Below are 47,406 nucleotides of genomic sequence, written 5' to 3'. Positions count from 1 at the left end.
AGGAGGCTCGGGAACGGGAGCCGGCGCGACGGCGCGGGTGCGCTCCGGCTGCGGCTCGGCGGCCTCGGCGATCATCGGCGCGCTGCGGCCGCCGGTGGCGGCGCGCGGCAGGTTGGCGACGACGAGATCGGCCATGATCTTGTCGCGCGCAGCGCCGGAGCGGCCGCCGAGCACGACGGAGACGATCTGGCGGCCGTCCAGCCTGGCCGAGGTCATCAGGTTGAAGCCGGAGGCGCGGGTATAGCCGGTCTTGATGCCGTCGACGCCCTCGATGCGGCCGAGCAGGCGGTTGTGCCCGCGGATGGTGCGGGAGCCGTACTGGAAGGAGCGCATCTGGAAGAGCGGGAAGTATTTCGGGAAGCGCTCCTGGATCGCCCGCGCCAGGATGGTGAGGTCGCGCGCCGTGGTGATGTTCGGCGGCGAGTTCGGCAGGCCGTGCGGGTTGTGGAAGCGGGTCGACTCCATGCCTAGCGCGCGCGCCTTGCGCGTCATCATCTCGGCGAAGGCCTCTTCCGAGCCGGCGATGTTCTCGGCCACCACGACCGAGGAATCGTTGGCCGACAGGGTGATCATGCTCTTGATCGCGTCCTCGACCTCGATGGTCGAACCGGCGCGCAGGCCGAGCTTGGTCGGCGGCTGCGAGGCGGCGTAGGACGAGACCTTGAGCTCGGAATTCATGGTGAAGCGGCCGCGCTCCATCTGCTCGAACAGCAAATAGAGGGTCATCACCTTGGTGAGCGAGGCCGGGATGCGCGGGGCATCCTCGTTGACGGCGTGCAGGGTCCGGCCGGTCTTGGCGTCGACCACCATCGCCGCATAGGGCGGGGCATAGCCGCCCGAGACATGCCGCCGCTTCTTGCGCGCCGCCTCGGCGGGCGAGACCGTCGCGGTCAGCGCGACGGCAGCAGCACTCACCAGCCCGATGAACGCAAGCCAGCGTTCGCGTCGGGTCCCAACGCAACCAAAAGCCATGCAACTCGCCTCAACTTAACCCACCCGTCCGTCGCAGGCTTTGCAGCGTGGCGCGAAGGACACAGGGGCAGAGGTTAGGCGGATGCGGTTACGGAGGGGTTAAGCGCCGAACGGTCTTCTCGCGCCCGTCAGGTTGCAAACCATTGGCGATGCACGCCGGGGGCCTCTGCGTTTGATGCAACGCAACGCGTTCTTGACTTTTATGTTGCGGTGCACAATATCAGGCCTGTCCCGGTGATGAACCTCTTCATCTGACTTTGGGGACGCCCAACCCGGGCCACAGGCTCGTCAGCAGAGGCGGCGCCCCGGAGCGCCGAGGGAAAACCATGATCCAGATCCAGCAGTTCGAGACCCTCCAGAAGGCTTCCAAAGAGAACGTCGACGCGGCCCTGAAGGCGTTCGGCGCCACCTCGAAGGGCGTGCAGGCGCTCGCCGTCGAGGCGACCGATTACGCCAAGAAGTCGTTCGAGGCCGGCACGGCCACGATCGAGAAGCTCGCCGGCGTGAAGACGCTCGACAAGGCCATCGAGATCCAGTCGGACTACGTCAAGACCGCGTTCGAGGGCTATGTCGCCCAGGTCACCAAGTTCGGCGAGCTCTTCACCGCGATCGCCAAGGACGCCTACAAGCCGTTCGAGGGCATCGTCGCCAAGTCGGTCCCGACCCCGGGCAAGTAATCCGGCGCGCAGCCGGCCGCGCCGGCGGACGCAGCCAGGCTCGGCGCGACTGCCAGGACGTTCGGCCGTGTCGGCCGAACGGACAGCGCACCAGCCGCAAGGCTTTGAGAAGCCCGGTCGTTCTGGCCGGGCTTTTGCTTTGTCGGGTGCGAAAACGGGCTTTCGCTGTGACCGGGCGGCGGAACGGGCTGGCGAAGCAGGGGCGACGCCTGTAAATTCGCCGGCGACGCACTATCTTGAAGTCAGCCTTCGGGACGGGACGCCTTGAGCCACGCAGCCACGATGCCGATCGAACAGGACCTGCCAGCCGGCGCCGAGCCGCGCGGAGCCGCGTTCCGTTTCGCGCCGCGGCTGGCCTCCAAGCCGCGGACGCCGGCTGGCCCCTCCGACGGCGACCGCGCCGGGACCGGCACCGCCGTCCTGACCCGGACCCGGACGCGCAAGCCCAATCTCTACCGCGTGCTGATCCTCAACGATGACTACACGCCGATGGAGTTCGTGGTGCACGTGCTGGAACGGTTCTTCAACAAGGACCGGGCCGAGGCGACGCGCATCATGATGCATGTCCATCAGAACGGCGTCGGCGAATGCGGCGTCTTCACCTACGAGGTCGCGGAGACCAAGGTGACCCTGGTGATGGATCTCGCCCGCAAGCACATGCATCCGCTTCAGTGCGTGATGGAGAAGAAGTAGCCTTGAACACCACCGTTCTCTCGAAACTGGACTGGGAGCGCTGACATTGCCGAGCTTCTCGCGCAGCCTCGAACAGGCGCTTCACCGGGCCCTCGCGCTCGCCAATGAACGCCACCATGAATATGCGACGCTGGAGCACCTGCTGCTGGCGCTGGTCGACGACCAGGACGCCGCCGCGGTGATGCGCGCCTGCAGCGTCGACCTCGACACGCTGCGCCGCAATCTCGTCGACTATATCGATGCGGAGCTGACCAATCTCGTCACCGACGGGCGCGACGATTCCAAGCCGACCGCCGGGTTCCAGCGCGTGATCCAGCGCGCGGTGATCCATGTCCAGTCGTCCGGCCGCGAGGAAGTGACCGGGGCCAACGTGCTCGTCGCGATGTTCGCCGAGCGCGAGAGCCACGCCGCCTATTTCCTGCAGGAGCAGGACATGACCCGCTACGACGCGGTCAACTACATCAGCCACGGCATCGCCAAGCGCCCGGGCGCCAGCGAGACCCGGCCGGTGCGCGGCGCCGAGGAGGAGGCCGAGCAGCAGCGCGACCAGCGCAGCGAGCAGGGCGGCGAGGGCGACAAGGACAAGAAGAAGAAGGAAAGCGCGCTCGACGCCTATTGCATCAACCTCAACCGCAAGGCGCGGGACGGGCGCATCGATCCGCTGATCGGCCGCGAGGCCGAGGTGCAGCGCACGATCCAGATCCTCTGCCGCCGGCAGAAGAACAACCCGCTCCTGGTCGGCGATCCCGGCGTCGGCAAGACCGCGATCGCCGAGGGGCTCGCGCTGAAGATCGTGCGCGGCGAGGTGCCGGAAGTGCTGGAGGACGCCACCGTCTTCTCGCTCGACATGGGCACGCTGCTCGCCGGCACGCGCTATCGCGGCGATTTCGAGGAACGCCTCAAGCAGGTGATGAAGGAGATCGAGCAGCACCCCAAGGCGATCATGTTCATCGACGAGATCCACACGGTGATCGGCGCCGGTGCGACCTCTGGCGGAGCGATGGACGCCTCGAACCTGCTGAAGCCGGCGCTCGCCTCCGGCTCGCTGCGCTGCATCGGCTCGACCACCTACAAGGAATACCGCCAGTATTTCGAGAAGGACCGGGCGCTGGTGCGCCGCTTCCAGAAGATCGACGTCAACGAGCCGTCGGTGCCGGACACGATCGAGATCCTGAAGGGGCTGAAGCCCTATTTCGAGGAGTTCCACAAGCTGCGCTACACCAACGACGCCATCAAGGCGGCGGTGGAGCTGTCGGCGCGCTACATCCACGACCGCAAGCTGCCGGACAAGGCGATCGACGTCATCGACGAGACCGGCGCCTCGCAGATGCTGGTGACCGAGGCCAGGCGCAAGAAGACGATCGGCGTCAAGGAGATCGAGGCGGCGATCGCGACCATGGCGCGCATCCCGGCCAAGACCGTCTCGAAGGACGATGCCGAGGTGCTGCGCAATCTCGAGACCACGCTGAAGCGCACCGTCTACGGCCAGGAGAAGGCGATCGAGGCGCTGTCCTCGTCGATCAAGCTCGCCCGTGCCGGCCTGCGCGACGGCGAGAAGCCGATCGGCTGCTACCTCTTCGCCGGTCCGACCGGCGTCGGCAAGACCGAGGTGGCGCGCCAGCTCGCCGCCTCGCTCGGCGTCGAGCTGATCCGCTTCGACATGTCGGAATACATGGAGCGCCACACCGTCTCGCGGCTGATCGGCGCGCCTCCGGGCTATGTCGGCTTCGACCAGGGCGGGCTCCTGACCGACCAGATCGACCAGCATCCGCATTGCGTGCTGCTGCTCGACGAGATCGAGAAGGCCCATCCCGACCTGTTCAACATCCTCCTGCAGGTGATGGACCACGGCAAACTGACCGACAACAACGGCAAGCAGGTCGACTTCAGGAACGTCATCCTGATCATGACCACCAATGCCGGCGCGGCGGATCTGGCGAAGAACGCCTATGGCTTCACCCGCAGCAAGCGCGAGGGCGACGATACCGAGGCGATCAACAAGCTGTTCGCGCCGGAATTCCGCAACCGGCTCGACGCGACGATCTCGTTCGGCCACCTGCCGAAATCGGTGGTGGCGCGCGTCGTCGACAAGTTCGTGCTGCAGCTCGAGGCCCAGCTCGCCGATCGCAACGTCACGATCGAGCTCTCGGACGAGGCGCGCGAATGGCTGGTCGAGAACGGCTATGACGAGGCGATGGGCGCCAGGCCGATGGCCCGCCTGATCCAGCAGACGATCAAGACGCCGCTGGCCGACGAGGTGCTGTTCGGCCGGCTGAAGAACGGCGGCGCGGTCAAGGTCGTGGTGATCCAGTCCGAGACCGGCATCAAGGTGCTCGGCCTGGAATTCCCCGACGGCCCGGTCAAGCCGAAGCCGGAGAAGGACGTCGCGGCGGCGGCGGAGAAGCGCTCGCGCAGGCCGCGGGCCAAGGGCCCGGGCAGGACGCCCGGCAAGGCCGGAGCGGGCGGCGCGAAGCGCGGGCCGAAGCCGGACGCCCCGGTCGAGCCGCCGAAAGCGGCGCGCGGCGTCCGCACCGTTCCGAAAGTCCCGTTGACGAAGGCCTGACGCCGTGTGGTTCAAGCGTAAGCCGGAAAGCGTCTGGGCGCAGGAGGGCGAGGTCGCCGCACAGGCGGCCGCTCCGGCAGCGAAGGAAAAGCTCGGCTGGTTCGAGAAGCGGGCGCGCCGGCGCCGCCGGCGGATCGTCTTCGAGGAGGTGCTGGGCTGGATCGTGGTTCCCGCCTTCCTCTACCTGCTCTGGCTCGGCTATCGGGCCGTCGGCGGCGTACCGAAGGAAATCGTCGACTTCGCCCAGGAGCTGATCGGGCTGGCGATGAAGAGCTTCTGATCCGGCCTGCGCCGGATGCAGGGCCGGCGCGCGGCATGGCGGCTGTCATGCTGCCGGCGTCCTGGGCTTAAACGGAGGGGCTCGCGGTCACCGCGGGCCTTTTTCATATCCGCGGTCCGATGATCCGATTTTCAAACCATAGGCTGGGCGCAGCGCAGCCGCTCGGTTGTCAAATGCGTTCCCTTCCCGCTTGTGGTGGGGAGGGGGTCAAGCCTATCGGCGACAAAGCCTCCGGCATTCCGGCCGGAGCGCCGCAATCCCTCACAGAGCGCAAGGCCCTTCGATGGATTCCGGAGCTGCACAGCTTCGCCGCTCGTCCGGAATGACGGCGGCGCTCTCATCGCCCGCGGACAGAGCGATGGCGGCATGACCGAAGCCGCGTCCAATCAATGGCTGCGGCCATGGGGCCGCGGCTTCCGCGACGCGCTGATGCTGCCCGCCTGGGTGGTCGGTCTGTCGCTGATGGGGGTCGGCACGCTCGCCCGCGATGTCGGCTATCCGGTCGAGGCCGCGGTGCTCTCGACGGTGCTGGTCTGGGCCGGGCCGTCGCAGGTCCTGTTCTTCGCCTCGATCGCCGGCGGTGCCGCCTGGAGCGCGATCGCGCTCGCGATCGGTTTCGCGTCGCTGCGCTTCCTGCCGATGACGGTCGCGCTGCTGCCGCTGCTGCGGCGGCCGGGGCAAAGCGTGGCGCAGCAGATGCTGCTCGCCCATTTCGTCGCCGTCACCGCCTGGGTCGAGGCGCTGCGGCGCCTGCCGCAGATCCCGCCCGAGCAGCGCGTCGGCTATTTCCTCGGCTTCGCCAACGCGCTGATCGCGGTCAGCGCGCTCACCACCTATGCCGGCTTCCATCTCGCCGGCGTGGTGCCGGCGCCGGTCGCGGCCGGGCTGCTCTGCCTGACGCCGATCTTCTTCCTGTGCTCGATGACCGCAGGCATCCGCGGCCTCGGCGACAAGGTCGCCATCGGGCTCGGGCTCGTGCTCGCTCCGATGGCGGGCTGGGCGATCGGCGGCGGCTTCGACCTGATCGTCAGCGGCCTCGTCGGCGGCAGCCTCGCTTTCCTCGTGCAGCGCCGGCGCAAGGCTCCGGAGACCAGGGGATGACCCAGCCGATCGCCCTCCTCGACGGGCCGTGGTGGCCCTATCTGGCGCTGCTGCTGTTCGCGGTTCTGCCGACCGAGATCTGGCGCTGGCTCGCCGTCGCCTTCGCCAGACGGCTCGACGAGCGCTCGCCCTGGCTCGAATGGGTCAGGCTGGTCGCGACCGCGCTGCTCGCCGGGGTGGTCGCCAAGCTGGTGCTGGCGGCCCCGGGGGCGCTCGCCGGCGTGCCGCTCGCCGTGCGCCTGGCGGCGCTCGCCACCGCCGTGACCGTCGTGCTGATCGACCGGCGCAAGGTGATGCTCGCGGTGATCCTCGGCGAGATCGTGCTGATCGGCGGCGCCTGGCTCCCCGGCTGACCGGCTCTATCCGGCCGTCAGCGTGATGTGCCGGAGCTTGTCGGGATTGCGCACCACATAGATCGCGTGGACCCGCCCGTCGCGGACGTCGAGCGCCGTCGCCTGCAAGGTCTCGCCGCGTTCGAGGCTGAGATAGCCGGGCAGGCCGTTGATGATGACCGGCCTGAACACGGTCGTCGGCCGGTCGCGGCTGACGAGCTTCCGGGCGAGGCCGGCGAAGAAGCGCGAGACGCGATCGATGCCGTGGAGCGGGTTCAGCGTCGCCAGCACCTTGCCGCCGCCATCGCTGTGGAAGGCGACATCCTGCGCCAGCAGGGCCTGAAGCTCGCTCGGATCGGCCTTGTGGGCGGCCTTGAAGAAGGCCTCGACGAAGCGCCTGGCCTCGGCGGGGTCGACCTTGTTGCGCGGCGGCATGTCGATGCGGACATGCTCGCGGGCGCGCCTGGCGAGCTGGCGGCAGGCGCTCTCGCTGCGCTCGATGGTGCGGGCGATCTCGGCGAAGTCGAGGTTGAAGACATCGTGCAGCAGGAAGGCGGCGCGCTCGAGCGGCGTCAGCCGCTCCAGCGCCAGCATCAGCGCGATCGGCGCGTCGAGCCCGTCCTCCGCGGCCGGAGCGGCGCCGATCTCCTCGACCAGCGGCTCGGGCAGCCAGGCGCCGACATAGAATTCGCGCCGGCTGCGGGCCGATTTCATCTGGTCGAGGCAGAGGCGCGTGACGGTGCGGGCGAGATAGGCGCGTGGCGCCTCGACCGCGTCGCGGGCCACGTCGCGCCAGCGCAGCCAGGCCTCCTGGACGATGTCCTCGGCATCGCTGATCGAGCCGAGCATGCGATAGGCGAGGCGGGTCAGGAAACGGCGATGCGTCTCGAAGACGTCGTCCGGGAGCTGCGCCATGGCGAGGGCCTCAGGCCGCCGTCGCGGCGGCGGCCGGGCGGTCGCCGGGATGGGCGGAGCGGAAACCGATGGCGATCCGGTTCCAGCTGTTGATCGTGCCGATCAGCACGGTGAGCTTCACCATCTCCTCCGGGCTGAAATGGCGCAGCGCCTCCTCATAGGCCGCGTCCGGCGCATGGGTCTGGGCGATCAGGGTCAGCGCATCGGTCCAGGCGAGGGCGGCGCGCTCGCGTGCGGTATAGAGCGCCGACTCGTGCCAGGCGTCGAGCAGGAAGAGCCGGGCCGGGCTCTCGCCTCCCTCGAGCGCATCGGCCGAGTGCATGTGCAGGCAATAGGCGCAGCCATTGATCTGCGAGGCGCGCATCTTCACCAGATGGATGAGGCTGTGCTCGAGGCCGCTCTCCTTGACCGCCGCTTCGAGGGCGATCATCGGCTTCATCGTGTCGGGGGCGGTGACGTAAGGGTTGAGGCGCTTGCTCATGACGGGAATCCCGGTTGCTGGAGAAGGCCGGCCCGAGCGGTGGCGCGCCGGGCCGGGCATGCGATCCGCTGCCGTCAGGCCGCGGCGCTCTCGCGGCGGCGGTCGTTCGGATGCCGGGTGCGGAAGCCGCAATTGATCCGGTTCCAGACGTTGATCATGCCGATCGCGACCGAGAGGTCGACGCATTCCTGCTCGCTGAAGTGCTCGCGCAGCTCGGCGAAGGCCTCGTCACTCGGGCTGCGCTCGGCAAGCTTCGTCAGCTCCTCGGTCCAGCGCAGAGCGGCGCGCTCGCGCGGGGTGTAGAGCTCGGATTCCTCCCAGGCGCTGAGCAGGGCGATGCGGGCCTCGCTCTCGCCGGCCTTGCGGGCGTCGGCCATGTGCATGTGCAGGCAATAGGCGCAGCGATTGATCTGCGAGGCGCGGATCTTCACCAGCTCCTGCAGGCTGTGCTCCAGCTTCGACTGGTTCACATACTCCTGCAGCCCGAGCATGGCCTTGTAGGCGTCGGGGGCGGTCTGGAAGGCGTTGAGGCGCTGGGTCATCGTTCTCTCCATCGGGTGGCGACGAAGACAGGACGAGGCAGCCGGCGCCCGCGTGACATGCCCCTCAGAGATTTTTCAGCGCATCCCGAATTTTGTCGGCGGCGGCGGCGAGCTCGTCCTGGCTCGCCTTGTAGGTCGCCGGCGGCCGCAGGGCGACCCCGTCATGGCGCGGGATGACGTGGACATGCAGGTGGAAGACGACCTGGCCGCCGGCGGTCTCGTTGAACTGCTGCAGGGTGATGCCGTCGGCGGCGAAGGCCTTCATCTGCGCCCGGGCGATGCGCTGCGCGACCGTCGCGACATGGCCGAGATCGGCGGGATCGACGTCGAGGAGATTGCGGGCCGGGTTCTTCGGGATCACCAGCGTGTGGCCGGCCGCGCGCGGCATGATGTCGAGGAAGGCGAGGGCCCGGTCGTCCTCGTAGACGCGGTGGGCCGGCAATTCGCCGCGCAGGATCTTGGCGAAGATGTTGTTCGGATCATAGGCGGTCATCAGCGCATATCCCGATGGTTCGAGGGGAGGTCATTGCTCGCCAGCCTTGCGGAAGGGGCCCTCCCGCGCAAGGGCGGCGCAGGCGGCGGCGATCTCGCGGCGCTCGCCGGGCAGGTAGGCGGCGACGGCGCGGGCGAGGCCGGGATCGGCGAGGAGATGGGCCGAGCGGGTGATCACCGGCCGGTAGCCGCGGGCCAGCTTGTGCTCGCCCTGGGCGCCGGCCTCGACGCGGGCCAGGCCGTGCGCGATCGCATAGTCGATGGCCTGGTGATAGCAGAGCTCGAAATGCAGGAAGGGGTGATCCTCGATGCAGCCCCAGTTGCGGCCATAGAGCGTGTTGCCGCCGCGGAAATTGATGGCGCCGGCGATGTTGCGGCCGGCGCGGCGGGCGAGCATCAGCACGACGCGCTCGCCCATGCGCTCCCCGATCTCGGAGAAGAAGCGGCGGTTGAGATAGGGCCGGCCCCATTTGCGCGAGCCGGTGTCCTCGTAGAAGCCGAAGAAGTCGTCCCAGACGCTCTCGGTGAGTTCCGGACCGGAGAGGACCGCGACCTCGATGCCGGCGGAGAGCGCCTCGCGGCGCTCGCGCTTCAGCGCCTTGCGCTTGCGCGAGGCGAGCTCGCCGAGGAAGTCGTCATAGCTGCCGAAGCCATCGTTGCGCCAGTGGAACTGGATGTCGTGGCGCTCGAGGAAACCGGCCTCGAGCAGCGCCGCCATGTCCGGCTCCTGAGCGAAGGTGACGTGCACGGACGAGCCGCGGACCTGCTCGCGCAGCGCCTCCAGACCGGCGATCAGGGCCGCGCGCGCCTCGGCAACCCGCGGCCCTTCGGCGACGAGCAGGCGCGGGCCGGTGGCGGGCGTGAACGGGGCGGCGACCTGGATCTTCGGATAGTAGCGGCCGCCGGCGCGCATATAGGCCTCGGCCCAGCTGTGGTCGAAGACGTATTCGCCCTGGCTGTGACCCTTCACGAAGGAGGGCGCAGCGGCGATCAGGCGGTCGTCCGCATCCTCGACCAGGAGATAGGCGGGCGACCAGCCGGTGCGGCCGCCGACACAGCCGCTCTCTTCCAGCGCACGCAGAAAAGCGTGGGAAACGAAGGGGTTGTCGGGGTCCGGCTCAAGCCCTCCCCCCGCTTGCGGTGGGGAGGGTTGGGTGGGGGGCAGTGCCGCTTGGTGAGAACTGGAAGAAGTCCGGAGCCCTGCTTTCCGGCCCCCCATCCCTAACCCTTCCCCACCGCAAGCGGGGGGAAGGGAATACCCACCGGCGCCGGGATTGGCACAGGCGTCCCAGTCCGCGGCCGGGACACTCTTCAACGAGGTCGCGACGCGGACTCTGAGGCCCTCGCGCAGACCGGTTTCGCTCAAGGCAGGAAGCCCTCGAAGACCATCTGGTCGGCATGCTCGGCCGCTCGCGCCCGGTCTTCGGGCGTCCGCACCGTCCAGCTCATCAATGGCAACCCCAGCGGCTTGCGGCAGAGGAAGGGCGCGGCGCAGGGCAGGTCTGCGACCTTCCAGGAGACGAAGTCGGGCCGGCTCTCCTCGAAATGCAGGAGGTTGGCGAGCGCGTGCTTCTGCGCGGCCGAGAGGTGGTCGTAGTCGGCGTAGCCGTACTCGTTCATCGCGACGATGCCGCGGGCGAAGCCGGGCGCGAGCTCGCGCAGGGCGGCGACGATCACCGGATCGAAGGATTTCAGCACGATCGGCTGGCCCTTGTGGCCGGCGAGGATCTGCGCGGTGCGCTTCGCCAGCCGCAGGTCGCCGTCGAAGCGGCTCTTGACCTCGATCACCAGCGGCGTCCGCCCGCCGATCGCACCGAGGAAGCCGGTCAGCGTCGGGATGCGGTCGCTCGCGCCCCTGAGCCCGATCTGCGCCAGCTCTGCAGCTTTCCGGGCATCGACACGGCCGCTCTCCTCCGTCAGGCGGTCGAGGGTGAAGTCGTGGAAGACGACGGCGTCCTCGTCGGCGCTGAGCTGGACGTCGCATTCGATGGCGAAATTGCCGGCGATGGCGGCCGCGGCGGCCGAGAGCGAGTTCTCGATCACGCCGCCGGCGGCGTCGTGCAGTCCGCGATGCGCGATCGGGCGCGCGGTGAGCCAGGCTTCGGCCGGCATCAGGCGATCTCGAAGATGGCTTCGACCTCGACGGCGGCGTCGGCCGGCAGGTTGGCGACGCCGACGGTCGAGCGGGCATGGCGGCCGGCATCGCCGAGCACCTCGACCATGAAGTCGGAGGCGCCGTTCATGATCGCCGGCAGTGCGGCGAAATGCGGCGTGGCGTTGATGAAGCCGCCGAGGCGGACGCAGCGCACGATCCGGCCGAGGTCGCCGCCGAGCGCGGCCTTGGCCTGGGCGAGCACGTTGATGGCGCAGAGCCTCGCGGCCTCGAGCCCGGCCTCGTTGAAGATCTCGGCACCGAGCTTGCCCTTGTGGTGGTCGGAGAGCTTGCCGTCGAGGCCGAAGCAGAGCTGGCCGGAGATGACCAGCAGGTTGCCGCTGATCACATAGGGCACGTAGTTCGCGACCGGGGCGGCCGGGGCGGGCAGGGTGATGCCGAGGGCGGCGAGCTTGGTGTCGACGGCGTTCATGATGAGAGGCTCCCGGCCTGTGCTGGACAGGAGCCTTTCATCGCCGATGGCAGGGCGGGTCGCAAGCGCGGCGCGGCGTGGCCGATGCGCCTGCCGAGCAGGGCGGGTCAGGCGGCACGCCCGCGCGCCCCGCCTTGTTTGCGCCATTGCCGCGATGCACCTAGATTCGCGGGGCTGCAGGGCGGCCCAATCGGAAGCGCGAATCGAGGACCGGCATGAAGAGGTATCGCGGCGGGATCGCAGGCCTGGCGATCATGGCAGCCACCGGCGCCTGGGCGCAAAGCCCGGCGGAGCGGGTCGTGCTGGTGCCGCACCGGGCCGTCTATGACCTCGTGCTCGACGACGGCAAGCCGTCACGCGACATCACCACGGCGCGCGGCCGCATCGCCTTCGACTTCTCGGGCGATGCCTGCGACGGCTACGCGCTCTCCTTCCGGCAGGTGACCGAGCTCACCAGCGACGGCGGCCCGCGGGTGATCGACGCCCGCACCACGAGCTTCGAGGAGGGGGACGCCAGGAGCTATCGCTTCAAGACCGAAAGCTCGACCGCCGGCTCGCCGCCCGATATCGTCGACGGCACCGCCAAGAAGGCCGAGGCCGGCTACGAGGTGCAGCTGCGCGCGCCGAAGCCCGAGACGCATCGCGAGACCGGCATGGCGATGTTCCCGAACGAGCAGATGAAGGCGGTGATCAAGGCGGCGCGGGCCGGGCAGAGCACCCTCAACGTCCGCCTCTATGACGGCGCCAATTCCGGCAAGGAGGTCTACGACACGCTCTCGGTGATCGGCCGCAAGATCACGACGCAGCCGGCCGAGGCGCCGTTGCGCAAACCGGAATTCGAGAAGCTCGCCCGCTGGCCGGTGACGATCTCCTATTTCAAGGTCGGCTCGGGCGAGAGCACACCGGCCTACACGGTCTCCTTCGAGCTCTACGAGAACGGCGTCACCGGCGCGATCCGGCTCGATTACGGCTCGTTCGCGCTGCGCGGCACGCTCACCCGTCTGGATCTGCTTCCCGCGGGCGATTGCGCGAAATAAAGCATTGCGCGAAAAAGTGGACACCGGTTTTTCGCGTAAGCAATGCTTTAAACTTTAAGAGTCGATCACGATTTTCGCATTTTGACGATTACGTCAAAATGCGACGTGATCTTGAGCGCCGGTTGTCGCGCAGCGACAGCCCCTTCTCGATCGCGGCGTCGCCGAACCTGGCGCGGACCTTGTCGAGGGCGGTCTCCATCGCCTTCAGCTTCGGGGTCTGGAGGTCGGCGAGGTCGCCGCGATCGGCCTCGGCCGGATCGGAGAAATCGCTCATGCCGATGCCGATCAGCCGGTAGCGCGGTCCGGTGCATTCGCGCCGGAGCAGGTCGCGCCCGGCCGAGAAGAGCCGGGCGGCGAGCTGGCTCGGCTCGGACAGGCGCGCGGCGCGCGTGATGATGTGGAAATCGTGGGTCTTGAGCTTGAGGGTGACGGTGCGCCCGGCCAGCTCCTGCGCCTTCAGGCGCCGCGAGGTCTTCTCGCACAGGCGCCAGAGGATCGGTTCCAGCTCCTCGAAGCGGGCGAGGTCGACATCGAGCGTCGTCTCGGACGAGACCGTCTTGGCCTCGTGCCCGATCGTCACCTCGCGCGGGTCGATGCCGAGCGCGAGGTTCTTCAGGCGCGGCCCGTCCTTGCCGACCAGCCGGTACAGCGTCGCGATCTCGGCCTTGGCGAGGTCGCCGATGCTGCGGAAGCCGGCCTGTGCGAGCTTCGCCGCCCCGGCCTGGCCGATACCGGGGATCATGCCGACGGGCTGCGGGGCGAGGAAGGCGACGGCCTCGGCCTTGCCGATGATCGAGAAGCCGCGCGGCTTGTCGAGGTCGGAGGCGACCTTGGCGAGGAACTTGGCGTAGGACAGCCCGACCGAGATGGTGATGCCGACCTCGTCTTCGATCCGGCGCTGGAAGCGGGCGAGGGTCAGCGCCGGGCTGGCGTGATGGAGCCGCTCGGTGCCGCCGAGGTCGAGAAAGGCCTCGTCGATCGAGATCGGCTCGACCAGTGGCGTCAGCTCCTGCATCAGCCGGCGGACCTGGCGGCCTATGGCGACGTATTTCGCCATGTCCGGCTTGATCACCACCGCCTCCGGGCAGGCCTTCAGCGCCTTGAACATCGGCATGGCCGAGCGCACGCCCGACATGCGGGCGATGTAGCAGCAGGTCGAGACCACGCCGCGCTTGCCGCCGCCGATGATCACCGGCTTGTCGAGCAGCGACGGGTCGTCCCGCTTCTCGATCGCCGCGTAGAAGGCGTCGCAGTCGATATGGGCGAGGTGGAGGCTGTCGCGCTCGTCATGGCGCAGCAGCCGCGGCGAGCCGCAGGCGGGGCAGCGACGAAGGCCGGCCGGCGCATGCGCCTCGTCATGGTCGCGCAGGCAGTCGCGGCAGAGCGCCCGTTGGGAGATCGCCGGGCCGGCCGGGACGCTCACGGCTCGAAGGCTTCGGGCGGGCCGGCCAGAATCTCGCGCGCCTGCACGACCATGTCCGGATTCAGGCCCAGATTTCCGGCAAATTCGAGCAGCAACGATTCGCTGGCGCAGAGATGGTCGAGCACGCCGAGCAGGAAGCCGGGCTCCTGCGCCGCGCCGCGCAGAGTGGCTGGACCGAGGCCGGTGGCAGCCAGAAACGGTTCCAGGCGTTCCGGTTCCGAGGCCAGGAAGGCGAGCGCCCTGAGCGCCAGCGTTTCGGCTTCCTCACTGGTGATCGGGTGCGGCATGGCTATCTATGACCGGTGAGTCTGGTTTCGGGTTTGCGTTTCGTCAACGGCTCGCGTGCTAGACCTAGCACTGAACACGGCCGCCGGCCTCGGGAATCCGCCTCGTCGGATCTCCGGCCGGGCGGCGTTGGGGGACAGATGGCAAAGACGGTTCTGATCGTCGAGGACAATGAGCTCAACATGAAGCTCTTCAACGACCTGTTGGAGGCGCATGGCTACGCGACGCTCAAGACCGCCGACGGCATCGAGGCGATCGAATTGGCCCGCACGCACCGGCCCGACCTGATCCTGATGGACATCCAGCTGCCCGAGGTATCGGGGCTGGAGGTGACGAAGTGGATCAAGGAGGACGACGCGCTGAAGGCGATCCCGGTGATCGCGGTCACCGCCTTCGCGATGAAGGGCGACGAGGAGCGAATCCGGGAAGGCGGCTGCGAGGCCTATATCTCGAAGCCGATCTCGGTCGGCAAGTTCCTCGACACGGTCCGCGCCTATGTCGGCGCCGCCTGAGAGGACACGCTGAACCATGTCCGCACGGGTCCTGGTCGTCGACGACATCGCCGCCAATGTGAAGCTGCTGGAGGCCAAGCTCAGCGCCGAATATTTCGACGTCGTCACCGCGACGAACGGAATCGAGGCGCTGGCGATCTGCGAACGCGGCGAGGCCGACATCGTCCTGCTCGACGTGATGATGCCCGGCATGAACGGCTTCGAGGTCTGCCGGCGGCTGAAGAACAGCGCCGGCACCGCCCATATCCCGGTCGTGATGGTGACCGCGCTCGACCAGCCCAGCGACCGGCTGAAGGGGCTCGACGCCGGGGCCGACGACTTCCTGACCAAGCCGATCGACGACACCGCGCTGTTCGCGCGCGTGCGCAGCCTGGTCAGGCTCAAATCGGTCACCGACGAATTGCGTCAGCGGGCGCTGGCCTCGCGCCATCTCGGCATCGCCGATCCGCTGGCCGCCGCCGCCGCCGAGACCGGACTGAACGGCCGCGTCCTGCTGATCGAGGACCGGCCCCTGATCGCCCAGCGCCTGAGCCAGGCGCTCTCGGCCTTCCATTCGATCGAAACCGAGCCCGATGCGCAGACGGCGCTGGCCCGCGCGGCCGAGGGCGATTTCGAGATCGTGCTGGTGAGCCTCGATCTGCAGAACTATGACGGCCTGCGGCTCTGCAGCCAGCTGCGCTCGCTCGAGCGGACCCGCAATCTTTCGGTGCTGATGCTCGGCGAGGCCGAGGACCGCGCCCGCGTGCTGCGCGGGCTCGAGATCGGCGCGCACGACTTCCTGGTCCGGCCGATCGACCGCAACGAATTGCTGGCGCGCGCCCGGACGCTGGTCCGCCGCAAGCGCTTCACCGAGCGGCTGCGCGACAGCGTGCAGTCCTCGATGGAAATGGCGGTGATGGATCAGCTCACCGGGCTGCACAACCGCCGCTATCTCGACAGCCGCCTGTCCGTCCTGTTCGACGAGTCGGCGCTGCGGGCGCGGCCGCTCTCGCTGCTGGTGCTCGACGTCGACCGCTTCAAGGCGGTCAACGACAGCTGGGGGCACGATGCCGGGGACGAGGTGCTGCGCGAATTCGCCGACCGGGTGCGCACCTGCACGCGCGGCATCGACCTGGTGGCGCGCATGGGCGGCGAGGAGATCGTCGTGGTCCTGCCCGACACCGCGCTCGACGCGGCGCGTGCGGTGGCGGAGCGGATCCGGCAGCGTGTCGAGGACGAGCCCTTCCAGATCCAGCGTGGCGAGCGGAGCATCGCCGTGACGGTGTCGATCGGCGTCGCCAGCCGGCGCGCCGGCGATCTCGGCCCGGTCGAGATGATGAAGCGGGCGGACGAGGCGGTCTATCTGGCGAAGGCCGGCGGGCGCAACCGCGTCATCGTCGCCCACGCGGCGTGAGAAGCCCGCCGGACCCGAGGACGGCGCCGCTGCTTGGCCAGTAAGGTTTCCAAGTAGGGTTAAGCATCGATGAATATTGGTGAATCAATCGTATTCGATTGATTCGGGAGGGCTTCGACGTAGGGTGGGTCCCAAGAGAACGGCTGCACAGGCAGCCGTCCGGAACGCCCTTCGGAAACCCAGGTTCCGCCGCATCTCCTGGGTCGCCGCTGGGCTCGGCCGGCCGATGGCGGGATCCTGGCCTCCTCAGCCCCGTCGTCGGCCGGCCACCTCGTCTTCGGCGAGGCCGGCCGCGGCGGTTTGCGATCAGCGCAGACGGCGGCCGATCAGCTCCGGCACCCAGTAGCCGAGGACGCCGAAGCCGGCGAGCAGCAGCAGAAGCAGCAGAGCCGCACGGAGCCGGTACATCCAGCGCCGCGACTCGTCGACCTCGACGATCAGGCGCAGGAAACCGCGCACCAGCCCGCCGGAGCGCGGGCGCGGTTCGACCGGATCGGGACCGTTGCTCACCGAAGGGCTCCTGCGGATCGGGCGGCGGGCCGCATCGCGCCGGCACCGTAAGAGATCGCGGCAGCCAAGGCCAGAGCCGCCGCGTGGAACCGGAGAGCGGCGGCGGCGTTGACCTCGTCGGGCGTCCAAAGCGGCAATACTGGCCAAACTTTGGGCGCTCAGGCGACGTAAGGCCCCATTAACCATCGTCGTCTCATGCTAATCTGACGACGATTCGCATGCCCTGCCATTCGGCTGCGAAGATGCTGGCCTGACATCCTCACCCAGGAGCGACCCATGCGTCTCATCGCATCGGCGCTCTGCCTCGCGCTGCTGCCGTGGGGCGGAGGGCCTGTCCACGCGCATAGCTGGTATCCTTACGATTGCTGCAGCGACCGCGACTGCTGGCCGATGGGCCTCGACGCCGATGCCCGCGAGCCCGACCCGCGCATCGTCCCGGGCGGTTATCTCACCCATGACGGGCATTTCGTGGCGGAGCGGGATACGCGCGTCTCGATGGACGGGCGCTTCCACGTCTGCCGCAGCGGCGGGATGCTGACGGGCACCGTGATCGCCCCGTCGCAGAAGCCGTTCTGCCTGTTCGTGCCGAAGCCGTCGTTCTGATCGGGCGGCGGCGGCGCACATGAAAAAGCCGCCGGAAACCGGCGGCCCCTCACATCGATCAAGCGGCCGGGCGAGAACCCTTACTTGATCTTGGTTTCCTTGAACTCGACGTGCTTGCGCGCGACCGGGTCGTACTTCTTCTTCGACATCTTCTCGGTCATCGTGCGCGAGTTCTTCTTGGTCACGTAGAAGTACCCGGTGTCCGCCGTCGAGACGAGCTTGATCTTGATGGTCACGGCCTTGGCCATGGCGGAGCCCTCGAACAGAACGGGCCGCCTTCGGCCCTCGCAAAAACAAAACGGCCGGGGCGACCCCGGCAATCCGATGGGCGGGGAATGCCGTATCGGGACGGGCAAGTCAAGGATTATCGGGCGCGGCTCCGGTTTTTCCCGCGCCCGGGGCGCTCAGAGCAGCTCCCGCACGAAGCTGCCGCGCTTCTCCCAATAGAACGGCACCGGCAGATGCTGGCCGAAACCGGCCTTCAGCCGCTCCTCGACCTCGGCGATGATCACCTTGGTGATGGTCGGCAGGTCGAGCTCGCGCGCCTCGTCGAAGGTGACCGAGACCAGGTCGACCAGCTCCGAATCGGGCCCGACGATGCCCTCGACCTTGCCGGCGACGGCGCGCGCGTCGACGGTGAAGAAGCGGGTGTCGAAGCGCTTCGGCCGCCGCGGCGGGGTGATGGCCCGGGCGACGAAGGTGACGGCGCCGAGGTCGGGGAAGACGCCGCGCGTCGCGAAATCGGCCCAGACGCCCTCGGGCGGATTTTCGGGCGCGCCGTAATCGGCGCTGCCGAAGATCAGGCCGGTCTCCTCGAAGGTCTCGCGGATGGCGGCGAGCGCCAGGGCACGGCCGCGCTGGACGCTCGGGCGGACGCAGCGGGCGAGCAGGCGCTGCTCGCAGGGGCCGGCGAGGGCGCCCGTCGCGGCCATGCGCCGGTCGCCCGGCTCGATGCGGCCGCCCGGGAAGACGTATTTGCCCGGCATGAACTTGTGGCCGGGATGGCGCTTGCCCATCAACACCCTGGGCTTCTTCCCCGAATGGTCGAGGATCAGCATGGTGGCGGCGTCGCGTGGGCGCTGGTTGAAGGCGGTGCGGACCCGCTCCGCCTGGGTCAGGGTGACGGTATGATCGCTCATCGGCCGCCCACCGGCTTCATCGCGGGCTGCATCCCGGGCTTGGGCATGGCGCCGCCGAAACCGTGCATGCGCAGGGCCCATTGCAGGCCGATCACCGCGCCCTTGGCCGGCTGCATCAGCCCGAGGCTGAGCCCGATGGTCAGCGGCAGCCAGACCCAGAAATGCTGGGCGATCGACCAGTCGCCGTATTTCTCGGCGAGCACGATGCCGCCGACGACGACATGGCCGACGATGGTGATCACGATATAGGGCGGCAGGTCGTCGGCGCGCTGATGGTGCAGGGTCTCGCCGCAGGCCGCGCAGGAATCGACCGGCTTCAGGAAGCCGCGGAACAGCCGGCCCTTGCCGCAATGCGGGCAACGGCCGAGGAGCCCGCGGCGCATCGCCTGGCGCCAGTCGCGCGCCTGGACCGGCTTGGGTTCATGACAATGAATGGACATGGGGAATCTTCGCTGTGCGGGGCCCAGAGCCGAACGACGTCGGATCGAAGCGGGGCGCTTCCATCCGATGTCTGAATCCGCCCCTCGCCAAGAGAGAGCAGGCTTCATGCGAAAAACCGGTTTCCACGTTTCCGCAGCCTGCTCTAACGCTTGCGGCCCGATCGTGCGGGCAGGGGCCGGCCCTTCTTTCGCCCGATAGGTAAAGGAGGCCGTGACCTTTTGCCAGAGCGGTCGGATGTCGCGGGCCTGCCTTCCGTGAGCAATTCGAATCGGAGCGCGCCGGCGACCGGCGCCGCCTCGACCAGGCGGACATGGACGCGGTCGCCGAGGCGCCAGCTCTCGCCAGTGCGGTCGCCGACCAGCGCATGGCTGCGCTCGTCATGCCGGTAGTAGTCGGCGCCCAGCGTCGAGGCCGGGATGAAGCCGTCGGCGCCGGTGTCGTCGAGCTTGACGAAGAGGCCGGCGCGATTGAGCCCGGCGATGCGCCCGTCGAAGCTGGCGCCGATCCGGTCGGCGAGGAAATGCGCGATCAGCCGGTCGGTGGTCTCGCGCTCGGCCGCCATGGCGCGCCGTTCCGCCGCCGAGATCCGCGTCGCGATCTCGCGCAGCTCGCCGAGCGCGACCGATTTCGGCAGGCCGTCCTCGCCGAGCCCCAGCGCCGCGACCAGGGCGCGATGCACGACCAGATCGGCATAGCGGCGGATCGGCGAGGTGAAATGGGCGTAGCGGCGCAGGTTCAGGCCGAAATGCCCGTAATTCTCGGCGACGTATTCGGCCTGCGCCTGGGTCCGCAGCACCACCTCGTTGATCAGGAGCTCGTTCTCCGAGCCCTTGAGCATGGCGAGGATGCGGTTGAACAGCACGGGCCTGAGCGCGCCGTCCTTCGGCAGCTTGATGCCGATCGAGGCCAGCACCTCGCCGAGCGCCCGCATCTTCTCGAGCGAGGGCTCGTCATGGCAGCGATAGATCAGATGGCTCTTCGCCCGCTCCAGCGTCTCCGCGGCGGCGACGTTGGCGAGGATCATGAACTCCTCGATCAGCCTGTGGGCGGCGAGGCGCTCGGGCACGATCACGCGGGTGACCTTGCCGTCGGCGTCGAGGATCAGCTTGCGTTCGGGCAGGTCGAGATCGAGCGGCTGGCGGGCGTCGCGGGCGCGGGCGGCCGAGCCGTAGGCGGCCCAGAGCGGCATCAGGATGGCGTCGCGGATCGGGCCGGCGACGTCGTCCGGCCTGCCGTCGATCGCCGCCTGCGCCTGCTGGTAGGACAGCTTCGCCGCCGAGCGCATCATGATGCGGTGGAAGGAATGGCTCTTCTTGGTGCCGTCGGCCTTGAGGACGAGGCGGACGGCCAGGGCCGGCCGGTCCTCGGCCTGGCGCAGCGAGCAGAGATCGTTCGATATCCGCTCCGGCAGCATCGGCACGACCCGGTCGGGAAAATAGACCGCGTTGCCGCGCTCCAGCGCCTCGCGGTCGAGCGACGAGCCGGGGCGGACATAGGAGGCGACGTCGGCGATGGCGACGGTGACGACATGGCCGCCGCGATTGTCGGGATCCTCGTCCGGCGCGGCATGGACGGCGTCGTCATGGTCCTTGGCGTCGGCCGGATCGATGGTGATCAGCGGCAAGGCGCGCCAGTCCTCGCGGCCGGCGAGGGTGGCGGCGCCGGCCGCCTCCGCTTCGGCGAGCGTCGCCGGCTGGAACTCGCTGGGGATGCCGTGGGCGTGGATCGCGATCAGCGAGACGGCGCGCTCGGATTTCAGCGAGCCGAGGCGCTCGCGGACCCGCGCCTGCGGCGGGCCGAAACGGCTCTCGCGGGCGAAGGAGACCGAGACGAGATCGCCGTCCTGCGCCCCGCCGGTCTGGCTCTTCGGCACCAGCGCCTCGCGCCCCTGCGCCTTCTTGTCGACCGGCACGAGTCGGCCGGAGCCGTCGGGGAGGGCACGGAAGATGCCGAGCACCTGGGCCTTCGCCTTGCCCATCACCTTGAGGACGCGGCCGGACCATTGATAGCCTTCGACGCCGCGCAGCTTCGTCAGCTTGAGCAAGACCTGGTCGCCGATGCCGGGCGCGGCGGCGGCCGCGGTCTTCGGCTTACGGCGGAACTCGCGCTGGCGCTCGATCAGGATTTTCGGCGTCTCGCCCTGGTCGGCCTCGTTCCATTCGGGCGGGACCGCGACGAGATCGCCCTCGCGGTCGCGCGACTTGACCTCGCAGAGCAGCACTGCGGGGAGGGCGGCATGCGGCTTGACCGGGCTCGATCCGCCGTTCTCCGCCAGTTCGAGCTCGCGCAGCAGGCGCTTGAGCCAGATCTTGCCGCCGGCATCGAGCCGGAAGGCCTTGGCGATGTCGCGCCGGCCGGGCTCGCGGCCGGCCGCGCGCTCCTCCTCGATGAAGGCGAGGACGGCGTCGCGGGTGGCGTCGGAGTCGGGACGGGACAAGGGCTCGGGCCTCGTCAGCGGCGGCTGGGCGCAAGGGACATGGAGGGTTTCTGCCATGCCGCGGCCGGGGGCGCCAGAACGGCCTGTGCAGAACTGCTACCCGCAGGCGGGGCCGACACGGAGGCGCGGCCGCCGCGCCGCCTCCGAAACGGAGAAGGGCCGCCCTTGCGGGCAGCCCTTCCATTGCCGAACCGCAGCCCCGGTAACAGGGCTAGGCGTCACGGAAACTCACGCGCAACCGAACCCCTCATGGGACGAGTCCAGGCCATGCAGCACCCGCGACAGCGGTTGATGACAATGAGACACTGGATCACCTCCTTTCAGTTGTTACCGACGAGAGAAGGCTAGGGTGATTCCAAGCGCGGCGTAAACGGCAAAGATTCGGCGGCCCACAACTCCTGCCGCTGCAATGAGATCAGGCAGTAAGAGGCGGCGCGGATCGTTTGCCTCATTTGTAGGCGGCCGATCTGCCCATTATCTGATCATGCCGACCCTGCAAGCATGATCCTTGCGCGAGATGCGCCGCGTTCCGCAGGAAATCGCCTCGCGCGGCGCCTCGAACCCGGCTTGTTGCGCCGTCGCGGCGGCGGAGCGCCGGGTTGGCACGTGGCTTGCGATCATGACAGCCAGCCGAAAAGGCCGCCGGCGCCCGGCAAGGGCGCGGTCAACAGGGACCTCAGGGGACATCGCAGTGAAACTCACTCGTCGCGCGGTCATGGGCGCCGCTTTCGCCGGCGCCACGCTTCTTTCCACGCTGCCGCCGGCGGCGGCGCAAGAGACGATCAAGGTCGGCATCCTGCATTCGCTGTCGGGCACGATGGCGATCTCGGAGACGACGTTGAAGGACGTCATGCTCATGCTCATCGAGGAGCAGAACAAGAAGGGCGGCGTGCTCGGCAAGAAGCTCGAGGCCGTCGTGGTCGACCCGGCCTCGAACTGGCCGCTCTTCGCCGAGAAGGCGCGCGAGCTGATCGTCAAGGACAAGGTCGCGGCCGTGTTCGGCTGCTGGACCTCGGTGTCGCGCAAATCGGTGCTCCCGGTGTTCAAGGAGCTGAACTCGATCCTGTTCTATCCGGTCCAGTACGAGGGCGAGGAGAGCGAGCGCAACGTCTTCTACACCGGCGCCGCCCCGAACCAGCAGGCGATCCCGGCGGTCGACTACCTCGCCAAGGAGGAGAAGGTGCAGCGCTGGGTGCTCGCCGGCACCGATTATGTCTACCCGCGCACGACCAACAAGATCCTGGAGGCCTATCTTCTCGCCAAGGGCGTGAAGAAGGAGGACATCCTGATCAACTACACGCCCTTCGGCCATTCCGACTGGCAGACCATCGTCTCCGACATCAAGAAGTTCGGCTCGGCCGGCAAGAAGACCGCCGTGGTCTCGACGATCAACGGCGACGCCAACGTGCCGTTCTACAAGGAACTCGGCAACCAGGGCATCAAGGCGACCGACATCCCCGTCGTCGCCTTCTCGGTCGGCGAGGAGGAGCTGGCCGGCATCGACACCAAGCCGCTGGTCGGCCATCTCGCCGCCTGGAACTACTTCCAGTCGGTCAAGACGCCGGCGAACGACGCCTTCATCAAGCAGTGGAAGGCCTTCAAGAAGTCGGACAAGGCGGTGACCAACGACCCGATGGAAGCCCATGTCATCGGCTTCAACATGTGGGTCAAGGCGGTCGAGAAGGCCAAGAGCACCGATCCGGACAAGGTGATCGACGCGCTGCCCGGCATCGAGGCACCGAACCTGACCGGCGGCGTCTCGAAGATGCTGCCGAACCACCACATCACCAAGCCGGTCTTCATCGGCGAGATCAAGGCCGACGGCCAGTTCGACGTGGTCTCCAAGACCGATCTCGTGCCCGGCGACGCCTGGTCGAAGGAGCTCGACGGCTCCAAGGACCTGATCGGCGACTGGGTCGAGAAGAAGTGCGGCAACTTCAACGTCAAGACCGGCAAGTGCGGCGGCGCCTGAGCTAAGAGGGGGGAGGGCGGCACGGACGATCAACGCCCGGCCGCCCTTCGAATCTTGCCGTCGCCCATAGGCGAACGATCCCATGCCTCACCGGGACGCCTGAGCCATCCACGACGCCTGAGCATCCACACAGAAACGAGCTGATGCGCTTTTTCTCCTTCTTGCGCCTGCTGGCCATCGTCGTGGCTCTGCTGGCCGCGCCGGCCGCAGCGCTCGCGCAGAGCGCCGACGATGCCTTCGCGCGCTTCAGCGCCGACAGCTTCTCGGACACGGCGCGCGCCATCGACATCCTCGTCCAGGGCGCGCATCCGAACGCGGGCGTCATCATCGAGGCGCTGGCCGATGGGCGGCTGCTCGCCGGCGGCGGCACGGTCGCGGTGAAGACGAAGGAGGGCGGTTTCCTCGACGCCAGAACCGGGCAGGCGCTCGCAGCTGCGCCGACCGGGCTCAGCCCGGTCAGGCTCAACAACAATGTGCGGCGGGCGGTCCAGGGCGCGCTCGGCAGCCTCGGGCTGATCAATCCCGATCCCGGCAAGCGGGTCGCGGCAGCCGAGGCGGTGTTCCGGGCCCGCGACGTCTCGGTGCTGCCGGTGCTCGAAGCCGCCATCGCCAAGGAAAGCAACGACCGGGCACGCCGGGCGCTGCGCGAGGCGCAGGCCGCGATCCTGATCGCCAAGACCGACGCGCCGCCCTTCGACCGGATCGCCGCCGTCGACGTGCTGCGCGAGCGCGGCGACCAGGACGCGCTGGCGACGCTGCGGGCGCTGCCGGGCGATGCCTCGCCGGGGCTCAGGGACGCGCAGGCGCGCGCCATCTCCGACATCGAGGGCAAGCTCGCGCTGTGGCGGGCCGGGCAGAACCTCTGGTACGGGCTCTCGCTCGGTTCGGTGCTGCTGCTCGCGGCGATCGGCCTCGCCATCACCTTCGGCGTGATGGGCGTGATCAACATGGCCCATGGCGAGATGGTGATGCTCGGCGCCTACACCACCTTCATGGTGCAGGAGCTGATCCGGGCGCATGCGCCCGGCCTGTTCGACTGGTCGCTGGCGATCGCGATCCCGGCCGCCTTCCTGGTCGCCGGCGCGGTCGGCATCGCGATCGAGCGCGGCGTCATCCGCTTCCTCTATGGCCGGCCGCTCGAGACGCTGCTCGCGACCTGGGGCATCAGCCTGATCCTGCAGCAGGCGGTGCGCACCGCCTTCGGCCCGACCAATCGCGAGGTCGGCGCGCCCGCCTTCATGTCCGGCGCCTTCGAGCTCGGCGGGCTCGCGATCACCTGGAACCGGCTCTGGATCATCGTCTTCGCCGGGCTGGTCTTCGCGGCCCTGCTGGCGATCCTGAAGCTGACGCCGATGGGGCTGCAGATGCGCGCCGTGACCCAGAACCGGCGCATGGCCTCGGCGATGGGCATCCGCACCGGCCGGATCGATGCGCTGACCTTCGGGCTCGGCTCGGGCGTGGCGGGTCTCGCCGGCGTCGCGCTCTCGCAGATCGACAATGTCAGCCCCAATCTCGGGCAGAGCTACATCATCGACAGTTTCATGGTCGTGGTCTTCGGCGGCGTCGGCAATCTCTGGGGCACGCTGATCAGCGCGATGAGCCTCGGCGTCGCCAACAAGCTATTGGAGCCCTACGCAGGGGCCGTGCTCGGCAAGATCGCGCTGCTGGTCTTCATCATCCTGTTCATCCAGAAGCGCCCGCGCGGCCTGTTCGCGCTGAAGGGCAGGGCGGTGGAAGCATGATCGGCCGCTTCCTCTTCTCGACCATGGACAAGCGGGGCCATGTCTTCCTCGCCCTCGTCGCGGCGATCGGCCTCGCGGTGCCGCTGGCGAACCTGCTGGTGCCGGCCGGCTCGCCCTTCCATGTCTCGACCGCCACCATGTCGCTCTGGGGCAAATATCTCTGCTACGCGCTGCTGGCGATCTCGCTCGACCTGGTCTGGGGCTATTGCGGCATCCTCTCGCTCGGCCATGGCGCCTTCTTCGCGCTCGGCGGCTATGCGATGGGCATGTATCTGATGCGTCAGATCGGCTCGCGCGGCGTCTACGGCAACCCGATCCTGCCCGATTTCATGGTCTTCCTGAACTGGCAGGAGCTGCCCTGGTACTGGTGGGGCTTCTCGTCCTTCCCCTTCGCCATGCTGATGGTGCTGCTGGTCCCCGGCCTGCTCGCCTTCGTCTTCGGCTGGTTCGCCTTCCGCAGCCGCGTCACCGGCGTCTATCTCTCGATCATCACCCAGGCGCTGACCTATGCGCTGCTGCTCGCCTTCTTCCGCAACGACATGGGCTTCGGCGGCAATAACGGCCTGACCGACTTCAAGGACATCATCGGCTTCAACGTGCAGGCGCAGGGCACGCGCGCGGCGCTGTTCGCGACGACCTGCACGATGCTCGCCGCCGGCTTCCTGATCGCGCGCGGCATCGTCGGCTCCAAGCTCGGCAAGGTGGTGATCGCGATCCGCGACGCCGAATCGCGCACGCGCTTCCTCGGCTACCGGGTCGACCGCTTCAAGCTCTTCGTCTTCACCGTCTCGGCCTGCATGGCCGGCGTCGCCGGGGCGCTCTACGTGCCGCAGGTCGGCATCATCAACCCCAGCGAATTCGCCCCGGCCAACTCGATCGAGACGGTGATCTGGGTCGCGGTCGGCGGGCGCGGCACGCTGGTCGGCGCGGCGCTCGGCGCCGTCGTCGTCAACTGGGCCAAGACCATGTTCACCTCGGGCCTGATGGCGCCGTACTGGCTGTTCGCGCTCGGCGCGCTGTTCGTCCTCGTCACCCTGTTCATGCCGAAGGGCATTCTCGGCACCGTCCAGGGCTGGTGGGAGAAGCGTCGCAAGCCCGAGGCGGTGCCGGCGGCAGAGCCGGCGCCGGCGGAGTGATGCCATGAACGCTCCCGTACCCGGCGCACTGACGTCCTCGCTGCTCTATCTCGATGGCGTCAGCGTCTCCTTCGACGGCTTCAAGGCCATACGCGGACTATCCCTGACCATAGAACCGGGAGAGATGCGCGCGATCATCGGCCCGAACGGCGCCGGCAAGACGACGATGATGGACATCATCACCGGCAAGACCCGGCCGGACGAGGGCACGGTGATGTTCGCCGGCTCGGTCGACCTGACCCGGCTCGACGAGGCGGCGATCGCCAATCTCGGCATCGGCCGCAAGTTCCAGAAGCCGACCGTGTTCGACTTCCACAGCATCGAGGACAACATCCTGCTGGCGCTGAAATCGAAGCGCAGCGTGTTGAAGACGCTGTTCTGGCAGACGCAAGCCGCCCAGCAGAAGCGGATCGACGAGATTCTCGGCATCATCAAGCTCGCCGACAAGCGCGACAGGCTCGCCGGCTCGCTCTCGCACGGCCAGAAGCAATGGCTCGAGATCGGCATGCTGCTGGCGCAGGATCCCAGGCTGCTGCTCGTCGACGAACCGGCCGCCGGCATGACCGATGGCGAGACGGCGCAGACCGCGGCGCTGCTCAAGGCGATCGCCAGGGATCATTCCGTGATTGTGGTCGAGCACGACATGGGCTTCATCCGCGAGCTCGGCGTGAAGGTCACGGTGCTGCACGAGGGCGCGGTGCTGGCCGAAGGCCCGCTCGACCAGGTCAGCGCCAATGAGCGCGTCGTCGAAGTCTATCTGGGGCGGTGAGCGGAATGCCCTTCACGGAACCACTCACCGTCATAGCGAGCGCAGCGAAGCAATCCAGGGGCGGTCGCGCTCTGCGCCCCCCTGGATTGTTTCGTCGTCACGCTCCTCGCAATGACGGATTGGTGGCCGCGGCGCCCGGAGACATCGCACCATGCTGACCGTCGACGCCATCGACCTGCATTACGGCGCCGCCCAGGCGCTGCGCCGAGTCTCGGTCAGCGCCGAGATCGGCAAGGTCACCTGCGTGATGGGCCGCAACGGCGTCGGCAAGACCTCGCTGATGCGCGCCATCGTCGGCCACCAGCCGATCTCGGGCGGGCATATCCGCCTCGACGGCGAGGACATCTCGACGCTGCGCAGCGAGGACCGGGCCCGCGCCGGCATCGCCTATGTGCCGCAGGGCCGCGAGATCTTCCCGCTGCTGACGGTCAAGGAGAATCTCGAGACCGGCTTCGCCCCCTTGCCCCGCAAGGAGCGCTTCATCCCGAACGAGCTGTTCGACCTCTTCCCCGTGCTGAAATCCATGCTGGGCCGGCGCGGCGGAGACCTCTCGGGTGGCCAGCAGCAGCAGCTCGCGATCGCGCGGGCGCTGGTCACCCGACCCAGGCTGCTGGTGCTGGACGAGCCGACCGAGGGCATCCAGCCCTCGATCATCAAGGATATCGGCCGCGCCATCGACTATCTGCGCGGCAAGGGCGGCATGGCGATCGTGCTGGTCGAGCAGTATTTCGACTTCGCCCGCGACCTCGCCGACACGATGTTCGTGATGGACCGCGGCGAGGTCGTGCTGTCCGGGCCGATGGCGGAGCTCGACGGGGCGCAGGTGCAGCGGCTGATTCAGGTGTGAGGGCAAGGCGGCTTCTCCCTTCTCCCCTTGCGGGAGAAGGTGGCCCGAAGGGCCGGATGAGGGGTCGCACAGGTCTGGAAGCTTTTATGAGTCCCACGCCGCGTTATCGATCAGCGTCGCGAGACCCCTCACCCTAACCCTCTCCCGCAAGGGGAGAGGGGAGGGGGCCCGTCTCAAAACTCCAGCGGCGCGTTGTCGATGACCTCCTTCATGACGAAGAAGGTGCGGGTCTGGCGCACGCCGGGGAGCGCGAGCAGCGTCTTCGCATGCAGCCTGTTGAAATCGGCGAGGTCGCGCACGCGGATCTTCAGGACATAGTCGAAATCGCCGGCGACGACGTGGCAGTCGAGCACCACGGGCAGCTGCTTCACCGCCTCCTCGAAGGCGCCGAAGCTTTCGGGCGTCGAGCGGTCGAGCACCACGCCGACGATGGCGAGCGTGCCCATCTCGACCTTGTGCGGGTCGACCAGCGCGCGCACGCCGGTGACGTAGCCCTCGGCGAACAGGCGCTGGATGCGGCGATGGCAGGTGGCGGCGCTGGTGTTCACGCGTTTGGCGATCTCGGCATTGCCCATGCGCCCGTCGGCCTGCAGCAGCCGCAGGATTCGGAGGTCGGTCCGGTCGAGTTCAGGCTCCATGAACGATTCTTCCGTCTTGGCGGCATTCGATGTCGGCAGAAGTGGGCTGTTTGCAGCTTTCGCGAAATCGGAGCGAAAATCAAAGGCGAAGTTCGGGAGCACCTTTCACGAGCGTTTTGCTAGCGTTTTGGGGCCATTCCACGAGGGAAACCCGCCATGCTCGCGAAGTTCGAACGCTATCCCCTGACCTTCGGCCCGTCGCCGATCGAGAAGCTGTCGCGGCTCTCGGCTCATCTCGGCGGCGGCGTCGAGCTCTATGCCAAGCGCGAGGACTGCAATTCCGGCCTCGCCTTCGGCGGCAACAAGCTGCGCAAGCTCGAATACATCGTGCCGGACGCGATCGCCTCGGGCGCCGACACGCTGGTCTCGATCGGCGGCGTGCAGTCGAACCACACCCGCATGGTCGCGGCGACCGCCGCCAAGATCGGCATGAAGTGCCGCCTCGTGCAGGAGAGCTGGGTGCCGCATGAGGACGCGGTCTACGACCGGGTCGGCAACATCCTGATGTCGCGGGTGATGGGCGCCCATGTCGAGCTGGTCGACGAGGGCTTCGACATCGGCATCCGGGCGAGCTGGGAGCGGGCGCTGGAGGATGTGAAGGCCAAGGGCGGCAAGCCCTATGCGATCCCGGCCGGCGCCTCCGTGCACAAGTTCGGCGGGCTCGGCTATGTCGGCTTCGCCGAGGAGGTGAGGGCGCAGGAGGAAGAACTCGGCTTCAAGTTCGACTACATCGTCGTCTGCACCGTCACCGGCTCGACCCATGCCGGCATGGTCGTCGGCTTCGCCAGGGACGGCCGCCAGCGCAAGGTCATCGGCATCGACGCTTCGGCGACGCCGGCGCAGACGAAGGCGCAGGTGCTCGAGATCGCCCGGAAGACCTCCGATCTCGTCGGCGGCAAGGAGATCGTCGCCGACGACATCGTGCTGAACGAGGACTACGCCTATCCGGTCTATGGCGTGCCGTCGAAGGAGACGATCGCGGCGATCCGCCTGTCGGCCCGGATGGAGGGGATGATGACCGACCCCGTCTATGAGGGGAAATCGATGCAGGGCATGATCGATCTGGTGAGGAAGGGCTTCTTCCCGGCCGGCTCGAAGGTGCTCTACGCCCATCTCGGCGGCGTGCCGGCGATCAACGGCTACAGCTACACCTTCCGCAACGGCTGAGCGCCATGGAGGCGCTCGTGCTCTGTGAGATCGCGGCGGGGCGCGAGGATCTGCGCGCGGCCCTGCTGGCGCGGATCGGCCGGCTCGGCCTCGGCGGGCGGGCGAAGCTGAGCTTCGTTGCCCGCGATCGGGGGCCGGCAGGCGGCATCGTCCTGGCGGTCGGCTTCCCCGGAGCGGCGGCGGCGGAGCGCTTCGTCGCCGACGCCGCGGGCGACGGGCTCGCCCCGACCGCCGTCAGGCTGCTCGCGCTCGACGCCACCTGGCAGGCCGAGCCGCTGCCGCTGATGTTCCCGTGATCTGACTTCGCCGCGCTGTCGCTCGAAGGCGGGCGCGCTCCCTTCCTCCCGCTTGCCGTGGGAAGGGTTAGGGGATGGGCGGCGGGAAAGCAGCGCTCGGTCTTTTGCGGTTCGGCGCCGAGCTGCGCTGCCCCCCACCCCAGCCCTCCCCATCGCAAGCAGGGGGAGGGAGAGCGCCCTCGGCAATGGCGGGTCATGCTTCAGGCAATCGGCCGCGCCGAACCGGCGCGGCTTGCCCGCCGGGGCTCGGCGGGGCATGTAGCGTCGCCAAAGCCGGCTTCCCGCCGGCGCTGGAGCGTTCGCGATGCAGCTTGGAGTGGTCGGCCTCGGCCGGATGGGAGCCAATATCGTCCGGCGGCTGCACCGCGCCGGCCATCAATGCGTGGTCTATGACCGCGACCCGAAGCCGGGCGAGGCGCTGGCACAGGACGGCGCCGTCAATGCCGGCGACCTCAGGGAGATGGTCGAAAAGCTTCAGGCGCCGCGCGCGATCTGGATCATGCTGCCGGCCGGCGCGATCACCGAGACGACGCTCGCCGAGCTCGCCGGCATGCTGGCGCCGGGCGACACGCTGATCGATGGCGGCAACGCCTTCTGGAAGGACGATGTCCGGCGCGGGCGCGAGCTCGCCGCCCGCGGCCTGCACTATCTCGACATCGGCACCTCCGGCGGCGTGCACGGGCTGGAGCGCGGCTACTGCCTGATGATCGGCGGCGACAAGGGCGTGTTCGACCGGCTGGAGCCGATCTTCCAGGCGCTGGCGCCGGGCAAGGGCGGGATCGAGCCGACCAGGCATCGCGAGGGCCGTAACCCGACGGCCGAGCAGGGCTATCTGCATTGCGGCCCGGCCGGCGCCGGCCATTTCGTCAAGATGATCCATAACGGCATCGAATACGGGATGATGCAGGCCTTCGCCGAGGGCTTCGACCTCCTGCGCAACGCCTCGGCGAGGGAGGGCCTGCCGGAGGAATACGGCTTCGACTTCGACGTCGCCGAGATCGCCGAGGTCTGGCGGCGCGGCTCGGTCGTGACCTCCTGGCTGCTCGACCTCACCGCCGAGGCGCTGGCGGCGGACGAGGAACTGTCCGCCTATTCCGGCCATGTCTCGGATTCGGGCGAGGGGCGCTGGACGGTGCAGGCCGCGATCGAGACCGCGACGCCGGCCGAGGTGCTGACCTCCTCGCTCTACACGCGCTTCCGCTCGCGCAAGGACCACACCTTCGCCGAGAAGATCCTCTCCGCCATGCGCGCCGGCTTCGGCGGCCATGTCGAGCCGAAGAAGCAGGGCTGACGCGGATGGTTGTCGCTAGGGATGCCGGTCCGCCGGCTGTGGTCGTCGTGATGGGCGTGGCGAGCTCGGGCAAGACCTCGCTCGGCGAGCGGCTGGCCGAGCGGCTCGGCTGGCCCTTCCGGGACGCCGATACGTTCCATCCGCCGGCCAACGTCGCGAAGATGTCGGCAGGCATCCCGCTGACCGACGAGGACCGCAAGCCCTGGCTCGCGGCGATCGCGGCCTGGATCGACGGATTGCGTGCAAGCGGCGGCAACGGCATCGTCACCTGCTCGGCGCTGAAGAAAGCGTATCGCGACGTGATCGTCGGCGGCCGGCCCGATGTCGCGCTGGTCTATCTCAGGGGCTCGCGGGAACTGATCGGCCAGCGCATGGCGGCGCGCCAGCACCATTTCATGCCGCCTTCGCTGCTCGACAGCCAGTTCGCGACGCTGGAGGAGCCGGGCGCAGACGAGAAGCCGCTGGTCGTCCAGGTCGAGGCGAGCAAGGAGGCGATCGTCGAGCAGGTGGTGCGGAAGCTGCGGCTGGGGTGAGGGCACTACCGTCATGCTCGCCCCCTGGTGGCGAGCATCCACGTCCTGGACACCGCTCTCGAAGGACGAAGACGTGGCTGGTCGGGACAAGCCCGACCATGACGGAATCCGGGCCTTGCCAACCGTCGGAACCGTCCGGCGCGCGCTGCAAGCCCGCTGCTACCTTCAAACGATTGAAAAAAGGCCGCAATCGGCGCATGGGATAGGGATGGCGGAGGAGCCGCCGATCCAAGGTAACATCATGCTCGACAAAGCCGTTCCGCCGCGCACCCTGAAGCTCAACGCCGCCGACAATGTCGCCGTCGCCGTCGATCCGATCGATGTCGGCGTGACGGCCGCCGGCGTCGAGGCGCAAAAGCGCATCCCGCGCGGCCACAAGATCGCGCTGGTGCCGATCGCCAAGGACGAGCCGATCCGTAAGTTCGGCCAGATCATCGGCTTCGCCACGCTCGACATCCCGCCGGGCGAATGGGTGCACGAGCACAATACCGGCTTCCACGCCTTCGAGCGCGACTATGCCTACGCCGCCGAGGCGAAGCCGGAGTTCGTGCTGCCGGTCGAGCAGCAGGCGATCTTCCAGGGCTTCCGCCGCAAGGACGGCCGCGCCGGCACGCGCAACTATGTCGGCATCCTGACCTCGGTGAACTGCTCGGCCTCGGCCGCGCGCTTCATGGCCGAGGAGGTCAGGCGCTCCGGCATCCTCGCCGACTATCCCAATGTCGACGGGGTGATCGCGCTGACCCACGGCACCGGCTGCGGCATCGACTACAATGGCGAGAGCTTCGAGGTGCTGAAGCGCACCACCTGGGGCTATGCCTGCAACCCAAACATGGCGGCGGTGCTGGTCGTCGGCCTCGGCTGCGAGGGCTTCCAGATCAAGCGGATGAAGGAAGCCTATGGCGTCGAGGAGAGCGACGTCTTCCGCACCATGACGATCCAGGAGACCGGCGGCACCAGGAAGACCGTCGCCGCCGGCGTCGAGGCGCTGAAGGCGATGCTGCCGATCGCCAACCGGGCGGTGCGCGAGAGCGTGCCGGCTTCCGAACTGGTGCTGGCGCTGCAATGCGGCGGTTCCGACGGCTATTCCGGCATCACCGCCAACCCGGCGCTCGGCGCCGCGGCCGACATCCTGGTCGAGCATGGCGGCACCGCCATCCTCTCCGAGACGCCGGAGATCTACGGCGCCGAGCACCTGCTGACGCGGCGCGCCGCCACCCGCGAGGTCGGCGAGAAGCTCGTCGGCATCATCAAATGGTGGGAGGACTATACCGAGCGCGCCCGGATGAGCATGAACAACAATCCCTCGCCGGGGAACAAGGCGGGGGGCTTGACCACCATCCTGGAGAAATCGCTCGGCGCGGCGGCCAAGGGCGGCACCAAGACGCTCTCGGCAGTCTACCATTACGCCGAGCCGGTGCGGGCGAAGGGCTTCGTCTACATGGACACGCCCGGCTACGATCCCGTCGCGGCGACCGGCCAGGTCGCGGGCGGCGCGAACATCCTCGCCTTCACCACCGGGCGCGGCTCGGCCTATGGCTGCAAGCCGACGCCGTCGGTGAAGCTCGCCACCAACACGCCGATCTACGAGAAGATGATCGACGACATGGACATCAACTGCGGCGACGTGCTCGACGGCGTGACCCTCGAGCAGAAGGGCCGCGAGATCTTCGAGACGCTGCTGAAGGTCGCCTCGGGCGAGCGTTCGAAATCCGAGCAGCTCGGCTATGGCGATGCCGAGTTCGTGCCCTGGCAGATCGGCGCGACGATGTGAGGCGCACGCCGCCTCACAATTCCGAAGCGAAGCCCCAATGCGGGACATGGGCGGCGAGCTTGTCGAGCAGCCGCCCGAGCTGGGCCTTTTCCTCGCCCGAGAGGCAGGCGAGCATCGCCTGCTCCCTGGCCTCGAGCGCCGGGATGTAGCGCTCGTAGAGCGCGCGGCCCTCCGGCGTCAGGAAGAGGAGCTGGCGGCGGCTGTCGGCCCTGTCGGGCTCGCGGCGGATCAGCCCCTTCTTCTCGAGCAGGATCACGGCGCGGCTGACGCTCGCCTTGAGATGGCCGGAGAATTCGCAGAACTCGCTGGCGCTGGCGCCGTCGCGGACGGTCAGGAAGATCAGGATGACGATCTCCGGCCGGGTCAGCCCGTACTCCATCTCGATCGCCCGGAAAGAGGGCTCGCGATAGAAGTTCAGGATGTAGCCGATCTTGTAGGCGGTCGGGATCGCGGTGCCGTCGAGGATGGCGCGCCGCCGGCCGGCGCCGAGCTCGCCGGCCTCGTCCTGCGGAATTAGTCTCACATTGGACTTTTTTGTTGCGCGCGCCATGAGCCGGTCCTAGCATTCCGGATAAGGAATGGCACGGCTTTGCCGGGGCCGGGAGGAGGCGATGGATCAGGCTGGTGCCGCGGGGCGGCAGGCGCTTTCGCGCGCGCCGGAACGGCAATGCTTCTATTCGGGTACGCAAGCCCATCCGATCTATGTCGACCGGCTCGGGGCGGCCGCTCCGGGCCGTCTGCCGATCGTCCTCGTCCATGGCGGCGGGCATACCGGCGCCTGCTACCTCACGACGCCCGATGGCCGGCCCGGCTGGGCGCCGGCCTTCGCCGCCGCCGGCCGCGCCGTCTTCGTGCCGGACTGGCCGGGCCATGGCCGCTCGCCGATGCGGCCGGATTTCGCGACGTTGTCGAGCGTCGAGATCGCGACCTCCTTGCAGTACCTGCTGGAGGAGATCGGGCCGGCGGTGCTGCTCGTGCATTCGGCGAGCGGGCCAATGGCCTGGTGGATCGCCGAGCGCAGCCCGCAGGCGGTCGCGGCCATCGTCGGCGTGGCGCCCGGCGGGCCGGCGAACCTGCTGCCGGTGCTGCCTGACGAGGCCGAGGCGGTGGCGAAGCTCAAGGACGACGAGAGCCTGGGCTGCCCGGTCCGGGTCGAGGAGGACGAGCCGCTCTTCATCCCGCCCGAGTTCATGCGGGCCTACTGGGCCAATTCCGGGCGCTTTCCGAAACAGGCCTTCGAGGCCTATCGGCGCTCGATCGTGCCCGAGAGCGCACGCCTGATGAACGAGCGCTTCAATATCGGCGGCAAGGGGCTGCGCATCGCCGACCCGGCGAATCTCGCCGCGCTGCCGATCCTGATCCTCACCGGCGACAGCGACCCGCGCCATCCGCGCGCGGTCGACGCGGCGACGGCGCGCTATCTCGGCGCCGAATTCGCGTGGCTGCCGGAGCGCGGCATCACCGGCAACGGCCATCTGCCGATGTGCGAGGACAACAGCGACGAGATCGCGGCCCTGATCGTCGCCTGGCTGGAGGCAAGGGGTCTTTGAGGCTCGAACCGGCGGCAGAGCCCGCCGGACGACAGCTCGGGAGGAAGATGATGCGGTCGCTTTTCGTCGGCGGCACCCTGGTGGCGCTCGCCAGCCTGCCGGCGCTGGCCCAGGTCAGCGACGATGCGGTGAAGATCGGCGTGCTCACCGATATGGGCGGCGTCACCGCCGATATCGGCGGCAAGGGCTCGGTGATCGCGGCGGAGCTCGCGGTGAAGGAGTTCGGCGCCACCGTGCTCGGCAAGCCGATCCGGATCGTCGCCGCCGACCACCAGCACAAGGCCGATGTCGGCACCGCGATCGCCCGGCAATGGTTCGACGTCGACAAGGTCGACGCCGTGGTCGACGTGCCGAATTCGGCGGTGGCGCTGGCGCTGCAGGCGCTCGCCCGCGAGAAGAAGCGGATCGTGATGTATTCCGGCGCCGGCACCACGGCGCTGACCAACGAGCAGTGCTCGCCCTATGGCTTCCACTGGACCTACGACACCTATGGCGTCGCGCGAGGCACGGCCTCGGCCGTGGTCAAGGCCGGCGGCACCTCCTGGTTCATGCTGGCCTCCGATTATGCCTTCGGCCACCAACTGCAGAAGGACGCGACCGACGTCATCGAGGCCAATGGCGGCAAGGTCGTCGGCGCGGTGCGCCATCCGCTCAACAATGCCGACTTCTCCTCCTTCCTGCTGCGCGCGCAATCCTCCGGTGCGAAGGTGGTCGGCATCGCCAATGCCGGCGGCGACACGATCAATGCGATCAAGCAGGCCGGCGAGTTCGGGCTGGCCGAGCAGGGGCAGAGCCTCGCGGCGCTGATCTTCTTCCTGCAGGACGTGCACAGCCTCGGCCTCAAGGCGACGCAGGGCACCTACCTGACCACGGCCTCCTATTGGGATCTCGACGAGGCCTCCCGCGCCTGGTCGAAACAATTCCTGGAGAAGGCCGGGATGATGCCCTCCATGCTGCATGCCGGCGTCTACGGCTCGGTGCTGCATTATCTCAAGGCGGTGAGGCAGGCCGGCACCGACGATCCCGACAAGGTCGCGGCGGCGATGCGCGCCATGCCGATCAACGACGCCTTCACCAGGGACGCGACGATCCGGGCAGACGGCCGCGTGCTGCGCGAGATGTATCTGGCGCGGGTCAAGAAGCCGGCGGATTCGAAGGGGCCGTGGGATTATTTCGAGATCGTGCGCAGGATCGCGCCCGAGGAGACGGTCTGGCCGCTGAGCGAGAGCAAGTGTCCGGCGGCGAAGGGGTGACGCGTCAGAGCGCGAAACCCTTCAACCGCTCGCCGAGCGCCGCGATGCGCTCGGCCGCGACATTGGCGATGGCGATGCGCAGATGCCGCTCCTGGCCGGGGCCGAAATAGGGGCCGGGCAGGGCGAGGACGCCGCGCTCCTGCACCAGCCGGCGGACGACCTCCGCCGCCGGCACGCCCTCGAAGGGGTGGGCGACATAGGCGAAATAGGCGCCGGCGGCGAGGACAGTCCAGCCGTTCAACGGCCCGATCGCTTCGCGGAAGAGCGCGGCGCGGGAATTCATCTCGGCGCGGTTGGCCTCGCGCCAGGCGCGGATGCCGTCGATGCCCCAGGCGACCGCGCCCTGGCCGGCGCGGACGGGGCTGATCTGGACGCAGTCGAGCACCTTGCCGATCTGCGCCAGCACGGCCTCGCCGGCGGTGATCGCGCCGAGCCGCCAGCCGGGCACGGCAAAGGCCTTGGAGAAGCTGTAGAGCCCGATCAGCGAATCCTGCCAGTCGCTTGCGGCGAAGAGCTCATGTGGCCGATCGGCACCTTCGGGCAGGAAGTCGCGATAGGTCTCGTCGAGCACCAGCCAGATCCTGCGCCTGCGGCAGAGTTCGGCGAAGGCGGCGATGGTCGAGGGCGGATAGACCGCGCCGGTCGGATTGTTCGGCGTCACCAGCACGATGGCGCGGGTGCGCTCGTCGATCAGCGCCTCGGCCGTCGCCGCGTCCGGCACGAAGCCGGCTTGCGGATCGCAGGGCAGCGGGCGCGGCGCGACGCCGAGCATGTTCAGTGTCATCTCGTGGTTGAAGTACCAGGGCGTCGGCAGGAGCACATTGTCACCGGCGCGGGCGAGCGCCATCATCACCGTGACATAGGCCTGGTTGCAGCCGGCGGTGATCGCGATCTCCCGCGGCCGGATCGCACCGCCATAGAAGGCGCCGCTCTCGGCGGCATAGGCCTCGCGCAGGACATCGTCGCCGAGGATCGGCCCATAGCGCGTGCTCTCGGGCAGGGCTGCCGCCTCGGCGAGGCGTTCCAGCAAGGCTGCCGGCGGCGGCGAGCCCGGCACGGCCTGCGACAGGTCGATCAGCGGACCGAAGCCGCCGGCATAGCCGCGGGCCCAGGCCTTGGCCTCGGGGATCGGCGGGGGCGCGGTGTCGATGAGATCGGGATTGAGCGGGGCGGGAGAGGGCGCAGGCATGGCTGAGCTTTGCGGCGCGTTTCTCCCGGCGTCAACGGTTCAGCGCGACCTGTTCCTTCGCTCTTGTCGGGGCTTTGCAAAAAACCTCCATCGTCATTCCGCGGCTTCGCGCAGCGAAGAACCCGGAACCCAGAACCGACACCGTTCCCGATAGGAGCGTGATGGCTGTCCGGCCTCGCCATCGGCCGCATCGGTTCTGGGTTCCGGGCTCAGGCCTGCGGCCTGCCCCGGAATGACGGCGCAGTTCCGTGCAAAGCCCGCAGGCTTGGACCTCGGCCGGTCGACCGCCATATTCGAACCGGAGCAATGCGAGGCTGGCGAATGGACGAGGCGACGCAGGACGCGATCGAGGAACTGCACGCGATGCTCGACCGCGCCCGGGTGATCGTGCCGTTCACCGGGGCGGGAATCTCGACCGAATCGGGCGTGCCGGATTTCCGTTCGCCGGGCTCGCCCTGGATGCGCAACAAGCCGATCCCGTTCGAAGTCTTCCTCGCCAGCCGCGAGGCGCGGATCGAGGCCTGGCGGCGCAAATTCGCGATGGACGATCATTATCGCGACGCCCGGCCCAATCGCGGCCACCGGGCGCTGGCGACCCTGGTGGCGGAAGGGCGCTCGCCCGGCGTGATCACCCAGAACATCGACGGCCTGCACCAGGCCTCGGGCGTCGCCGAGGACAACGTGATCGAGCTGCACGGCAACGGCACCTACGCCACCTGCCTGACCTGTGGCTGGCGGCACGAGCTTGCGGCGATCCGGGCCGAATTCGAGGCGAGCGGCGAGCCGCCGGCCTGCATGATGTGCGCCGGCGTGGTGAAGAGCGCGACCATCTCCTTCGGCCAGCAGATGCCGCAGCAGCCGATGCTGCGGGCGCACGACCTGACGATGTCGGCCGATCTCTACCTCGTCGCCGGGTCGTCGCTGGTCGTCTTCCCGGCCGCGACCTTTCCGGTGATCGCCAAGCGCAACGGCGCCAGGCTCGTCATCCTCAACCGCGAGCCGACCGATCTCGACCCGATCGCCGATCTCGTCGTGCGCAGCGAGATCGGCCCGGCGCTGGCGCGGCTGGCGAATTGAGGACGATAATTGAGGCTTCCCGTCATTGCGAGGAGCGTTAGCGACGAAGCAATCCAGGGGCGGTAGAGCTCTGCGTTCCCCTGGATTGCTTCGCTGCGCTCGCAATGACGACTGGGTGACGGTGCCCGCGGTTCAGTCGCGCGAGGCGAAGGCGAGGCGCAGCGCCAGCCCGCCGAAGACGGCGCCGAGGATGCGCTGCGGCCAGAGCGCCAGTTGCGGGCGGCTGGCGATGGCGCGGCCGAGCCGGCTCGCGGTCATGATGACGATGCCGTTGGCGATCAGGCCCATCAGGTTGAGGATCGAGGCCAGCACCACGACCTGGAGCAGGAGCGAGCCGGCCTCCGGCTTCAGGAACTGCGGCAGCAGCGCCAGCATGAACAGCGCCATCTTCGGATTGAGCAGGTTGGTCAGCAGGCCCTGCAGGAAGATCTGGCGCAGCGGGAAGCGCGCGGCGTCCGCCGTCGGCGCGAACAGCGTCGCGGGCGAGCGCAGGGTCTTCCAGGCGAGCCAGGCGAGATAGGCGGCTCCGGCCCAGCGCAGGACATCGTAAGCGGTGGGCACGAGCAGGAAGAGCTGCGACAGGCCGTAGGCGGCGGCGAGCGCCTGGAGATAGCTGCCGGTGGCGATGCCGGCATAGGTCATGAGCCCCGCGGCGCGGCCCTGGCTCATGCTGCGCGAGGCGATCAGCAGCATGTCCGGCCCCGGCGTCGCCGTCAGCACGATGCAGGCGGTGGTGAAGAGCGCGAGCGTGGCGAAATCGGGCATGGCGAGGTCCCTCAGGCCAGCGGCCTGGCGAAACGGGCGAAGGCGTCCCCGGTCGGCGTGGTGCCGGCGCCGGGCTGTTCGGGCCTCCTGAAACAACCGTCGGCGACGGTGGCGGGTTCCTCGAAGGCATCCTTGATCCAGGGGATGTATTCGAGCACCGGCGTCGCCGGGTGCCAGTAGGCGAGATGGACATGGACCTGGCTCATCTCGCCGGCATGGGGCGCCACCGGCAGGCGATGGGCCAGCGCCAGCTCCGCCACCTGGATGTATTCGGTGATGCCGCCGAGACGGGTGACATCGGGCTGGACGTAGTGGACCGCGCCGGCCTGGACGAAGGCGCGGAAGGCGTCGAGCGTGTAGAGCTGCTCGCCGAGCGCGACCGGGATCGCGGTCGAGCGGGCGAGCTCGGCATGCGAGCCGATGTCGTCATACCAGAGCGGCTCCTCGAACCAGAACAGGTCGAGCCCCGCGGCGCGGGCGCAGAAGCGCTTGCAGGTCGGCAGGTCCCATTTGCCGTTGCCGTCGACCGCGATGGTGACGTGGTCGCCGACGGCGCGACGCACGGCCTCGAGCCGGCCGATATCGGTCATCGGGTCGGCATGGCCGACCTTGATCTTGATGCGGTGGAAGCCGTCGCGCTCGACCGCCATGCGCGCGCCCTCGACCAGGTCGTCCTTCGGGATCGAGAGCCAGCCGATATCGGTGTTGTAGGCCTCGAGCTTCGGCTTGCTGGCGCCGCCGAGCAGGTGCCAGAGCGGCACGCCCGCCTTCTTCGCCTTGAGGTCCCAGAGCGCGACGTCGACCGCGGCCAGCGCCAATTGGGTGATGCCGGCGCGGCCGACCCATTGCAGGGCTGGATGGCGGGCGAGCTTCAGCCAGAGCCGGCCATGCTCCGAGGCGTCCTCGCCGGCGAGCAGCGGCGCGTAGCAGTCGCGGATGCAGGCGGCGATCAGCCGGTCGGAGGCGAGATCGGCATGGGTGCCGGTGAAGCCGTAGCCCGCCAGGCCGTCCTCCGTCACGAGCCTGGTGCCGACCACGCCCCAATGGCTGATCCGGTGGGTCGAATCGGCGATCGAGCCGCCCGTGACCGGGATGTGGAGGATGAACGGCTCGATGCTGGCGATGCGCATGGCTGCACTCCGGGGCGGTATCGGACCGATCATCGGCGCGATGCATCGGGGCCGCAAGGCGCAGCTTTCGTCGATCCCGCACGCGCCTTGCGCATGCTCTGATGTGGATGAGCCGGAAGCGGCTGTTTTCCGACTCCGCCGGGGTGCTATCGTCAGGTCACGAATCACGTTTCGCGGCGGAGATGAGCGGGACATGTCCGACGAATACGGCGACGGAGGCAGGCCACCGGTCGGCCCGCTGCAATCGCTCAACCGAATCGTGCGCCTGGACGGGCCCGAGACGCTTGCCGAGCCGGCGGTCGAGGTCATCGGCCACGTCAAATGGTTCGACGTCAGCAAGGGCTACGGCTTCGTCGTGCCGCAGGACGGCGGCAGCGACGTCCTCGTGCACGTCACGGTGCTGAAGCGCGACGGCTTCCACGCCATCGCCGAGGGCGCGCGCATCGTGCTCGAGGCGGTCGCCAAGGCCCGGGGCCGCCAGGCCGTGCGCGTGCTCTCGATCGACACCTCAGCGGCGCGCCATCCGGCCGAGATGCCGATGCCGCGCACCAATGCGACGGTCACGCCGACCAGCGGGCTCGAGCGCATGGTCGTGAAGTGGTTCAACCGGCTGCGCGGCTTCGGCTTCGTCTCGGCGGGCGAAGGCGCGCCGGACATCTTCGTCCATATGGAGACGCTGCGGCGCTACGGCATCGTCGAGCTGATCCCGGGGCAGGCCGTGCTGGTGCGCTACGGGCCGGGGCCGAAGGGGCTGATGGCGGCCGAGGTGCGGCTGGAGCAGGGCGGGCCGCCGGCCTCGCACTGAGCGAGCCGATCCGAAAGGGCGCCTGCGGGCGCCTTTTTCGTTGCGCTTCCGGCGCCGGGCGCGCGGCATTCCGACAGCGGCTCGCCATATCGCAGCGCGTGACGCCTCGCCGTTTCTCAACCGAAACCGCGAATTTGAATGCTTCCTGTTCATCGGGGTTCAAGAAGGTTGGGCTAGGCTCATCGTCCTTGATGAGGGCCTACCCATCGCCGTGCTGCTGATCACCGATCGTCCGGAGCAAAGCGCCAAGCTCGAGCGGCTGCTGTCGCTGTGGGGCCGCTGCGACGTCGTCGACCTCTATCGCCCGGCGGCGGGCGACGAGCGGCCGCAGCGGCTGCTGGTCAGCGATGTCGACCTGTCGAAACGCGCCGCGGTCGAGGCGGTGCGTCATCGGCTCGCGGAGCGTCGATACCGGAAGACCCCCCATCTCTGCCTGCTGCGCGATCAGTCGCCGCGGCTGACCACCCAGGCGAACGCGATCGGCGCGAGCGCGGTCTTGCCGGCCGATCTGCCGAGCAAGGCCCTGCTCGACGAGATCGGCCGCATCCTCCACCCGCAGGGCTGGGCGCCGATGCAGCGGCATTTCGTTGCCGCGTCCGCAGGCATGGCCGACATGCTCTCCGCCGCAGCCGACGGCCGGGCCCTGCCTGTCGCGACGATCGAAGACAGCGTGGACGCGATCAACCGGGCGGCCGACGACCATGATCTCGGCACCTGGCTCGACATGGTCTGGACGCATGACGACGCGACCTATCAGCATTGCCTGCTGGTCGCCGGCCTCGCGGCGGCCTTCGCCTGCGAGCTCGGCTTTCCGGAGGAGGCGCGCCGGCTGGTGACCTGCTCCGCCGTGCTGCACGACATCGGCAAGGCGCGCGTGCCGCTGGCGATCCTGCACAAGCGCGGCAAGCCGACCAGGGAGGAACTCGCGGTGCTGCGCGAGCATCCGCAGACCGGCTACGAGATGCTGCTGCGGCAGGGCGCCTTCCCGCGCGAGGCCGTCGAGGCCGCGCGCAGCCATCACGAATATCTCGACGGCTCGGGCTATCCGCGCGGGCTGAAGGGCGACGAGATCCCGGACGTGGTCAGGATGGTGACGATCTGCGACATCTACGCCGCACTGATCGAGCGCCGCTCCTACAAGGTGCCGATGCCGCCGGAGGCGGCCTATGCCGCGCTGGTCGCGATGGGCGGCAAGCTCGACGCCGATCTGGTGCGGGCGTTCAGGCCGGTGGTGCTGCCGGGCCCGGCCTGAGGCCGGGCGATCTCAGAGCGCGAAGGACGTGCCGCAGCCGCAGGAGCTGGTCGCGTTCGGATTGGTGATCCGGAAGGACTGGCCGACCAGATCGTCGACGAAATCGATGGTCGAGCCTTCGAGCAGGTCGAGTGAGGTCTCGTCGATGAGGACGGTGGCGCCGTCGCGCTCGATCACGAGGTCGCCGGGGGCCTTCTGCCGGTCGATGTCGAAAACATACTGGAAACCCGAGCAGCCGCCGCCGGCGACGCTGACACGCAGCATCGAGCCGGGCGCCTCGTTCGCCATCACCGCCACGATCCGGCTCGCGGCCTTGTCGGTGAGCGAAATCGCACGCGGATTGGCTTCAACCGCCATGGTCATGCGCAGAACATCCTTGCTCCTGCCTCGCTTGCAAAGGTAATGGCCGGATGGCGGGGCTTCAAGCCGCGCGAGAGCGCGATGCTTTCGCATGGGACCGCGCGGCGGCCCATGCTGAGCTGAATCCGTCTCTCATCCGATATTTGCAGCAGGATGAGCGCGAGAAACCGGTTCCATTTTGTCGCATTCTGCTCGAAGGGACGGGGCTGCCATGCCGCACGCACACGATACCGCCCCCGAGACGGCGCTCGAACCGGGCGAGCGCTGGCGCGCCTGCTATGCCTGCCGCTCCTCGACGAGCCGCGGCCGTCTGGTCGAGGAGCCGGGCTCGGCGACCCGCAACCAGTTCCAGCGCGACCGCGACCGCATCATCCATTCCACCGCCTTCCGCCGGCTGAAGCACAAGACGCAGGTCTTCGTCTCGCATGAGGGCGACCATTTCCGCACCCGCCTGACCCACACGATCGAGGTGGCGCAGATCGCGCGCGCCCTGGCGCGGGCGCTCGGGCTCGACGAGGATCTCGCCGAGGCGCTGGCGCTCGCGCATGATCTCGGCCACACGCCGTTCGGCCATACCGGCGAGGACGCGCTCGACGAATGCATGGCCGGTTTCGGCGGCTTCGACCACAATGCCCAGACGCTCAGGATCGTCACCCGGCTGGAGCGCCGCTATGCCGGCTTCGACGGGCTCAACCTGACCTGGGAGACGCTCGAAGGGCTGGTCAAGCACAACGGCCCGCTGCTGACGGCCGGCGGCGAGCCGGCCGAGCGCTATGCGAAGACCGGCATTCCGGTCGCGATCCTCGAATACCAGGAGAAGCAGGACCTCTGGCTGGAGAGCCACGCCTCGGCCGAAGCGCAGGCGGCCGCGCTCGCCGACGACATCGCCTACGACGCCCACGACATCGACGACGGGTTGCGGGCGGGGCTGTTCGATCTCTCCGAATTGCGCGCGGTGCCCTTCCTCGCCGGGCTGCTCGACGAGATCGACGCCTTGCATCCCGGACTGGAGCGGCCGCGCGCGATCAACGAAATGGTACGCCGGGTGATCACCCGCTTCGTCGAGGACGTGATCCGCGAATCCGAGGCCCGGATCGCGGCGCTGGCGCCGGCGGATGCCGACGCCATCAGGCGGGCGGGCGCGCCCGTCGTCGCCTTCTCGCCGGCGATCGTCGCGGCCGACCAGGCGATCAAAGGCTTCCTCTACCCGAACATGTACCGCCATCCGCGGATCGGCGTGATCCGCAAGGAGGCGGCCGACATCGTCCGCGACCTGTTCCGGCGCTTCAGGGAGGAGCCGCAGGCGATGCCGACCGAATGGGCCGCGGGCTGCGACGGGCTCGACGAAGCCCGGCTGGCGCGCCGAATCTCGGACTACATCGCCGGCATGACCGATTCCTATGCCCTCGACGAGCACCGCCGCCTGTTTGACGCCACCCCGTCGCTGCGATAGGCGCTGGCCCGCTTCCCTACGCATCCCTGGTCGCCATGAACATTTTCGAGACTTTCTCCGCACGCCTCGCCACCGTCCTGACCGGGCTGGCCGAGGCCGGCCGCCTCCCGGCCGGGCTGTCGCTGGCGCGTGTCGTGGTCGAGCCGACCAAGGATCCGGCCCATGGCGATCTCGCGATCAATGCCGCCATGGTGCTCGCCAAGGAGGCGGGGATGGCGCCGCGCGCGCTCGCCGAGCTGATCGTGGCCGAGCTGGCCCGGGACGGCGACGTCCTCAAGGCCGAGATCGCCGGGCCGGGCTTCATCAACCTGACGCTGCAACCGGCTGTTTTCACTGAGGTTCTGAAGTCGGCGGTGCTGGCCGGCACCGAGCATGGCCGCGGTGCGACGAGGGGCGGCGCGAAGATCAATGTCGAATACGTCTCGGCCAATCCGACCGGGCCGATGCATGTCGGCCATGGCCGTGGCGCGGTGTTCGGCGATGCGCTGGCGAGCCTGCTCGCCTTCGCCGGCCACGACGTCACCCGCGAATACTACATCAACGATGCCGGCGCGCAGGTCGACGTGCTCGCCCGCTCCGCCTTCCTGCGCTATCGCGAAGCGCTCGGCGAGGCGATCGGCGAGATACCCGAGGGGCTCTATCCCGGCGACTACCTGATCTCGGTCGGGCAAACGCTCGCCGAGCAATACGGCCCGGCGCTGCGCGACAAGGCCGAATGGGACTGGCTGCCGCTGGTGCGCCAGGCCGCGATCGACGGCATGATGGCGATGATCCGCGACGATCTCGCCGCGCTCGGCGTCGTCCACGATCTCTTCTTCTCCGAGCGCTCGCTGCAGGGCAGGGACGGCGACACCAACGCCGTGCACCAGACGATCGAGGATCTGCGTGCCCGGGACCTGGTCTATGAAGGCCGGCTGCCGCCGCCCAAGGGCCAGAAGGACGAGGACTGGGAGGATCGCGAGCAGACCCTGTTCCGCGCCACCAAATTCGGCGACGACGTCGACCGGCCGCTGCTGAAGTCGGACGGCAGCTACACCTATTTCGCCAACGACATCGCCTATCACCGCTCCAAGTTCGCCCGCGGCTTCTCGGAGATGATCGACGTCTGGGGCGCCGATCACGGCGGCTACGTCAAGCGCATGCAGGCGGCGGTGAAGGCGGTGACGAACGGGCAGGGCTCGCTCGACGTCAAGCTCTGCCAGCTGGTCCGGCTGCTGCGCAATGGCGAGCAGGTCAGGATGTCGAAGCGCTCGGGCGACTTCGTCACGCTGCGCGAGGTCATCGACGAGGTCGGCCGCGATGCGGTGCGCTTCATGATGATCTTCCGCAAGAACGATGCGACGCTGGATTTCGACCTCGCCAGGGTGGTCGAGCAGTCGAAGGACAATCCGGTCTTCTACGTGCAGTACGCCCATGCCCGCTGCGCCTCGATCTTCCGCCAGGCCGGCGAGGCCTTTCCGGACATGGACCTTTCGCCGCAGGCGCTGGCGCAGGCCGATCTCGGCCTGCTGTCCGACGAGGCCGAGATCGGCATCGTCAAGATGATTGCCGCGTATCCCAGGATGATCGATGCCGCGGCTTCGTCACACGAGCCCCATCGTGTCGCCTTCTTCGTGCACGAGTTGGCGAGCGCCTTTCATTCCCTGTGGAACAAAGGCAAAGACTCGCCGCAATTACGGTTCGTTAATCAAACTGATCGAAAGTCGACCTCGGCAAGATTGGCGTTCGTGCATGCGGTGCGCAGCGTCCTTGCTTCCGGTCTGGCGGTCGTTGGGGTGACGGCGCCGGAGGAGATGCGCTGACGGGATCCATCCCGGCGCATCGGACGCTCTGCGGATCAGAAGGATCCGGTCGGCGTCCGCCGGGTCCGATACGGAAGCGGCGTTGGCCGGGCGTGCCGGAAGGCGAGCCGGCCGGGCTTTCGTCAGATTGACCGCGCGCAGGCGGCGTCCTTTGATGGCGCCGGCACGCGCTGGAATGGATCATGTGATGAGCGAGCCAGCTAGAAACCGTTTCGCCCTCGATCTCGACGATCTGGAGCGTCAGCTGCGCGGGGCGGCCCAGCCGCAGAAGCCGGGCGCGGCGTCCGATCCGCTGATGGAGCTGACCCGCCTCGTCGGCCAGGACGATCCGCTCAAGGAGCTCTTCGCCAGCCGGTCCGAGCCGGCGCGCCCGGCCGCCCCGGCAGCGCCCCAGCCCGTATCGTGGTCCTCCGGCCGGACCGAGCCGAGTTTCCAGCCGACGCTGGTCACCGCCCCGCCGGTGCAGCCGGCGCCGCCGCCGGCCGACGTCCGCGGCGCCCTCGACGAGTTCGAGGCGCTGCTGCGCCGCACGGAGCCGGTGAGGACCGCTCCGCCCCAGCGCCCCGCCGCGGCGCCTGTGCCTCATTACGACGAGGCCGAGCCGCTTCCGGAGCCCTCGCATGCGCAGCCCTATGCGATTCAGAACGAAGGGGCGCATGCCTATGTCCCCGAATCGCCGCGCGATCTCGACGAGACGCCGCCGCAGGGGCAAGCTCAGGCGTACGCTTACGACCAGCACGGTGGCCAGGATTACGACGCGGAACCGCACGGCGCCGAGGACGAGCCTCGCGAATTCCGGCGCTCGCGCTCGCGCAAGGGCATGCTGACGGCGGCGGCGCTGGTCGTCGTCGCTGTCGGCGGCGTCGGTGCGGCCATGGTCTTCCGCAATGGCCGGCCGGCTGGCGTCAACGGCCAGCCGCCGGTGATCGCGGCCGATAACGGCCCGTCCAAGGTCGCCCCGGTCAATCCCGGCGGCGCCGAGATCCCGAATCAGAACAAGCAGATCTACGAGCGCAGCGGCGACACCTCGGCCGACAAGACCAAGGTGGTGAGTCGCGAGGAGCAGCCCGTCGACGTGCAGCAGGCGGCCCGGTCCATGGCGCCGCGGCCGACGCAGGCCTCGGGCGGCGCCATCACGCCGACCGATACCGCAGCGGCGGGCCTGGCCCCGACCGAGCCCGGTCTGATCCCGATT

48 protein-coding genes and 1 pseudogene are annotated in these 47,406 nt (G+C 68.6%); 28 read left to right on the top strand and 21 right to left on the bottom strand.

Annotation, left to right across the window (positions count from 1 at the left end; all coding sequences use genetic code 11):
• A partial coding sequence (locus tag CS1GBM4_RS17330; RefSeq protein ID WP_186419986.1) for a D-alanyl-D-alanine carboxypeptidase family protein occupies positions 1-972 on the bottom strand: 972 nt, incomplete at its 3' end.
• Between the two features lie 326 nt (positions 973-1,298).
• Here CS1GBM4_RS17330 and CS1GBM4_RS17325 point away from each other — a divergent pair.
• The 6 genes from CS1GBM4_RS17325 to CS1GBM4_RS17300 all read left to right on the top strand — a co-directional run bounded on the left by CS1GBM4_RS17325 (position 1,299) and on the right by CS1GBM4_RS17300 (position 6,639).
• The gene (locus CS1GBM4_RS17325) at positions 1,299-1,649 is read left to right on the top strand and encodes a phasin family protein (RefSeq protein ID WP_186419985.1); all 351 of its coding nucleotides are present in this window, start codon (positions 1,299-1,301) and stop codon (positions 1,647-1,649) included.
• A gap of 282 nt (positions 1,650-1,931) precedes the next feature.
• A complete protein-coding gene (clpS, locus tag CS1GBM4_RS17320) occupies positions 1,932-2,342 on the top strand; it encodes an ATP-dependent Clp protease adapter ClpS (RefSeq protein ID WP_186419984.1) in 411 nt (136 codons plus the stop codon).
• A gap of 46 nt (positions 2,343-2,388) precedes the next feature.
• Positions 2,389-4,905 carry an ATP-dependent Clp protease ATP-binding subunit ClpA gene (clpA, locus tag CS1GBM4_RS17315; RefSeq protein WP_186419983.1) on the top strand — a complete coding sequence of 839 codons (2,517 nt, stop codon included), beginning with the start codon at positions 2,389-2,391 and terminating at the stop codon, positions 4,903-4,905.
• A gap of 4 nt (positions 4,906-4,909) precedes the next feature.
• Positions 4,910-5,185 carry a hypothetical protein gene (locus CS1GBM4_RS17310; protein ID WP_186419982.1) on the top strand — a complete coding sequence of 92 codons (276 nt, stop codon included), beginning with the start codon at positions 4,910-4,912 and terminating at the stop codon, positions 5,183-5,185.
• Between the two features lie 366 nt (positions 5,186-5,551).
• Complete coding sequence (locus tag CS1GBM4_RS17305) at positions 5,552-6,286, top strand: AzlC family ABC transporter permease (protein ID WP_186419981.1); 735 nt, start codon at positions 5,552-5,554, stop codon at positions 6,284-6,286.
• Positions 6,283-6,639 (top strand): AzlD domain-containing protein, encoded by a 357-nt coding sequence (locus tag CS1GBM4_RS17300; RefSeq protein ID WP_186419980.1) that lies wholly within the window; start codon positions 6,283-6,285, stop codon positions 6,637-6,639. Before CS1GBM4_RS17305 ends, CS1GBM4_RS17300 begins: the two co-directional genes overlap by 4 nt.
• A gap of 6 nt (positions 6,640-6,645) precedes the next feature.
• Here the strand turns inward: CS1GBM4_RS17300 and CS1GBM4_RS17295 are convergent, their stop codons facing one another.
• From CS1GBM4_RS17295 to CS1GBM4_RS17265, 7 genes are all read right to left on the bottom strand, one after another.
• The gene (locus CS1GBM4_RS17295) at positions 6,646-7,533 is read right to left on the bottom strand and encodes a sigma-70 family RNA polymerase sigma factor (protein ID WP_186419979.1); all 888 of its coding nucleotides are present in this window, start codon (positions 7,531-7,533) and stop codon (positions 6,646-6,648) included.
• 10 nt (positions 7,534-7,543) lie between these two features.
• Positions 7,544-8,014, bottom strand: a complete 471-nt coding sequence (locus CS1GBM4_RS17290; protein WP_186419978.1) for a carboxymuconolactone decarboxylase family protein — start codon at positions 8,012-8,014, stop codon at positions 7,544-7,546.
• Between the two features lie 74 nt (positions 8,015-8,088).
• A complete protein-coding gene (locus tag CS1GBM4_RS17285; protein WP_186419977.1) occupies positions 8,089-8,556 on the bottom strand; it encodes a carboxymuconolactone decarboxylase family protein in 468 nt (155 codons plus the stop codon).
• Between the two features lie 64 nt (positions 8,557-8,620).
• Positions 8,621-9,049, bottom strand: coding sequence for an HIT family protein (locus CS1GBM4_RS17280; protein ID WP_186419976.1), 429 nt, complete (start codon positions 9,047-9,049; stop codon positions 8,621-8,623).
• A 30-nt stretch (positions 9,050-9,079) separates the two neighbouring features.
• Entirely contained in the window at positions 9,080-10,267 is a 1,188-nt protein-coding gene (locus CS1GBM4_RS17275) for a GNAT family N-acetyltransferase (RefSeq protein ID WP_186419975.1), read from the bottom strand.
• 143 nt (positions 10,268-10,410) lie between these two features.
• Entirely contained in the window at positions 10,411-11,160 is a 750-nt protein-coding gene (locus tag CS1GBM4_RS17270) for a glycerophosphodiester phosphodiesterase family protein (RefSeq protein WP_186419974.1), read from the bottom strand.
• Complete coding sequence (locus CS1GBM4_RS17265; protein ID WP_186419973.1) at positions 11,160-11,633, bottom strand: RidA family protein; 474 nt, start codon at positions 11,631-11,633, stop codon at positions 11,160-11,162. Before CS1GBM4_RS17265 ends, CS1GBM4_RS17270 begins: the two co-directional genes overlap by 1 nt.
• Positions 11,634-11,848: 215 nt before the next feature.
• Here CS1GBM4_RS17265 and CS1GBM4_RS17260 point away from each other — a divergent pair, with 215 nt between their 5' ends.
• The gene (locus CS1GBM4_RS17260; RefSeq protein WP_186419972.1) at positions 11,849-12,670 is read left to right on the top strand and encodes a cell envelope integrity EipB family protein; all 822 of its coding nucleotides are present in this window, start codon (positions 11,849-11,851) and stop codon (positions 12,668-12,670) included.
• Positions 12,671-12,758: 88 nt separating this feature from the next.
• On the opposite strand, the gene CS1GBM4_RS17255 is transcribed toward CS1GBM4_RS17260, so the two are convergent.
• Positions 12,759-14,093, bottom strand: a complete 1,335-nt coding sequence (locus tag CS1GBM4_RS17255) for a DNA polymerase IV (RefSeq protein ID WP_280177731.1) — start codon at positions 14,091-14,093, stop codon at positions 12,759-12,761.
• On the bottom strand, positions 14,090-14,380 hold the full coding sequence (locus tag CS1GBM4_RS17250) for a DUF3572 domain-containing protein (protein ID WP_186419971.1): 291 nt from the start codon (positions 14,378-14,380) through the stop codon (positions 14,090-14,092). Before CS1GBM4_RS17250 ends, CS1GBM4_RS17255 begins: the two co-directional genes overlap by 4 nt.
• Before the next feature lie 138 nt (positions 14,381-14,518).
• Here CS1GBM4_RS17250 and CS1GBM4_RS17245 point away from each other — a divergent pair, with 138 nt between their 5' ends.
• Positions 14,519-14,890: a response regulator gene (locus CS1GBM4_RS17245; protein ID WP_186419970.1), complete on the top strand. Its 372-nt coding sequence runs from the start codon at positions 14,519-14,521 to the stop codon at positions 14,888-14,890.
• A 16-nt stretch (positions 14,891-14,906) separates the two neighbouring features.
• Entirely contained in the window at positions 14,907-16,283 is a 1,377-nt protein-coding gene (locus CS1GBM4_RS17240; protein ID WP_186419969.1) for a PleD family two-component system response regulator, read from the top strand.
• Positions 16,284-16,589: 306 nt separating this feature from the next.
• Here CS1GBM4_RS17240 and CS1GBM4_RS17235 read toward each other — a convergent pair whose 3' ends face one another.
• Positions 16,590-16,793 (bottom strand): hypothetical protein, encoded by a 204-nt coding sequence (locus CS1GBM4_RS17235; protein WP_186419968.1) that lies wholly within the window; start codon positions 16,791-16,793, stop codon positions 16,590-16,592.
• Between the two features lie 276 nt (positions 16,794-17,069).
• Between CS1GBM4_RS17235 and CS1GBM4_RS24660 the strand changes: the two genes are divergently transcribed.
• Positions 17,070-17,396 carry a hypothetical protein gene (locus CS1GBM4_RS24660; RefSeq protein WP_244607281.1) on the top strand — a complete coding sequence of 109 codons (327 nt, stop codon included), beginning with the start codon at positions 17,070-17,072 and terminating at the stop codon, positions 17,394-17,396.
• Positions 17,397-17,476: 80 nt separating this feature from the next.
• Here the strand turns inward: CS1GBM4_RS24660 and rpmG are convergent, their stop codons facing one another.
• The 4 genes from rpmG to rnr all read right to left on the bottom strand — a co-directional run bounded on the left by rpmG (position 17,477) and on the right by rnr (position 21,470).
• On the bottom strand, positions 17,477-17,644 hold the full coding sequence (gene rpmG, locus CS1GBM4_RS17225; RefSeq protein WP_186419967.1) for a 50S ribosomal protein L33: 168 nt from the start codon (positions 17,642-17,644) through the stop codon (positions 17,477-17,479).
• A gap of 156 nt (positions 17,645-17,800) precedes the next feature.
• Positions 17,801-18,535, bottom strand: a complete 735-nt coding sequence (locus CS1GBM4_RS17220) for an NUDIX hydrolase (protein ID WP_186419966.1) — start codon at positions 18,533-18,535, stop codon at positions 17,801-17,803.
• Positions 18,532-18,975 carry a DUF983 domain-containing protein gene (locus tag CS1GBM4_RS17215; RefSeq protein ID WP_186419965.1) on the bottom strand — a complete coding sequence of 148 codons (444 nt, stop codon included), beginning with the start codon at positions 18,973-18,975 and terminating at the stop codon, positions 18,532-18,534. Before CS1GBM4_RS17215 ends, CS1GBM4_RS17220 begins: the two co-directional genes overlap by 4 nt.
• A 143-nt stretch (positions 18,976-19,118) precedes the next feature.
• On the bottom strand, positions 19,119-21,470 hold the full coding sequence (gene rnr, locus CS1GBM4_RS17210; protein WP_186419964.1) for a ribonuclease R: 2,352 nt from the start codon (positions 21,468-21,470) through the stop codon (positions 19,119-19,121).
• Positions 21,471-22,128: 658 nt separating this feature from the next.
• On the opposite strand from rnr, the gene urtA reads away from it, so the two are divergent.
• The 5 genes from urtA (at position 22,129) to urtE (ending at position 27,879) form a co-directional block, all read left to right on the top strand.
• The gene (urtA, locus tag CS1GBM4_RS17205; RefSeq protein WP_186419991.1) at positions 22,129-23,385 is read left to right on the top strand and encodes an urea ABC transporter substrate-binding protein; all 1,257 of its coding nucleotides are present in this window, start codon (positions 22,129-22,131) and stop codon (positions 23,383-23,385) included.
• A gap of 143 nt (positions 23,386-23,528) precedes the next feature.
• Complete coding sequence (urtB, locus tag CS1GBM4_RS17200) at positions 23,529-25,127, top strand: urea ABC transporter permease subunit UrtB (protein WP_186419963.1); 1,599 nt, start codon at positions 23,529-23,531, stop codon at positions 25,125-25,127.
• Entirely contained in the window at positions 25,124-26,263 is a 1,140-nt protein-coding gene (urtC, locus tag CS1GBM4_RS17195; RefSeq protein WP_186419962.1) for an urea ABC transporter permease subunit UrtC, read from the top strand. Before urtB ends, urtC begins: the two co-directional genes overlap by 4 nt.
• 4 nt (positions 26,264-26,267) lie before the next feature.
• Complete coding sequence (gene urtD / locus CS1GBM4_RS17190) at positions 26,268-27,032, top strand: urea ABC transporter ATP-binding protein UrtD (RefSeq protein ID WP_186419961.1); 765 nt, start codon at positions 26,268-26,270, stop codon at positions 27,030-27,032.
• 151 nt (positions 27,033-27,183) lie between these two features.
• Positions 27,184-27,879, top strand: a complete 696-nt coding sequence (gene urtE / locus CS1GBM4_RS17185; RefSeq protein WP_186419960.1) for an urea ABC transporter ATP-binding subunit UrtE — start codon at positions 27,184-27,186, stop codon at positions 27,877-27,879.
• Positions 27,880-28,052: 173 nt separating this feature from the next.
• Here urtE and CS1GBM4_RS17180 read toward each other — a convergent pair whose 3' ends face one another.
• The gene (locus CS1GBM4_RS17180; protein ID WP_186419959.1) at positions 28,053-28,517 is read right to left on the bottom strand and encodes an Lrp/AsnC family transcriptional regulator; all 465 of its coding nucleotides are present in this window, start codon (positions 28,515-28,517) and stop codon (positions 28,053-28,055) included.
• Positions 28,518-28,673: 156 nt separating this feature from the next.
• On the opposite strand from CS1GBM4_RS17180, the gene CS1GBM4_RS17175 reads away from it, so the two are divergent.
• The 5 genes from CS1GBM4_RS17175 to CS1GBM4_RS17155 all read left to right on the top strand — a co-directional run bounded on the left by CS1GBM4_RS17175 (position 28,674) and on the right by CS1GBM4_RS17155 (position 33,575).
• Positions 28,674-29,684: a 1-aminocyclopropane-1-carboxylate deaminase gene (locus tag CS1GBM4_RS17175; protein ID WP_186419958.1), complete on the top strand. Its 1,011-nt coding sequence runs from the start codon at positions 28,674-28,676 to the stop codon at positions 29,682-29,684.
• A 17-nt stretch (positions 29,685-29,701) separates the two neighbouring features.
• The gene (locus CS1GBM4_RS17170; RefSeq protein WP_186419957.1) at positions 29,702-29,980 is read left to right on the top strand and encodes a hypothetical protein; all 279 of its coding nucleotides are present in this window, start codon (positions 29,702-29,704) and stop codon (positions 29,978-29,980) included.
• 304 nt (positions 29,981-30,284) lie between these two features.
• Positions 30,285-31,271, top strand: a complete 987-nt coding sequence (gene gnd, locus CS1GBM4_RS17165) for a phosphogluconate dehydrogenase (NAD(+)-dependent, decarboxylating) (protein WP_186419956.1) — start codon at positions 30,285-30,287, stop codon at positions 31,269-31,271.
• Between the two features lie 5 nt (positions 31,272-31,276).
• Positions 31,277-31,804, top strand: a complete 528-nt coding sequence (locus tag CS1GBM4_RS17160) for a gluconokinase (RefSeq protein WP_244607280.1) — start codon at positions 31,277-31,279, stop codon at positions 31,802-31,804.
• Positions 31,805-32,045: 241 nt separating this feature from the next.
• The gene (locus tag CS1GBM4_RS17155) at positions 32,046-33,575 is read left to right on the top strand and encodes an altronate dehydratase family protein (protein WP_186419955.1); all 1,530 of its coding nucleotides are present in this window, start codon (positions 32,046-32,048) and stop codon (positions 33,573-33,575) included.
• Positions 33,576-33,588: 13 nt separating this feature from the next.
• Here CS1GBM4_RS17155 and CS1GBM4_RS17150 read toward each other — a convergent pair whose 3' ends face one another.
• Positions 33,589-34,125 carry a MarR family transcriptional regulator gene (locus CS1GBM4_RS17150; protein WP_244607279.1) on the bottom strand — a complete coding sequence of 179 codons (537 nt, stop codon included), beginning with the start codon at positions 34,123-34,125 and terminating at the stop codon, positions 33,589-33,591.
• A gap of 61 nt (positions 34,126-34,186) precedes the next feature.
• Between CS1GBM4_RS17150 and CS1GBM4_RS17145 the strand changes: the two genes are divergently transcribed.
• Both CS1GBM4_RS17145 and CS1GBM4_RS17140 read left to right on the top strand, forming a co-directional pair.
• On the top strand, positions 34,187-35,125 hold the full coding sequence (locus CS1GBM4_RS17145; protein ID WP_186419954.1) for an alpha/beta fold hydrolase: 939 nt from the start codon (positions 34,187-34,189) through the stop codon (positions 35,123-35,125).
• A 47-nt stretch (positions 35,126-35,172) separates the two neighbouring features.
• Positions 35,173-36,378: an ABC transporter substrate-binding protein gene (locus CS1GBM4_RS17140; protein WP_186419953.1), complete on the top strand. Its 1,206-nt coding sequence runs from the start codon at positions 35,173-35,175 to the stop codon at positions 36,376-36,378.
• A gap of 4 nt (positions 36,379-36,382) precedes the next feature.
• Here CS1GBM4_RS17140 and CS1GBM4_RS17135 read toward each other — a convergent pair whose 3' ends face one another.
• The gene (locus CS1GBM4_RS17135) at positions 36,383-37,567 is read right to left on the bottom strand and encodes an aminotransferase (RefSeq protein ID WP_186419952.1); all 1,185 of its coding nucleotides are present in this window, start codon (positions 37,565-37,567) and stop codon (positions 36,383-36,385) included.
• Positions 37,568-37,888: 321 nt separating this feature from the next.
• On the opposite strand from CS1GBM4_RS17135, the gene CS1GBM4_RS17130 reads away from it, so the two are divergent.
• A complete protein-coding gene (locus tag CS1GBM4_RS17130) occupies positions 37,889-38,644 on the top strand; it encodes a Sir2 family NAD-dependent protein deacetylase (protein ID WP_244607278.1) in 756 nt (251 codons plus the stop codon).
• Positions 38,645-38,776: 132 nt separating this feature from the next.
• On the opposite strand, the gene CS1GBM4_RS17125 is transcribed toward CS1GBM4_RS17130, so the two are convergent.
• Entirely contained in the window at positions 38,777-39,409 is a 633-nt protein-coding gene (locus CS1GBM4_RS17125) for a LysE family translocator (RefSeq protein ID WP_186419951.1), read from the bottom strand.
• Between the two features lie 11 nt (positions 39,410-39,420).
• Positions 39,421-40,539, bottom strand: coding sequence for a mandelate racemase/muconate lactonizing enzyme family protein (locus CS1GBM4_RS17120; RefSeq protein ID WP_186419950.1), 1,119 nt, complete (start codon positions 40,537-40,539; stop codon positions 39,421-39,423).
• 193 nt (positions 40,540-40,732) lie between these two features.
• Here CS1GBM4_RS17120 and CS1GBM4_RS17115 point away from each other — a divergent pair, with 193 nt between their 5' ends.
• Together CS1GBM4_RS17115 and CS1GBM4_RS17110 are read left to right on the top strand one after the other, a co-directional pair.
• The gene (locus CS1GBM4_RS17115) at positions 40,733-41,344 is read left to right on the top strand and encodes a cold-shock protein (protein ID WP_186419949.1); all 612 of its coding nucleotides are present in this window, start codon (positions 40,733-40,735) and stop codon (positions 41,342-41,344) included.
• Between the two features lie 211 nt (positions 41,345-41,555).
• Positions 41,556-42,596: an HD domain-containing phosphohydrolase gene (locus CS1GBM4_RS17110; RefSeq protein ID WP_186419948.1), complete on the top strand. Its 1,041-nt coding sequence runs from the start codon at positions 41,556-41,558 to the stop codon at positions 42,594-42,596.
• A 12-nt stretch (positions 42,597-42,608) separates the two neighbouring features.
• Here the strand turns inward: CS1GBM4_RS17110 and erpA are convergent, their stop codons facing one another.
• Positions 42,609-42,959: an iron-sulfur cluster insertion protein ErpA gene (gene erpA / locus CS1GBM4_RS17105; RefSeq protein ID WP_244607277.1), complete on the bottom strand. Its 351-nt coding sequence runs from the start codon at positions 42,957-42,959 to the stop codon at positions 42,609-42,611.
• Positions 42,960-43,167: 208 nt separating this feature from the next.
• On the opposite strand from erpA, the gene CS1GBM4_RS17100 reads away from it, so the two are divergent.
• From CS1GBM4_RS17100 to CS1GBM4_RS17090, 3 genes and pseudogenes are all read left to right on the top strand, one after another.
• Entirely contained in the window at positions 43,168-44,409 is a 1,242-nt protein-coding gene (locus CS1GBM4_RS17100) for a deoxyguanosinetriphosphate triphosphohydrolase (protein ID WP_186419947.1), read from the top strand.
• Positions 44,410-44,444: 35 nt separating this feature from the next.
• The gene (gene argS / locus CS1GBM4_RS17095) at positions 44,445-46,211 is read left to right on the top strand and encodes an arginine--tRNA ligase (RefSeq protein WP_186419946.1); all 1,767 of its coding nucleotides are present in this window, start codon (positions 44,445-44,447) and stop codon (positions 46,209-46,211) included.
• Positions 46,212-46,398: 187 nt separating this feature from the next.
• Positions 46,399-47,406, top strand: a pseudogene (locus tag CS1GBM4_RS17090) (hypothetical protein); the annotation flags it as partial.

This window comes from Allobosea sp. CS1GBMeth4 (assembly GCF_900185715.1).
GTDB lineage: Bacteria > Pseudomonadota > Alphaproteobacteria > Rhizobiales > Beijerinckiaceae > Allobosea.
This window is presented reverse-complemented; position numbering and strand designations above follow the sequence as displayed.

What these genes read in the sequence shown, in the direction of transcription:
- CS1GBM4_RS17115 (WP_186419949.1), top strand. Translation starts at nt 40,733, where the DNA reads ATGTCCGACGAATACGGCGACGGAGGCAGGCCACCGGTCGGCCCGCTG.
- CS1GBM4_RS17285 (WP_186419977.1), bottom strand. Translation starts at nt 8,556, where the DNA reads ATGACCCAGCGCCTCAACGCCTTCCAGACCGCCCCCGACGCCTACAAG.
- CS1GBM4_RS17260 (WP_186419972.1), top strand. Translation starts at nt 11,849, where the DNA reads ATGAAGAGGTATCGCGGCGGGATCGCAGGCCTGGCGATCATGGCAGCC.
- CS1GBM4_RS17280 (WP_186419976.1), bottom strand. Translation starts at nt 9,049, where the DNA reads ATGACCGCCTATGATCCGAACAACATCTTCGCCAAGATCCTGCGCGGC.
- CS1GBM4_RS17180 (WP_186419959.1), bottom strand. Translation starts at nt 28,517, where the DNA reads ATGGAGCCTGAACTCGACCGGACCGACCTCCGAATCCTGCGGCTGCTG.
- gnd (WP_186419956.1), top strand. Translation starts at nt 30,285, where the DNA reads ATGCAGCTTGGAGTGGTCGGCCTCGGCCGGATGGGAGCCAATATCGTC.
- CS1GBM4_RS17135 (WP_186419952.1), bottom strand. Translation starts at nt 37,567, where the DNA reads ATGCCTGCGCCCTCTCCCGCCCCGCTCAATCCCGATCTCATCGACACC.
- CS1GBM4_RS17145 (WP_186419954.1), top strand. Translation starts at nt 34,187, where the DNA reads ATGGATCAGGCTGGTGCCGCGGGGCGGCAGGCGCTTTCGCGCGCGCCG.
- CS1GBM4_RS17155 (WP_186419955.1), top strand. Translation starts at nt 32,046, where the DNA reads ATGCTCGACAAAGCCGTTCCGCCGCGCACCCTGAAGCTCAACGCCGCC.
- CS1GBM4_RS17300 (WP_186419980.1), top strand. Translation starts at nt 6,283, where the DNA reads ATGACCCAGCCGATCGCCCTCCTCGACGGGCCGTGGTGGCCCTATCTG.
- CS1GBM4_RS17150 (WP_244607279.1), bottom strand. Translation starts at nt 34,125, where the DNA reads ATGGCGCGCGCAACAAAAAAGTCCAATGTGAGACTAATTCCGCAGGAC.
- CS1GBM4_RS17240 (WP_186419969.1), top strand. Translation starts at nt 14,907, where the DNA reads ATGTCCGCACGGGTCCTGGTCGTCGACGACATCGCCGCCAATGTGAAG.
- CS1GBM4_RS17270 (WP_186419974.1), bottom strand. Translation starts at nt 11,160, where the DNA reads ATGCCGGCCGAAGCCTGGCTCACCGCGCGCCCGATCGCGCATCGCGGA.
- CS1GBM4_RS17290 (WP_186419978.1), bottom strand. Translation starts at nt 8,014, where the DNA reads ATGAGCAAGCGCCTCAACCCTTACGTCACCGCCCCCGACACGATGAAG.
- CS1GBM4_RS17100 (WP_186419947.1), top strand. Translation starts at nt 43,168, where the DNA reads ATGCCGCACGCACACGATACCGCCCCCGAGACGGCGCTCGAACCGGGC.
- urtB (WP_186419963.1), top strand. Translation starts at nt 23,529, where the DNA reads ATGCGCTTTTTCTCCTTCTTGCGCCTGCTGGCCATCGTCGTGGCTCTG.
- erpA (WP_244607277.1), bottom strand. Translation starts at nt 42,959, where the DNA reads ATGACCATGGCGGTTGAAGCCAATCCGCGTGCGATTTCGCTCACCGAC.
- CS1GBM4_RS17220 (WP_186419966.1), bottom strand. Translation starts at nt 18,535, where the DNA reads ATGAGCGATCATACCGTCACCCTGACCCAGGCGGAGCGGGTCCGCACC.
- CS1GBM4_RS17295 (WP_186419979.1), bottom strand. Translation starts at nt 7,533, where the DNA reads ATGGCGCAGCTCCCGGACGACGTCTTCGAGACGCATCGCCGTTTCCTG.
- urtA (WP_186419991.1), top strand. Translation starts at nt 22,129, where the DNA reads ATGGGCGCCGCTTTCGCCGGCGCCACGCTTCTTTCCACGCTGCCGCCG.
- CS1GBM4_RS17120 (WP_186419950.1), bottom strand. Translation starts at nt 40,539, where the DNA reads ATGCGCATCGCCAGCATCGAGCCGTTCATCCTCCACATCCCGGTCACG.
- CS1GBM4_RS17305 (WP_186419981.1), top strand. Translation starts at nt 5,552, where the DNA reads ATGACCGAAGCCGCGTCCAATCAATGGCTGCGGCCATGGGGCCGCGGC.
- CS1GBM4_RS17175 (WP_186419958.1), top strand. Translation starts at nt 28,674, where the DNA reads ATGCTCGCGAAGTTCGAACGCTATCCCCTGACCTTCGGCCCGTCGCCG.
- CS1GBM4_RS17140 (WP_186419953.1), top strand. Translation starts at nt 35,173, where the DNA reads ATGATGCGGTCGCTTTTCGTCGGCGGCACCCTGGTGGCGCTCGCCAGC.
- rnr (WP_186419964.1), bottom strand. Translation starts at nt 21,470, where the DNA reads ATGGCAGAAACCCTCCATGTCCCTTGCGCCCAGCCGCCGCTGACGAGG.
- CS1GBM4_RS17325 (WP_186419985.1), top strand. Translation starts at nt 1,299, where the DNA reads ATGATCCAGATCCAGCAGTTCGAGACCCTCCAGAAGGCTTCCAAAGAG.
- CS1GBM4_RS17250 (WP_186419971.1), bottom strand. Translation starts at nt 14,380, where the DNA reads ATGCCGCACCCGATCACCAGTGAGGAAGCCGAAACGCTGGCGCTCAGG.
- CS1GBM4_RS17215 (WP_186419965.1), bottom strand. Translation starts at nt 18,975, where the DNA reads ATGTCCATTCATTGTCATGAACCCAAGCCGGTCCAGGCGCGCGACTGG.
- urtE (WP_186419960.1), top strand. Translation starts at nt 27,184, where the DNA reads ATGCTGACCGTCGACGCCATCGACCTGCATTACGGCGCCGCCCAGGCG.
- CS1GBM4_RS17130 (WP_244607278.1), top strand. Translation starts at nt 37,889, where the DNA reads ATGGACGAGGCGACGCAGGACGCGATCGAGGAACTGCACGCGATGCTC.
- CS1GBM4_RS24660 (WP_244607281.1), top strand. Translation starts at nt 17,070, where the DNA reads ATGCGTCTCATCGCATCGGCGCTCTGCCTCGCGCTGCTGCCGTGGGGC.
- urtD (WP_186419961.1), top strand. Translation starts at nt 26,268, where the DNA reads ATGAACGCTCCCGTACCCGGCGCACTGACGTCCTCGCTGCTCTATCTC.
- CS1GBM4_RS17125 (WP_186419951.1), bottom strand. Translation starts at nt 39,409, where the DNA reads ATGCCCGATTTCGCCACGCTCGCGCTCTTCACCACCGCCTGCATCGTG.
- CS1GBM4_RS17245 (WP_186419970.1), top strand. Translation starts at nt 14,519, where the DNA reads ATGGCAAAGACGGTTCTGATCGTCGAGGACAATGAGCTCAACATGAAG.
- argS (WP_186419946.1), top strand. Translation starts at nt 44,445, where the DNA reads ATGAACATTTTCGAGACTTTCTCCGCACGCCTCGCCACCGTCCTGACC.
- rpmG (WP_186419967.1), bottom strand. Translation starts at nt 17,644, where the DNA reads ATGGCCAAGGCCGTGACCATCAAGATCAAGCTCGTCTCGACGGCGGAC.
- CS1GBM4_RS17160 (WP_244607280.1), top strand. Translation starts at nt 31,277, where the DNA reads ATGGTTGTCGCTAGGGATGCCGGTCCGCCGGCTGTGGTCGTCGTGATG.
- CS1GBM4_RS17275 (WP_186419975.1), bottom strand. Translation starts at nt 10,267, where the DNA reads ATGGGGGGCCGGAAAGCAGGGCTCCGGACTTCTTCCAGTTCTCACCAA.
- clpS (WP_186419984.1), top strand. Translation starts at nt 1,932, where the DNA reads ATGCCGATCGAACAGGACCTGCCAGCCGGCGCCGAGCCGCGCGGAGCC.
- urtC (WP_186419962.1), top strand. Translation starts at nt 25,124, where the DNA reads ATGATCGGCCGCTTCCTCTTCTCGACCATGGACAAGCGGGGCCATGTC.
- CS1GBM4_RS17265 (WP_186419973.1), bottom strand. Translation starts at nt 11,633, where the DNA reads ATGAACGCCGTCGACACCAAGCTCGCCGCCCTCGGCATCACCCTGCCC.